We start from the raw sequence: 57,671 nt of genomic DNA, 5'->3' as shown, positions 1-57,671 counted from the left end.
TGGCGCTGACGGTGTGGACAGCGCGAAGGAGAGCTCCGTCCCGCTCCCGTTCCGACACGCGGTCGACGGCCTGAAGAGGGCGCGCCTGCGTCCGGGGATCGAGATCGACCCCACCAGACCGCCCCAGCGCCTGGCCCCGCACGCCTATGCCCTGGAGGCCGCGGTCGTCGACGGCGAGGACGACCTGGCCGACGGCCGGCTCATCCTGCTCCACGATCCGTCCGGGCACGAGGCCTGGCACGGGACCTTCCGCCTGGTGACGCTCGTACGTGCCGAGCTGGAGCCCGAGATGGCCGCCGACCCCCTCCTCCCCGAGGTGTGCTGGTCCTGGCTGACGGGAGCGCTGGAGGCGCGCGGCCTGGCGTACGGGGAGGCGAGCGGGACCGTGACGATGGCGAGCTCGCACTACTTCGGCGGGCTCGCGGAGCGGCGGCCGGCCACCCAGATCGAGATCAGGGCCTCGTGGACGCCGCGCGAGGGCGTCGGCGGGGTCCCGGACACCTCGGCGCACCTGTCGGCGTGGTGCGAGCTGCTCTGCCAGATCGCGGGGCTGCCGCCGGTCGGGCCGACGGACTCGGGGACGGGTGTGGTGTCCCTGCCACAGCGCCGCGGTCCGCACCACCCGTAGCCGTGCCCCCGTACGGCGGCACGCGCGTGATCGCTTTTCGCCGGAGCCGCCGAATGCACGGCGCCCCGTAGAACGGCCGATCGAGCGTCGGCGGCGCGGTGTCGGAACCGGGCACCCGTTGTGGGCTTCTGATCACCCGATGATCGATCGTGCGTCCGAATTGCCCGAATTGTTACTCACCAAATCGTGATCATTCCCTAAAGCCGGGCGGGTGACGTGCCGAAGGAGTCAGTGACCATCCGCACGGTTCGCACCGGCTTCCTTCCCCGAGCCGGCCGTCCCGCCACTCCCCCAGGAGGCCTAGGTGTCCGTTCTTCTCGAGCAGCCCGCAAGCCTGGTCGCCTACCGCCCGAACAAGCCGACGGCCATGGTCGTCGTGGCCGACCCGCGCGTCCGTTCCACCGTGACCCGCCATCTGTGGGCCCTCGGAGTACGTGACGTGATCGAGGCGTCGTCCATCGCGGAGGCCCGCCCCCGCGTCGGCAGCCCGCGCGACATCTGCGTGGCCGACGTACACCTGCCCGACGGTTCCGGTCTCACCCTGCTCTCCGAGACGCGGGCCGCCGGCTGGCCGAACGGCCTGGCCCTGTCCGCCGCCGACGACATCGGCGCCGTGCGCAACGCCCTCGCGGGCGGCGTGAAGGGCTATGTCGTCACCGGCACGCGGACCAACATCGGGCTCCCCACCCGGCCCGGCGCCGCCCCCATCGGTGCCGCCGCCGCCCGTATGCACCGCCGCCCCCCGGGTGCCCCGAGCCACCCGGGCGGCTACCGCGAGCTCTCCGGCCGCGAGGTCGAGGTCCTGCGCCTCGTCGCGGAGGGCCAGTCCAACAAGGCCATCGGCGTCTCGATGGGCCTGTCCGCCCTGACCGTCAAGTCCCACCTCGCCCGGATCGCCCGCAAGCTCGGCACCGGCGACCGCGCCGGTATGGTCGCCGTCGCCCTGCGGACCGGGATCATCCACTGACAACCGCCCGACGGACCCCGGGGAAACCCTCCCCCAGCCACCGCTGGGAGGTGCCCCCAGGGGAAGCCGGGGAAACGCCCGAGCCCGTGCCCCGCGCCCGTCGACGGAACGTTCCGGCGACGGGTGCGCCGTATCCACGGATACCCTTGAGCGGTGACCGACGCCCAAGAGACCGCAGCAGACCTGCGCACCACCACCGGGGGCGGCCCCCCGGACGACGTCGAAAAGGCGCCGATTCCGTTGCTCGAGCCCCGCGAGGGGATCCCTCCGGTGGTGGCCGACGAGGACGCCCTCGCCCGGGTGGTCGCGGCCTTCGCCGCGGGCACAGGACCCGTGGCCGTCGACGCCGAGCGCGCCTCCGGATACCGCTACGGCCAGCGCGCCTATCTGGTGCAGCTGCGCCGCGAGGGCGCAGGATCCGCGCTGATCGACCCAGTCGGCTGCCCCGACCTGTCCGCACTGGGCGAGGCCCTGTCCGGTACCGAGTGGATCCTGCACGCCGCGACCCAGGACCTGCCGTGCCTGCGCGAAATAGGCATGGTGCCCACCTCCCTGTTCGACACCGAGCTGGCCGGCCGCCTGGCCGGCTTCCCCCGGGTCGGGCTGGGCGCGATGGTCGAGAGCGTGCTCGGCTACGCGCTGGAGAAGGGCCACTCCGCCGTCGACTGGTCCACCCGCCCCCTCCCCGAGCCGTGGCTGCGCTACGCCGCGCTCGACGTGGAGCTGCTGGTGGACCTGCGGGACGCGCTGGAGAAGGAGCTGGACCGGCAGGGCAAGCTGGAATGGGCCCGGCAGGAGTTCGACGCCATCGCCGCCGCCCCGCCCGCGCCGCCGCGCAAGGATCCGTGGCGCCGTACGTCCGGCATGCACAAGGTGCGCCGGCGCCGGCAGATGGCCGTCGTACGGGAGCTGTGGGAGTCCCGGGACCGGATCGCCCAGCGGCGTGACGTGTCGCCCGGCAAGGTGCTGGGGGACGCCGCGATCGTCGAGGCCGCCCTCGCGCTGCCGGCGAACGTACACGCGCTGTCGGCCCTGCCCGGGTACGGGCAGCGGATGGGCCGGCGCCAGCTGGAGCAGTGGATGGCGGCCGTGGACCGGGCGAAGGCCCTGCCCGAGAACGAGCTGCCGCAGCCGGGGGCGACCCCGGCCGGTCCGCCGCCGCCGCGCTCCTGGGCGGACAAGGACCCGGCGGCCGCGGCGCGGCTGGCTGCGGCCCGCACCGCCGTCTCGGCGCTCGCGGAGGGGCTGAACCTGCCCCAGGAGAACCTGATCACCCCGGACACGGTCCGCCGGCTGTGCTGGGAGCCGCCGCAGCGGCTGGAGCCGGAGGCGGTGGCGCAGGCCCTCGCGGGCTACGGCGCCCGCCCGTGGCAGATCGAGCAAGTGACGCCCGCGCTGGTGCGGGCACTGGCGGCGACCGCCTGACGCGGCAGCACGTCACGGACACAGAGCCCCCGGCCCTTCGGCCGGGGGCTCTCCGCGTCCCGGAGAGTGTGACGTTCGCCGCTCCTCCCGGAGGGGGTGTGCATGCCAGTTACCGGCAAGTAGCATGGCCGGGTGAGCGGGCGCTCAGCAGCAGATGCCGACCGCCCCCGCGCAGCAGTGCACACCCGCACCTGGAGGAGAGCCAACGTGCCTCGTACCGTCAGGGACGTCGTCTTCGTCGACGGCGTCCGCACCCCGTTCGGCAAGGCGGGCCCGAAGGGCATCTACAACGGGACCCGCGCCGACGACCTCGTCGTGAAGGCGATCCGGGAGCTGCTGCGCCGCAACCCGGACCTGGACCCCAAGAAGATCGACGAGGTCGCCATCGCCGCGACCACGCAGATCGGCGACCAGGGCCTGACGCTGGGCCGCACCGCCGGCATCCTCGCGGGCCTCCCGCAGTCCGTCCCGGGCTACTCCATCGACCGCATGTGCGCCGGCGCGCTGACCGCCGTGACCGCCGTCGCGGGCGGCGTGGCCTTCGGTGCGTACGACGTCGCCCTCGCCGGCGGTGTCGAGCACATGGGCCGCCACCCCATGGGCGAGGGCGTCGACCCGAACCCGCGCTTCGTCTCCGAGAAGCTGGTCGACGAGTCCGCCCTGTTCATGGGCATGACCGCCGAGAACCTGCACGACCGGTACCCGACGATCACCAAGCTCCGCGCCGACGAGTACGCCGTGCGCTCGCAGGAGAAGGCCGCCAAGGCGTACGCCGACGGCAAGATCCAGCAGGACCTGGTCCCGATCTCGGTCCGCAACACCAACGAGGCGGCCGGTGAGACGGGCTGGGGCCTGGTCACCACCGACGAGCCGATGCGCCCGGGCACCACGCTGGAGAACCTGGCCGGCCTGAAGACCCCGTTCCGTACGCACGGCCGGGTCACCGCGGGCAACGCCGCCGGTCTCAACGACGGTGCCACCGCCGCGATCATCGCGTCCGAGGACTTCGCCCGCGAGAACAACCTGCCGGTCAAGATGCGCCTCGTCTCGTACTCCTTCGCGGGTGTCGAGCCGGAGGTCATGGGCTACGGCCCGATCCCGGCCACCGAGAAGGCCCTCGCCCAGGCCGGCCTGTCCATCGAGGACATAGGCCTGTTCGAGATCAACGAGGCGTTCGCCGTCCAGGTCCTCGCCTTCCTGGAGCACTACGGCATCGCCGACGACGACGCCCGCGTCAACCAGTACGGCGGCGCGATCGCGTTCGGCCACCCGCTGGCCTCCTCCGGCGTCCGTCTGATGACGCAGCTGGCCCGCCAGTTCGAGGAGCAGCCGCACGTCCGCTACGGCCTGACCACCATGTGCGTCGGCTTCGGCATGGGCGCCACGGTCATCTGGGAGAACCCGAACTTCAACGCCGAGGGAGACTCCAAGTGAGCACCACCGCTGAGCTCCTGAAGGGCGCGGCCGAGCTGTTCCCGGACGAGGTCGTCACGTCCGCGCACGTCCGCCACCTGGACCTGCCGTTCGGCGCCGGGCGCTTCGCGCTCGTCACGCTGGACAACGGCTTCGACCACACCAAGCCGACCACCTTCGGCCCGCAGTCCCTCGCCAACCTGAACGCGGCGATCGACCAGGTCGAGCAGGAGGCCCTCGCGGGCTCCATCGTCGGCGCGGGCATCACCGGCAAGCCGTTCATCTTCGCGGTCGGCGCCGACCTCAAGGGTGTCGAGCTGCTGAAGCAGCACGACGAGGCGCTCGCCATCGGCAAGGGCGGCCACGACGTGTTCAAGCGCCTGTCGGCGCTGGCCGTCCCCACCTTCGCGTACTACAACGGCGCGGCGATGGGCGGCGGTGTCGAGGTCGGTCTGCACTGCACCTACCGCACCGTCTCGAAGGCCATCCCGGCCTTCTCGCTCCCCGAGGTCTTCCTCGGCCTGGTTCCGGGCTGGGGCGGCTGCGCCCTGCTGCCGAACCTGATCGGCGCGGAGCGCGCGGTCTCGGTGATCATCGAGAACTCGCTCAACCAGAACAAGCAGCTGCGCGGCAAGCAGGTCTTCGAGCTCGGCATCGCCGACGCGATCTTCGAGGGCGCCGACTTCCTGGAGCAGTCCCTCCTGTGGACCGCGAAGGTCCTGAAGGGCGAGACCGAGGTCGTACGCGCCGAGGTCGACCGCGGCGAGGCCTGGGACGCGGCCGTCGCCAAGGGCCGCTTCATCGCGGACTCCAAGGTGCACGGCGCCGCTCCGGCCGCCTACCGCGCGCTGGACATCATCGCCGCGGCCAAGGACGGGGACCTCCAGGCCGGCTTCGACGCCGAGGACGCGGCCCTGGCCGACCTCATCATGGGCGGCGAGCTGCGCTCGGGCATCTACGCCTTCAACCTGGTCCAGAAGCGCGCCAAGCGCCCGGCCGGTGCCCCGGACAAGTCGCTGGCCCGTCCGGTCACCAAGGTCGGCGTCGTCGGCGCGGGCCTGATGGCCTCGCAGCTGGCGCTGCTCTTCCTGCGCCGCCTGGAGGTGCCGGTGGTCCTCACCGACATCGACCAGGAGCGCGTGGACAAGGGCGTGGGCTACGTCCACGCCGAGATCCAGAAGCTGCTCGGCAAGGGCCGCATCAACCAGGACAAGGCCAACCGCCTGACCGCCCTGGTGACCGGTGTGCTCGACAAGGCCGAGGGCTTCGCGGACGCGGACTTCATCATCGAGGCCGTGTTCGAGGAGATGTCCGTCAAGCAGAAGGTGTTCGCGGAGGTCGAGGCGGTCGCCCCGGCGCACGCGATCCTCGCCACCAACACCTCTTCGCTGTCGGTGTCGGAGATGGCCTCGAAGCTCCGGCACCCGGAGCGCGTGGTCGGCTTCCACTTCTTCAACCCGGTCGCGATCCTCCCGCTGCTGGAGATCGTCCGCGGTGAGCAGACCGACGACGCCTCGCTGGCCACGGCCTTCGGTGTCGCCAAGAAGCTGAAGAAGACCGCGGTCCTCACCAAGGACGCCCCGGCGTTCGTCGTGAACCGCATCCTGACCCGCTTCATGGGCGAGATCCAGAACGTCATCGACGAGGGCACCCCGGTCGTCACGGCGGAGAAGGCCATCGAGCCGCTCGGCCTGCCGATGTCCCCGCTGGTGCTGCTGGAGCTCGTGGGCCCGGCGATCGGTCTGCACGTCTCCGAGACCCTGAACCGCGCCTTCCCGGAGCGCTTCACCGTCTCCCCGAACCTGGCGGCCGTGGTCAAGGCCGGCAAGCGCGGCTTCTACGTCTACGATTCCGGCAAGCCGGAGCTGGACCCCGAGGTCGCCGCGCTCCTGGTCCAGGGCGATGTCGTCCTGACCGAGGAGCAGGTCCGCGACCGCGTCCTGGACGCGGTGGCGCAGGAGATCGGCCTGATGCTGGAGGAGGGTGTCGTGGCCGAGGCCCAGGACATCGACCTCTGCCTCATCACGGGCGCCGGCTGGCCCTTCCACCTGGGCGGCGTCACGCCGTACCTGGACCGCGAGGGTGTCTCGGAGCGCGTGAACGGCAAGAAGTTCCTCGCCCCGGGCCTGGCGAGCGTCCCGGTCTGAGACCGCTGCGCCTGAACGCCCCGGACGCCCGTTCCCCTCGCGGGGGCGGGCGTCCGCCGTTCAAGGCGGACCAGGACGGGGCCCGGCGCGGAACCCTCCGGTCCGGGCTGGCAGAATGCGGTCCATGGCGGATGGCACGACACATTTCAGCCGCCGGAACCTGCTCTTCGCGGGCGGTGCGGTGGCCGCCGGCCTCACGGCGGGCGGTCTGTCCTGGGCGCTGCGCACCGGGGCCGACGAGCAGGGCGAAGCGGGCCCGGTCGCCGCCGGCCCGATGGCCGGCGCGTTCGACATGCGGACCGGTGCGCAACTGCTCGCTCCGACTCCGCTGTTCAATACGACGGGCCCCCAGTCGTTCGCGTTCGACGATACGAACGGGCAGGTCTACGTACTCCAGACCGTCGAGAGCGGTATCAGGCTCGACGATGAGGAGGACCCGGTCGGCTCGGGCGATCGGAAGACCTCCGGCGATATGTGCCTGACCCGGCTGAGCAGTTCGGGGAAAACGCTCGGGCATATGTATCTGCGCGGCTTCGGCCACGGAATTTCCTGCGGTGTCGAGCCGACGGGCCAGAATACGTACATATGGGTGGAGGGCCGCGCCGACACCGAGAGCGGCTACGGCCGCACCGTGGTCCGGGTCCCGTTCAAGGACGGTTCGGTCCTCGACAGTTCGGACGACTCCGTCCGCCATTTCGACCCGGTTCCCGGATCCACCGACGTCTCCCCCGCGCTCGACCTGCCCGGCGAGCGGGTGCTGGTGAGCCACGAGGAGGACGGCGTGCACCGGTTCTCGGTGTACGGGATGGCGGATTTCCTGGCCGGGCGCTTCACCGCCGCCCAGGTCCTCAAGGCCGGGGTGCAGGTCAAGCAGGAGGAGTGGTTCCAGGGCTGCGCGCTGTACGGGGACCACGTCTACGTGCTGACCGGCGGCCCGTACACCGGCAAGGGCGGGGACAATCCGCGGAAGTCCGGCGGAAATACATATGTCTCCGCAATTGACGTACGCACGGGGAAGGCGCAAGGCCGTCATCACGTGACCGTGGCACCGGATCTGGCGTACCGGGAGCCGGAGGGAATCGCGGTCGCCACGGCCGGCGGACGGCCGGCATTGTGCATCGGATTTTCCGTGAAGACGCAGGACCGGCGTGAGCTGGCGTTGTACCGCTTCACGGCCTGATGGCATTGACCTTCGGTTAACCCTGCGTTCTAGGGCCGTCCATATTGCTGCTTATACTACTGCGACACTTCACAGGATCCTTATACCTCCATGGGGGAGGAACCGCACCATGGGCTCCAAGCGGCTGCGCGCCGTGCTCGGCGTTCTGATCACCACTGGGCTCATCCTCAGCTTCGTCGGGATGCTGGTCGCCGTCGCGTTCGTCTCCCTCCCCCTGTTCGCCGGCTGCGCCGCGCTCAGCTACGTGGCCGACCTGATGCTCCACAACACCGAGTCGCCGACGCTGGAGAAGCTGCGCGACTCGCGCTTCGGCCTGACGATGCGCTTCCTCATCCGGCAGTTCCTGCTGCTCGGCCTGTGCGGGGCCATCGCCGACATCGAGTCGTTCGTGGCGCAGATGACCACCATCGGCCTGCTCCTGCTGTTCATCCTGCAGCTCGCCTACGGCGCGCTCCTCAAGCACGTCCGCAAGATGCGCAACGAACTGCCGTTCACCACGCGCGGACTGGACCTGGAGGCGCTCGGCATCCGCCGCATGCCGCACCCGTTCCTGATGAACAAGCACGTCCGCAAGACACTGCACCTGGACATCCCGCTGGTGGCCGGCGCCCTCGCCACCATCTCCACGGACGACTGGCGCTTCGTCACGTACGGCATGATCATCACCGTCTTCCTCGCCTACTTCTCGCTGCTGGTGCTGGTGCCCGACGCGCGCAACGCGCTCAAGCTCCCCACCACCGACGAGGCCATCGAGGAGCTCAACCACCAGCTGGCCGAATACCGACCCCAGGTGGCGCTCTACTTCACCTTCGCGGCCGTCTCCAAAGACTTCATGTACCAGGTGAACATGTGGCTGGAGTCGCTGGAGGCACTGGAGCTGCGGCCCATCATCGTGCTGCGCGAGCGGGCCACCCTGCGCTACCTGGACGCGACCTCGGTCCCCGTCATCTGCATCCCGAAAGCGGACAATCTAGCCCGTATCGAGATGAACGAACTCCGGGTCGCCCTCTACCCCGGCAACGCGGGCAAGAACGTCCACATGCTCCAGCGCGCCGAGGTCAAGCACGTCTTCATCGGCCACGGCGACAGCGACAAGCTCGCGAGCAGCAACCGGGTCAGCAAGGTCTTCGACGAGATCTGGGTGGCCGGCCGGGCCGGCCGCGACCGCTACGAGCGCATCAAGCACGCCGTCTCGCACCACCAGATCGTCGAGGTCGGCCGCCCCCAGCTGATGCCCCTGCACCGCTGGACCGGCAAGGTCGCCGCCCCCGTCCCGACCGTCATCTACGCCCCCACCTGGGAGGGCTGGACCGACGACGCCTGCTACACCTCGGTCATCCCGGCCGGCGAGAAGCTGATCAAGGCGCTGCTCGACTACGAGCGCGACATCCGCATCATCTACAAGCCGCACCCGCTGACCGGTTCGCGCTCCGCCGAGGCCGCCGCCGCGCACCGCCGCGTGATCGCCCTCCTCGAAGAGGACAACGCCCGGCGCTTCGGCCGCAACCTCACCGACTCCAAGGCCGCCGCCAAGAAGCTCGCCCGGATCGACCAGCGCATCGCCGACCTCTCCGAGCGCGGCGTCCGCTCCAAGTACCCGGACCTCACCGAGGAGGAGCGGACCGCGCGCATCCGGCGCAGCCGCAACCAGGCGGGGGCCCTGTACTGGAACGCCGTCCCCGACGCCGCGCACCACGTGGTGACCGAGCGGATCCCGGCCCTGTACGACTGCTTCAACCAGTCCGACCTGCTCATCGGCGACATGTCCAGCGTGGTCTCCGACTTCGTCGCGACCCTGAAGCCGTACGCCATCTTCAACCTCGACGGCCTGCCCGACGACCAGTTCCGCAACGAGCAGCGGACGGCGTACGCCTCCTACCTGCTCGACGGCGACTGCAACGGCCTGGCCGAGGCCATCGAGGCGACGCTGAACCCGCGCGAGGACGTCATGGCGCCCTACCGCGAACAGCTGAAGGAATACCTCCTGGGCGAGGAGTACCCGCCCTCGATCGTCCGCTTCAACGCGGCCGCCAACAACCTCTACCGGCGGGGGCTGCGCGACTTCCCCATCGAATACCCGGAGCAGGTCCCCTACCCCGTGTAGGCGGACCTTCCCCGGGCATCCGAGTCGCACCGCCCGTCCACCGACCGCCACCCCGCACCACCGCCGTGCCGCACCCCTCACTCAGGAAGAAGGAGCCTTGTCCTCCAGACCTGTCCCCCACCGCACCGTCGCCGTCGTCCTCGCGGGTGGCACCGGCCAGCGCATCGGGCTCGAGATACCGAAGCAGCTGCTCAAGATCGCCGGAAAGCCGATCCTGGAGCACACGCTCCACGTCTTCGAGAACGCGCCGGACGTCGACGAGGTGATCCTCCTCATGACGCCCGCGTACGTGGAGGACGCCCGCCGCATCGTGGAGCGGGCCAAGCTGGGCAAGGTCACCCAGGTCCTGGCGGGCGGCTCGACCCGCAGCGAGACCACCCGGATCGCCATCGACGCCGCGGCCGCCGGGCTCGGCGAGGGCGAGGACTGCAACCTCCTGTTCCACGACGCGGTCCGCCCGCTGCTCTCGCAGCGCGTGGTGCGCGAATGCGTCGAGTCCCTGGAGCGCTACCAGGCCGTCGACGTCGCCATCCCGTCCTCCGACACCGTCATCGTCACCCGTACCCACGGCAACGACGGCGAGTTCATCACCGAGGTCCCCGACCGCTCCCGGCTGCGCCGCGGCCAGACCCCGCAGGGCTTCCGGCTCTCCACGATCCGCGCCGCGTACGAGCGGGCGGCGGCGGACCCCTTCTTCCAGACCACCGACGACTGCTCCGTCGTCGTCAAGTACCTGCCCCACGTCCCGGTCCACATCGTCACCGGCGACGACTACAACATGAAGGTCACCCAGCCCGTCGACGTCTTCATCGCCGACAAGCTGTTCCAGCTCGCCTCCCACGCCGCGCCCGCCCAGGCCGGCGAGGCCGCGTACCGCGAGCAGCTGGCCGGCAAGACGATGGTGGTCTTCGGCGGCTCGTACGGCATCGGCGCCGACATCTCCCGCATCGCCGAGGGCTTCGGCGCCCGCGTCTTCGCCCTGGGCCGCTCCACCACCGGCACGCACGTGGAGAACCTCGACCACGTCGAGGCGGCCCTGGCGGGCGCCTACGCCGAGACCGGCCGCATCGACTACGTCGTCAACACCGCGGGCGTGCTGCGCGTCGGCCGCCTCGACGAGACCGACAACGAGACGATCCGCGAAGCGCTCGACGTCAACTACCTGGCCCCCGTCAACATCGCCCGCACCTCGTACAAGTACCTCAGCGAGACCCAGGGCCAGCTGCTCCTCTTCACCTCCAGCAGCTACACCCGCGGCCGCGCCGAGTACAGCCTGTACTCCTCGACCAAGGCCGCCATGGTCAACCTGACCCAGGCGCTGGCCGACGAGTGGGCCGAGGACGGCATCCGCGTCAACTGCGTGAACCCGGAGCGCACGGCGACCCCGATGCGCACCAAGGCGTTCGGCCAGGAGCCCTCGGGATCGCTGCTCACGTCCGAGTCGGTCGCCCTGACCTCCCTGGACGTACTGGTCTCCGAGATGACCGGCCACGTCATCGACGTACGCAAGCAGGACCCGACCACGACACCGGCGCAGCGCTCCGGCTTCGAGGCGGCGCTGGCGTCCGTGCTCATCCAGACCACGGAGGACCAGGGGGTCTAGGCGTGACGTACGCACCCGGAGCGCAGCAGTCGCCGGCGCCGCGAAGGATCTTCGTGGCCGGCGACTCCGTGGCGGTCACCCGGCCGTACAGCTACCTGCCGATGGCGGGCTGGGCCCAGGCCCTGCCCCTCTTCCTCACCGATGCGGTCGAGGTCGTCAACTGTGCCCGCGCCCGCGCGAGCTCGAAGAGCTTCCGCGAGCGGGGGCGGCTCCAGTGGATCCTCGACCACCTGGAGCCGGACGACCTCCTGCTGTTCGGCTTCGGCCAGATCGACTGGAAGACCGACCCCGGCCTGCACACCAAGCCGTTCTCCACGTTCCAGGAGCACATGGCCGCGTACGTCCACGGCGCGCGCGAGCGCCGTGCCCACCCGGTGATCGTGCTGCCGTACGAGCGGCGCCGCATGGACGCGCACGGCAACGTCGCCCGCTTCCTGGGCGACTACCCGCTCGCGGCCCGGCAGCTGGCCGAGGACGAGCACGTGCCCGTCGTCGACCTGTACGGCCAGAGCCTGCAGTGGTGGGAGGAGCTCGGGCCGGAGTCGTCCAAGCTCGTCTTCACCCATCTTCGGCCCGGTGAGCCGCTGCTGGAGAAGGTCCAGGACGCGGACAACGTGCACCTGCGCGCGGAGGGCGCGATCGAGTGCGCCCGGTTCGTCGCCCGCAGCCTCGCCGAGCAGGGCGTCGTCCCCTACCCGTGGGTCCGCGACCTCGACCGCCGCCGGTTCTCGTACGACGAGATGGGCTGGCTGGACGAGGAGACGTTCTCGCACCGTACGAAGTCCCGGGTGTCCGAGCCCGCGGCACGCAAGGAGTCCAGCGCGTGAACCTCCTCCTCCGCGGACAGGCCGTCGGCGACACCCCGTCACTGGGCACCGTGTACGCGGCCCTGTACACCTCGGCCGACCCGCGACGGGGCGTGTCCCCGGGCGGGACCGTCCAGTTCGGCCTGTCCGTGGCACCCGACCAGGGCGCCTCGCGCGGCTGCGCGTACCTGCCGGAGGAACCGCTGACCGCCGTCGGCGAGATCGTCGGCGTACAGGGGCTGGAGTACTTCCCCCGCCAGCGCTGGTTCCGGGCCCGCGCGGACGCCGGGGAGCAGACCACGGGGGTGCTGCACCTGCGCGTCGACGACTCGGCCACGGCGCGCAGCATCCGGCCGCGGATGATCGTGGGCATCCCGGACGCCTCGGGCCGCAAGCTCGTGCGTACGGGCAAACTCGCCACCGAGCCCCTGCCCCTGCGGCCGGCCACCGCCCGCGGGCTGCGGCTCGTGACCGAGGCGGGAGCGCCGGGCACGGTCAACGTGCTCTCTGCGGCCCCGGCGGGCAGCACCGCCGTCTCCGTGACACAGCCGCGGGGAGGCAGGGCGCAGCTCTCGCCGGACGGCTGGGTCACGTACGCGCCCGCCCCCGGTTTCACCGGCTACGACCGGTTCGAGTACACGGTGGGCACCGCCGCGGCCGGGCAGCTGACCTCGCACGTGAACGTCTTCGTGGGCTCCTTGGAGCACATCCCGGGCGCCTTCCCGCTCCATCCGGCGGACAGCACCCCGCGCCCTTGGCAATGGCCCGAACTCACCGGGGAGATGCCGTGGCCCCGCCGCGCCGCTCCGCAGAACTGACGAGGATCCCCCCATCATGAACACCGCCGTCGTCGGAGCCACCGACGTCAAGGACGTGACGGTCGCCGTCCGGGTCCGCAACCAGGCCGCCGCGCTCGACGCCTGCCTGGCCTCCGTCCTCGTACAGTCCCTCGGCACGGACCGGCTGGAGGTCATCGGCGTCGACGACGGATCGACGGACGAGAGCGGGTCCGTCCTGGCGCGGGCGGCCCACCAATACCCCGCATTCGTACGCGCGGGGCAGGTCTCGCCGGGGCTGAGCGCGGCCGGGGCCCGCAACTGGGCGCTGAGCCAGGTGCGCGGACGCTACGTCATCTTCCTGGACGCCACCGACCGGCTGGCGCCCGACGCCCTGGAGCGGATGGTCGCGGCGGCCGACGCGTACGAGGCCGACGTCGTACTGGGCAAGCTGGAGAGCTCCGGCCGGCACACGGTCGAGACCTCGATGTTCCGCAAGAACCAGGCCTACACCGATCTGTACGCCACGCGCGCGTACTGGTCGCTGACCCCGGACAAGCTGTTCCGCACCAGCCTGCTGCAGCGCCGCGGGCTGGCCTTCCCCACCGACATGCTGATCGGCGACGACCAGGCGTTCACGGCCCGCGCCCTCATCGGGGCGGACAACGTCTCGGTCGTCGGCGACGCACCCTGTGTGGTCAAGGGCCCCTCGCCGGCGACGCGGGCGACGCTGCCGGACCGGGTCGCCCTGGCTTCGCGGATGCTGGCGCTGGTCGCCTCGCAGCTGCCCGAGGGGCCGCGCCGGGACAGGCTCCAGTCGCGGCACCTGGAGGTGGAGCTCGGGAAGGCGACCGCGGCCGCGCTGCTGTCCGCCACCGACGCGGCGGAGCGGGACCAGGCGCTGTGGGCCGCGGCCGAGGTGCTGCGCACCCAGGCCTCCCCGGGCGCGCTGGCGCTGCTGCCGCGCATGGTGGCCGTACGTTTCGCCCTGCTGGCGCAGGGCCGGTTCGCCGAGGCGCAGCGGATGGCCGCCTTCGAGGCGGACAAGGACCGGCCGGCGGTGCGCAAGACGGTGGAGGAGGGGCGGGTGTTCACGACGCTGCCGTTCTTCCGCGACCCGCAGGTCGCCCTGCCCGACGAGCTGTTCGACATCACCGATGACATGACGGTCACCCACCAGTTGGAGAAGGCGCACTGGGACGGGCCGATGCTGCTGCTGGAGGGCTTCGCGTTCTTCGAGCAGCTGTCGACGAAGGACCGCGCCACCCGGGTCGTGCTGCGCGAGCGGACGAGCGGCGCGCAGGAGAGCTGCTCCGTCACGGCTCGCAGGGACGACGCGCTGACCAACGCCAAGGGCAGGCCGAGGGCGATGGGCCGGTTCTCCTGCCGGGTCAACCTGGGCCAGACGTCGAGCGGCTGGCCGCTCCCGCCGGGCACCTGGGACCTCCACCTCGCGGTCGGATTCGAGGGCGTGACCCAGGAGGTGCGGCTCGGGCCGAAGCGCTCCGCCGATCTGGACACGACCGCCCGGATGCCGGTGCCGATCGGGGCGGCGCCGGATGCGCAGGGCATGGAGCTGGCGGCCACCCCGTACTACACGGAGTCCGGCGGTCTCAGCATCGAGGTGTCCCGGCGGACTCCGCTGCCGCGGCAGGCCTGAGGCCGGCGCTGGGGGCGCCCGGCCTCAGGCGGCCTCCCAGGGGCCGAAGACCAGCCCCTGCTGGGTGGTGTCCTGGCGGGTGCAGATCAGTGCGCCGTCCGCGTCGAAGGCGGCCACGACGATGCGGCCCGCCGCGTCCACCGCCACCTGGGGGGCGTACGCCCCATGGCCGCCGAGGGAGGCCCACCAGGTGCCGTAGCCCTCGTTCTCGGTGACGTAGGCGGTGAGTTCGATGTCGCCCTCCGCACCGGTCTGCGCGAGCACCGTGCAGTCGTAGCCGCCGATGACGGACCGGACCACGCCCGGCGCGCCCTTCCCGCCGGCGCCGCCGAGGCCCATCAGGCCGCCGGGCGCGCCCTGGTGTCCGGCCCGCCAGGCGACCAGCGAACCGTCTCCCGGGTAGCGCCAGAAGTACGTCACCCTGCGCGGGCCCGTCTCGCACAGCACCGGGGTGCCGGGGACGACCGGCGTGGGGATGCGGTCGGCGAGCTGGAAGCGGCCCTGGCCCACACCGACCCAGCGGTCGGCTCCGGCCGGGCCGAGGGCGAGCAGTTCGAGCGGCCCGCCCGCCGACATGAGCGGGGCCACGTCACCCCCGTACGGCTCCGGGGCCACCTGCTTCCAACCGCCCCACGCGCCCTCGGCGTTGCGGCTGCGGCGCAGGACGCCGCCGTGGCGCATCGAGACGAGGACGTGCGTGGAGCCGGAGCGCTGGTTGACGGCGATGCGCGGCGGGCCGGCGAGCCGGTCGCCGGTGGGGCCGCCGCGCAGCCCGGGGGCGCCGAGGCTGTGCCAGTCGGTCAGGGGGCGGCCCGGCTGGAACTGGGTGGCGACGATGATTTCCGGCCGCCCCGAGCCGTCTTGCGCGGCCCGCAGGCCGACGAAGTGCACGTACCCCTCGCGGCTCTGCGCCATCGCGGCGGCGCCCGTCCAGCCCTCGACCTCGAAGGCATCCGGGCCGGTCCAGCCGGTGTGGGGCGCCGCGGCCTCGGTCCAGCGCACCAGGCCGTGCGGGGTGCATGCGTAGGCCGTCAGACGGCCGTCGCCCCCTTTGAACAGCCAGTTTCCGGCCGGTGGCGAGGACCGGCGGGGAGCCGGTCCGCCCGGGGGTGCGTCCTGCGCCGCGCGGACGGAACTGGCGCCCCGGATTCCGCTTTTGCCTCGGACCACGCCGCTCTTCACCCTTCTGCCGAGAATGTCCTGCTCAAGCGGCCGCGCTCTTCACCGGAAAGAACCAGCCACTCGAAAGTGTGTCTTATGATGCACCCCATCGATAATAGAAGGGCCCTGCCTCCATGACCGACCTGCCCTCTGCCAGCTCTCCTTCCTCCCGGCGCAGGCGGCGGCGCGGCGGCAGGCGCGCCCTGCGGATCGTGCTGCTGACGGTGGCCCTGCTCATCCTCGCTGCCGCCGGCGGCGGCTGGTGGGCGTACAGCCACCTCAACGGCAACATCGACAGTGTCGACCTCGACCAGGCCATCGGTGACAACCGCCCGAAGAAGGTCGTCGCGGGCGCACAGAACGTCCTCGTCCTCGGCTCCGACTCGCGCGCCGGGGCCAACGGGGACCTCGACCACGGCGACGTGAGCGGCGCCCGCTCGGACACCGCCATGCTGGTGCACATACCCGAGGGCCGGTCCAAGGCCACCGCGGTGAGCATCCCGCGCGACACCCTGATCAGCCGGCCCGAATGCAAGGACGCCGACGGCAAGACCGTCAAGGCGGCGAACCGGGTCATGTTCAACTCGGTCTACTCGCTCGCCGGTCCGGCCTGCGTGGTCAAGACCGTGGAGCAGATGTCCGGGATCCGCGTGGACCACTTCGTCGAGGTCGACTTCGCCGGGTTCAAGGGCCTGGTGGACGCCCTCGGCGGGGTCACCGTCACCCTGGACAAGCCGATGAGCGGGGCCAAGGGCGGGCTCAAGCTCGACGCGGGCACGCACCGGCTGAACGGCGCCGACTCGCTCAAGTTCGTCCGTACCCGCTACGGCTACGGGGACGGCAGCGACCTCGGACGCATAGGCCTCCAGCAGCAGTTCATGATGGCGATGCTCTCGGAGATCAAGAAGCAGGACGCGCTCGGCAACCCGGCCCGGCTCTACAAGCTGGCCGATGCCGGCACCAAGTCGCTGACCACCGACTCCGACCTGGCCTCCCTCACCTCCCTGGCCGACTTCGCCCAGAGCATGAAGGGCGTCGACCCGGACACCATGGAGACGATCATGCTCCCGGTCGCCTACGACAAGGTGGACCCGAACCGCGTGGTCGTGGCGGAACCGCAGGCGGGCCTGTTGTGGGAGGCCCTGCGCGCCGACCAGAAGATCCCGGCCGAGGCCAAGAACTCCCCCGCCAAGGGCTGACACCGCGCTTCACGGGCAAGCGGGCCGTACGGGAACCTCCCGTACGGCCCGCTTCTTCGTGGCTCAGCCCATCGGGGCCGCCGGAGCGGAACTAGTACTCCGCGTCCTGGCCCGCCTTGCCGAGGCGGCTGTGCGAGCGTCCGTAGGCGAAGTAGACGACGATGCCGATCGCCATCCAGACGGCGAAACGGATCCAGGTCTCGGCCGGCAGGTTGAGCATCAGCCAGAGCGAGGCCGCGATCGACACGATCGGGATCACCGGCACCCAGGGGGTGCGGAACGCCCGGTGCAGGTCGGGGCGGGTCTTGCGCAGGATGATCACGCCGAGGGCGACGAGCACGAAGGCGAACAGGGTGCCGATGTTCACCAGTTCCGCGAGCTTCTCCAGGCTGGTGAAGCCCGCGACGATGGCGATGATCCCGCCGAGCAGGACGGTCGCCCGGTAGGGGGTTCGGTACTTGGGGTGGGTGACGGAGAAGACGCGCGGCAGCAGTCCGTCACGGCTCATCGCGAAGAACACGCGCGTCTGGCCCAGCAGCAGGATCATGCACACGGTGATCAGCCCGACCGCCGCCCCGAGACTGATGGCACCGGAGAAGAAGGGCTGGTTCACCGACTTGAAGGCTTCGGCCAGCGGCGCCGTGGGTGACATCTCCGAGTACTTCTGCATGCCGGTGACCACCAGCGTCACGGCGACGTAGAGCACGGTGCAGATCAGCAGCGAGCCGAGGATGCCGCGCGGCATGTCCCGCTGCGGGTTCTTGGTCTCCTCGGCGGCGGTGGCCACGACGTCGAAGCCGATGAACGCGAAGAAGATGAGGGAGGCCGCGGTGAAGATGCCCATGACGCCGAAGTTGGTGGGCGCGTACCCGAACATCAGCTGGACCAGTGGCGCGTGCAGGCCGTTGCCCGCCTCCTGCGGCTGGGCCGGAGGGATGAACGGCGAGTAGTTGTCGGCCTTGATGAAGAACAGGCCCGCGACGATGACCAGCAGCACCACGAAGACCTTGATGGCGACCACGATCGCGGTGATCCGCGCCGAGAGCTTCGTCCCCACGACGAGGATCGCGGTCAGCACCAGGATCAGCAGGAAGGCCAGCAGGTCGAAGGTTCCTCCCGCGTCGGGCCCGGCCAATGCCTTGGGCAGGTCCCAGCCGAGGTTGGTGTGCATGAGGTGGCGCACGTACCCCGACCAGCCGACCGCCACGACGGCGGTGCCGAGCGCGAACTCCAGCACCAGGTCCCAGCCGATGATCCAGGCGGGCAGCTCACCGATCGAGGCGTACGAGAACGTGTACGCCGATCCGGCCACCGGCACGGTGGACGCGAACTCGGCGTAGCAGAGGGCCGCGAGGGCGCAGACGATGCCCGCCGCGACGAAGGCCAGGGAGGTGGCGGGTCCGGCGTTGTTCCGGGCCGCGATGCCCGTGAGGACGAAGATGCCGGTGCCGATGATGACACCGACACCGAAGACCGTCAGGTCCCAGGCGGAGAGCGACTTGCGGAGCGCGTGTTCCGGCTCCTCCGTGTCGCGGATGGACTGCTCGACCGTCTTGGTGCGGAAGACGCTGTTCAGGTCCTTGCTCACCGACGCACCTCCGACAGGTGACGACGCACACGAACGGGCCGGGAGGCCCACCCTTCAAGGGTGATCTCCCGGCCCGTGACGTGCAACCGCGCGTTTTGGCCGACCGGTCGGTCGACTAGTCGACCGCGGCAGCCGGCTCGCTGTCGTAACGCCCGTCCAGCTTGGCGACCAGGCCGGTCACCTGGCGGGCGATGTCCGGAGCGGTCAGGCCGATCTCGGCCATGATCTCCTTGCGCAGCGCGTGGTCGAGGAAGCGCTGCGGGATGCCGAAGTCGCGCAGCGGTACGTCGACGCCCGCGTCGCGCAGCGCCTGCGCGACGGCGGAGCCCACGCCGCCGGTGCGGCCGTTGTCCTCGACGGTGACGACCACGCGGTGCCGGTCCGCGAGCGGGGCCATGGCCTCGTCCACGGGCTTGACCCAGCGGGGGTCGACCACGGTCGTGGAGATGCCCTGCTTGTCGAGCAGGTCGGCGATCTCCAGGCACATCGGGGCGAGTGCGCCGACCGAGACGAGCAGTACGTCCGGACGGGTGACCTCGGGGGCCGGGGTGCGCAGTACGTCCATGCCGCCGATCCGGCCGGCGGCCGGAACGGCCGGGCCGACGACGCCCTTGGAGTAGCGCACGACGGTCGGGGCGTCCTTGACCTCGACGGCCTCGCGGAGCTGGGCGCGCAGCTGCTCGGCGTCGCGCGGGGCGGCCAGGCGCAGGCCGGGGACGACCTGGAGGATCGACATGTCCCACATGCCGTTGTGGGAGGCGCCGTCGTCGCCGGTGACGCCGGCGCGGTCCAGGACGAAGGTGACCCCGCACTTGTGCAGGGCGACGTCCATCAGGACCTGGTCGAAGGCGCGGTTGAGGAAGGTCGCGTACACCGCGAAGACCGGGTGGACCCCGCCGGTGGCGAGGCCCGCCGCCGAGGTGGCGCCGTGCTGCTCGGCGATGCCCACGTCGTAGATCCGGTCCGGGAAGGCCTCGGCGAACTTGTTGAGGCCGACCGGGTGGAGCATGGCGGCGGTGATGCCGACGATGTCCGGGCGCTCGTGGCCCAGCTTGACCATCTCGTCGGCGAAGACCGAGGTCCAGCTCGCGGCGGCGGTCTTGACGGGCAGGCCGGTGTCCGGGTGGATGACGCCGACCGCGTGGAAGCGGTCCGCCTCGTGCTCCAGGGCGGGGGTGTAGCCGCGGCCCTTCTGGGTGAGGCAGTGCACGATGACCGGCCCGCTGAAGCGCTTGGCGCGCGTCAGGGCGGACTCCAGGGCCTCGATGTCGTGGCCGTCGATGGGGCCGATGTACTTCAGGCCCAGGTCCTCGAACATGCCCTGCGGGGCGATGAAGTCCTTGAGGCCCTTCTTGGCGCCGTGCAGGGTCTCGAAGAGCGGCTTCCCGACGACCGGGGTGCGCTCCAGGAGCTCCTTGCCGCGGGCCAGGAAGCGCTCGTAGCCGTCCGTGGTGCGCAGGGTGGCGAGGTGGTTCGCGAGGCCGCCGATGGTGGGGCCGTACGAGCGCTCGTTGTCGTTGACGACGATGACCAGCGGGCGGTCCTTGGCGGCGGCGATGTTGTTCAGCGCCTCCCAGGCCATTCCGCCGGTCAGTGCGCCGTCACCGATGACGGCGGCGACGTGGTGGTCCTCGCGGCCGAGCACCTCGTTGGCCTTGGCCAGGCCGTCGGCCCAGCCCAGCACGGTGGAGGCGTGCGAGTTCTCGATGACGTCGTGGTCGGACTCGGCGCGCGAGGGGTAGCCGGACAGGCCGCCCTTGGTGCGCAGGCCGCCGAAGTCCTGGCGGCCCGTGAGCAGCTTGTGGACGTAGGCCTGGTGGCCGGTGTCGAAGAGGACCTTGTCCTTGGGCGAGTCGAAGACCCGGTGCAGGGCGATCGTCAGTTCGACCACCCCGAGGTTGGGGCCGAGGTGCCCGCCGGTCTTGGAGACGGCGTCGACGAGGAAGGACCTGATCTCGGCGGCGAGCTGGTCGAGCTCCTCCTGGCTGAGCCGGTCCAGATCGCGCGGTCCCTTGATGCGGGTCAGCAGCACCCGTGCCTCCTTGCAGTTGCTTGCTGGTCTGTCGAGTCTAATGTTCCGCTCGCGGCGGTGGTCATCGGGCGGCCCCTGGCGGGTCACACCTTTGTCATACATGTACACGCCACCGCGAGGTCACACATCCCAAACGGGCGTATATCCGCACAGTCATACGCACATATGCACGCACGGGTGCCCGGTGCCACACGAAGTGGCACCGGGCACTGTGACCGTTCTTACCGCACGGGCGCGGTGTCAGGCGCGTCCGGCCGTCTTCTGGGTCTTGCGGGTGACCGAGTCGATCACCACGGTGGCCAGCAGCACCGCACCGGTGATCATGTACTGGATCGGGGTGGCGATGCCCTGGAGAGCCAGACCGTACTGGATCGAGGTGATGACCATGACGCCGAGGAGGGCGTTCCAGGTCCGGCCCCGGCCGCCGAAGAGGCTGGTGCCGCCGATCACGGCCGCCGCGATCACGTTCATCAGCAGGTCGCCGGCGCCGGCGCTCTGGTTGGCCGCCGCGATCTTGGAGGCCCAGAAGAGCCCGCCGATGGCGGCGAAGGTGCCCGCGAGGGCGAAGACCGTGATGCGGATCCCGGCGACGTTGATGCCCGCGCGCCGGGAGGCCTCGACGCTGCCGCCGAGCGCGAAGACGTTGCGGCCGAAGGAGGTACGGCGCAGGAGGAAGTCCGTGCCGACCAGCACCAGCACGAAGAGCACCACCGCGAGCGGGAGGCCCTTGTACTGGTTGAACACCGCGGCGGGACCGAAGGTGAACAGGGCCAGCAGGCCCGTGCGCAGGGCGATCTCGCTCATCGGGCGGGACGGGACCCCCGCGGCCTCGCGGCGGCGGTTGTCGAAGAAGCTCGCCAGGAAGTACCCGATCACCGCGACCGCGGCGAGGCCGTAGCCGGCCGCCACGTCCGTGAAGAAGTACGTGGTGAGCTGGCCCACCGGACCGTCGGGGTCGATGTTGATCGTGCCGTTGCTGCCGAGGATCTGCAGCATGGCGCCGGACCAGAAGAGCAGGCCCGACAGGGTGACGGCGAAGGCCGGTGCGCCGATCCTGGCGAAGAAGAAGCCGTGGATTGCGCCGATCAGGGCGCCGCCGGCGACCGCGGCCAGGATCGCCACCCACTGGTTGACCCCGTGGGTGACGGCAAGGACCGCGAAGATCGCACCCGAGACACCGCTGACGGAGCCGACCGAAAGGTCGATCTCGCCGAGCAGGAGCACGAAGATGATGCCCACGGCCATCATGCCGGTGGCGACCATCGTGATCGCGATGTTGGTGAGGTTCTCCGGGGACAGGAAGTTCGCGTTCAGCCCCTGGAAGATGGCCCAGATGATGACCAGGCCGATGACGACCGGGACGGAGCCCAGGTCGCCGGCCTTCATCTTGCGGCCGAACTCGCTCAGGTACCCGGACAGGCCCTGCTCGCGCACGAGCAGGCGCGGGTCCACCGCGGGAATGGCGTCCGCCGGGGCGGCGGGGTTGGCCAGCTGGGCCACCTCTTCCGCCGAGGTGTGGTGTTCGGTGCTCACTTCTGAGCCTCCCCGGTACGGGCCGCACGACGGGTCACGGCATTGTCCGTGGCACCCGTGATGGCGGAGATGATCTCTTCCTGCGACGTGTCCTTCACGGTGAAGACACCGTTGTTGCGGCCCAGCCGCAGGACCGCCACCTTGTCGGCGACGGCCTTCACATCGGCCATGTTGTGGCTGATGAGGATGACGGCGTGGCCGCGCTCGCGCAGCCGCTCCACCAGGTCGAGGACCTGGGCGGTCTGCTCGACGCCGAGGGCCGCCGTGGGCTCGTCGAGGATGACGAGCTTGGGCTCGCCGAGCATCGAACGGGCGATCGCCACGGTCTGGCGCTGACCGCCGGAGAGCGAGGCGATGGGGATGCGGACACTGGGGATCCGGATGGACAGGGTGGTCAGGAGCTCGCGGGCGCGGCGCTCCATCTCCACCTCGTCGAGGACACCGCGGCGCTTGAGCTCGCGGCCCAGGAAGAGGTTGCCGACGACATCGATGTTGTCGCACAGCGCGAGGTCCTGGTAGACCGTCGCGATGCCCAGGTTCTGGGCGTCGTGGGGCTTGCTGATCGAGACCGGCTTGCCTTCCCACTCGATGACTCCGTCATCGATGGGGTGGACACCGGCGATCGTCTTGACGAGCGTGGACTTGCCGGCGCCGTTGTCGCCGACCAGGGCGACCACCTCGCCGGAATGGATCTCGAGCTCTACATCGGTGAGCGCCTGGACGGCACCGAATCGCTTCGAGACCCCTCGCAACGCCAGCACGGGCGCAGCGGACACATGAACCATCTCCTTCGCCGCCTGACCGGCGGGGATGTCGTGCAGTAAGTGCAGGAGCGGGGTGGGGTGGGGGAATCGTTTCTGCCCGGCGCCCCGCGGGTGGCGGGGAAGGAGGGGGCGGGGCGCCGGGCAGGCGCGGGGGTCCCGGTGGACCGAAGGCCGCGGGGGCGGGCCTCCGGCCGGTGGGACGACGGGGCCTGGGTGAGGCCCGGAGGACCTGGGTCAGGCCCGGGAGGCCTGGGGCCAGGCCCGGAGGGCCTACTTCAGGCCGAGGGTGGCGCAGGCGGCCGCGTACTTGTCGGTGCAGATCTCGTCGGCCGTGTAGACACCGTCCTTGATGACAGTGTCCTTGATGTTGTTCTTCGTCAGCGAGACGACGGGCACCAGGACCGAGGGGACGCCCTTGGTGGTGGGGCTGTCGACCTTGGAGGTGGTGACACCGTCCAGCTTCTCGCCCTTGGCGAGCGCGACGGCCATCTTCGCGGCGGCCTCGGCCTCGGGGGCGTACGGCTTGTAGACGCTCATGAACTGCTCGCCCGCGACGATGCGCTGCACACCGGCGAGTTCCGCGTCCTGGCCGGTGACCGGGGGCAGGGGGTTCAGGCCGGCCGCCTTGAGGGCGGTGATGATGCCGCCCGCCATGCCGTCATTGGCGGAGTAGACGCCGACGATCTTGTCCTTGCCGATCGCGGAGATGGCACCCGCCATGTTGGTGTTGGCGTTCTCCGGCTTCCACTCCTTGGTGTCGTACTCCTTGCCGACGGTCACCTTGCCGTCGAGGACGGAGTGCGCACCCTTCTTGAAGAGGGCGGCGTTCGGGTCGGTGACCGAGCCGTTCATCATGACGATCTCGCCGGAGCCGGCCTTGTCGCCCAGGGCCTCCAGCAGGGCCTTGCCCTGGACCTTGCCGACCTCTTCGTTGTCGAAGGAGGTGTACGCGTCGATCGGACCCTCGGCGAGGCGGTCGTAGGCCACGACGGGGATGCCCGCCTCCTTGGCCTTCTTGACCGAGCCGGCGATGGCCTTGGAGTCCACCGCGTCGACGACCAGGACGTTCACCTTGTTGGTGATCATCGTGTCGACCTGGGAGTTCTGCGTGGTCGCGTCCTGCTTGGCGTTGGCGTAGACGACCTCGCCCTTGCCGCCGGTGAGTTCGGCGACCTTCTTCTCGAAGAGCGGCTTGTCGAACTTCTCGTAACGCGCGGTCTGGTTCTCCGGCAGGAGCAGACCGATCTTGATCGCGCCACCCGCGGCGGCGGAGCCGGACTCCTTCGGCTTCTCGCCGGCCTCCTTGGCGCTGCCACAGGCGGCAAGGGAAGCGGCCATGGCGGTGGCGGCTACGGCAACGGCGGCTCTGCGCATACGCGTGTTCATTTCCTGAACCTCCCTGACGAGGCCGCAACGTTGCGGCCGAGGTGGACGTGAGTCAACCTCGGCCGCAGTTTGTCGTCAAGGAGTGAATCCTTAACGAGATGACAACGGTGCCATCCGTTATCTAACTGAAGGCAAGAGCTTGAGGGTCGGCGAACCGGCCAGAAGGGTCGAATCGCCCATCTCGCTCAGCACCAGGGCCAGCGCTCCCAGCACCTCGGCCCGGCCGCCCAACGACCCGGTGAGCACGGAGAGTTGGCGTGCCGCGCTGGGGATCGCGTACCTCCCCACGGACTCACGTATGGGGGCCAGGATCAGTTCACCGGCCTCCGCCAGCGAACCGCCGAGCACCACGCGGCTCGGATTGAGGACGTTGCACAGGTTCGCGACACCACTACCCACATGGCGGCCCACGTCGGCGATCACCCGGCGGCAGCCCGGGTCGCCCTCCCGGGCCAGTTCGACCACCCGCTCCATGGTGAGCTCGGGCCCGTGCGTGCTCTGCAGCAGCGGCAGTACGTACCGGGCCGCGGCGAAGGTCTCCAGGCAGCCGCGGTTGCCGCAGCGGCAGACCGGGCCGGACTCGTCCAGGGTGATGTGCCCGATCTCGCCGGCGGTGCCGCCGGGCCCCCGGTAGATCTGGCCGTTGATCACGAGGCCGGCGCCGACACCGCTCGCGACCTTGATGTACGCGAGGTCCTTGACCCCCCGGCCGCTCCCCCACACCAGCTCCCCGAGCGCTCCGAGGTTGGCATCGTTGTCCACGTACACGGGTACGCCGAGGCGCTGCGAGAGCTCCTGGCGCGGGTTGATCCCGGCCCAGCCCGGCAGGATCGCGGTGGAGCCCAGGGTCCCGGACTCCACGTCGATGGGGCCGGGGACGCCGAGCCCGACGCCGATGACCTTCTCCAGGCCCACCCCGATGCCCGCGATCAGCTCTCCGACCAGGGCTTCCGCCCGGTCGAAGCCGTCCGCCCAGGACGCGTCCACGTCCAGCGGGGCGGACTCCTCGGCCAGGACCTGGTGGGCGAGGTTGCCGACGGCCACCCGCAGGTGGGTGTGGCCGAAGTCCACGCCGATCACGATGCCCGCGTCCCCGCTGAGCGAGACGCTGCGCGCCCGCCGGCCGCCCGCCGAGGTGTCCGTGACCTCGACGGTCCCACCGTCCTTGAGCTCGCGGACGATGTTGGAGACCGTGGCCGCCGACAGTCCGGTGGACCGGGCGATCTCCGCCTGGGTCAGCGAACCCGCGAGCCGCACCGCCCGCACGACCCGTTCGAGATTCGCGCGGTGCAGTGAAGACTGCGATCCGGGAGTCTGCACGACTCATCCACTCCTGCCCATTAGCGACGGCCGACCGTCGCCCCCCGAGCCGACGGTCGCGGCTTGGTGCTCCGAGACCCCGGCGTCTCTCCAACTTGTGAACCTTAAGTCGAGCCTTTGGCCCTCCAGACGTCAAGAGGCTGACGCAGAACGAATCGGTCAGTACCGGTCATAAGTATGAGAGACATCCCTCTGGATCGTGTTACGGTCGCTGAGGCAACCGGTTCTCTGCGGCTTTTCCGGCCGGATCGGGTGCCTCGTAATGACGGCGCTACGCAAGGAGGTGTTCGGGATGAGTCCCGATCGAAGTCTTTGCAGCGCTCTCGTCGGCTGACCTGATCGGCTGATCTTTCCCTGAGTGCGCACGGCCGCGGTACACCGCGGTACGGCTGCGGCACACCGCTGCCAGCTGCCCCGTGCGGTTCTGCATTCCTTCCTTCTTTCTCCCCCTCCCTTTCCTTCCGCATGCCCCGGCGCTTCCGCCGGGTGTGCGTCATCCATGCCCACCGGCGCGCCCGGCGGCGTTCCACGCCGCCCCGCGCCGACCCATGATCACTCCACGTGACCGTGCGGCTTCGCGCTGCCCGGACGCAGTGGAGGGAGGTATTCGTCATGACCATGCTCACCCCCCGTACCCCCACCCAGCTCGCACCCCCGGGCAGGGGACGCCGCGAGCGCAAGGCCGCCGAGCTGGAGAGCCGTACCCGGCTCGCCGGCGAGCAGCTCGCCGGATTCAGCGCCCGCCCGGGCGCCTCGGTCCTCCAGGAGCTCAGCGCCACCCGCAGCGGACTCACCCACGCCGAGGCGGCCCTGCGCCTGGAGCGGCACGGCGCCAACGTCGTCGCCCACGAGCGCGCCCCGCACTGGTGGGCGCAGCTGGCGAAGGCGTTCTGGAACCCCTTCATCGGCGTCCTCGTCTTCCTCGCCGCCGTCATGTGGTGGCAGGACCCGGCCGATCCGGGCGTCGTCATCCTCTCCGTGATGGTGGGGATCAGCGGACTGCTGCGCTTCTGGCAGGAGTTCCGCTCCGGCCGGGCCGCCGACGCGCTGAAGAAGCTCGTCACCACCACCTGCGCGGTGCAGCGCCGGGCCGGCAGCGGTTCGGCGCCCACCACCTTCGAGGTGCCCATGGACCGGGTGGTCCCGGGCGACGTGGTGAAGCTGGCCGCCGGCGACCTGATCCCGGCCGACCTGCGGCTCGTCACCTCCAAGGACCTGATGGTCAGCCAGGCCGCGCTGTCCGGCGAGTCCCTGCCGGTCGCCAAGGCCGACACACGCACGGACGACCTCGGCCAGTTCGAGACCACCGACCCGGTCGAGGCCGACAACCTCTGCCTGATGGGGACTTCGGTCACCTCCGGCACCGCCACCGGCGTGGTCGTCGCCACCGGCGCCGACACCTACTTCGGCTCGATGGCCGGCTCGCTGGTCGGCGAGCGCCCGCAGACCAACTTCGACAACGGCGTGCGCAAGGTCAGCTTCCTGCTGATCCGCTTCATGCTGGTCATGGTCCCGGTCGTGTTCGCGATCAACGGCCTCACCAAGGGCGACTGGGACGAGGCCTTCCTCTTCGGCATCGCCGTCGCCGTCGGCCTGACCCCCGAGATGCTGCCGATGGTCGTCTCCGCCAACCTGGCGCGCGGCGCGGTCGCCATGTCCAGGCGCAAGGTCGTCGTCAAGCGGCTCAACGCGATCCAGAACCTGGGCGCCATGGACGTGCTCTGCACGGACAAGACCGGCACCCTCACCGAGGACCGGATCGTCCTGGACCGCTACCTGGACGTGCACGGCAACGAGGACAACGAGGTCCTGGAGTACGGGTACCTCAACTCCCACTTCCAGACCGGCCTGAAGAACCTGATGGACCAGGCGGTCATCAACCGCGTGGACGAGGCCGAGGAGGTTGTCGTCGACGCACGGTTCTCGATGGTCGACGAGATCCCCTTCGACTTCGCCCGCCGCCGGATGTCCGTGGTCCTGGACCGCAACAGCGTCGTCGGCGGCCTCGGCCGCCCCGAGCACGTCATGATCACCAAGGGCGCGGTGGAGGAGGTCCTGGACCTCTGCACCCACATGCGGGACCGCGGTGAGAGGGTCGAACTCACCGAGCGGCTGCGCAGCCACGTCACCCGCATCGCCGAGGAGAACAACCGCCAGGGCCTGCGCGTCCTCGCCGTCGCCACCCGCACCATGGGCACCCCGCGCGCGACCTACTCCGTCGCGGACGAGGACCAGCTGACCCTGGTCGGCTTCCTCGCCTTCCTCGACCCGCCGAAGGCCGACGCCGCCCGGGCCCTGCAGGCTCTGGCCGACAAGGGCATCGCGGTCAAGGTCGTCACCGGCGACAACGACCTCGTGGCCGCCCGGGTCTGCGCGGACGTCGGCCTCGATGTCGGGCACGTGGTGCTCGGCGCCGAGATCGACTCCCTCGACGACACGGCGCTGCGCGCGCTGGCCGCCCGTACGACGGTCTTCGCCAAGGTCAACCCGGTCCAGAAGGCCAGGATCGTACGGGCCCTGCAGGCCGACGGGCACACCGTCGGCTTCCTCGGGGACGGCATCAACGACGCCGCCGCGCTGCGCGACGCCGATGTCGGCATCTCCGTCGACACCGCGGTCGACATCGCCAAGGAATCGGCGGACATCATCCTGCTGGAGAAGGACCTGACCGTCCTGGAGCAGGGCGTGATCCAGGGCCGGACCACGTTCGGCAACACGATCAAGTACATCAAGATGACGGCGTCGTCGAACTTCGGCAACGTCTTCTCGGTCCTGGTGGCGAGCGCGTTCATCCCGTTCCAGCCGATGCTCGCGATCATGTTGCTGGTGCAGAACCTGGTGTACGACATCGCACAGCTGGCGACGCCGTGGGACCGGATGGACGAGGAGTACCTGCGCAAGCCCCGCAACTGGGACGCCAAGGGCATCGGCCGGTTCATGGTCTGCATCGGACCGATCAGCTCGATCTTCGACATCGCGATGTTCGTGATCATGTGGAACGTGTTCGCGGCCAACAGCGAGGCGCACCAGGCGCTGTTCCAGTCCGGCTGGTTCATCGAGGGCCTGCTCTCGCAGACCCTGATCGTCCACATGATCCGTACCCGGAAGATCCCCTTCATCCAGTCCCGCGCCTCCTGGCCGGTGATGGTGATGACCGTCCTCGCGGTGCTGACCGGGCTGTACCTGCCCTTCTCGCCGCTGGCCGCCTCGCTGGGCTTCGTGGCCCTGCCGGCGAGCTACTTCCCGTGGCTGATCGGCGTGCTGCTGGCGTACTGCACGCTCACGCAGCTCCTGAAGACCCTGTACATCCGCAAGTTCGGCACCTGGCTGTAGGGCCCGGCCCCGCCGGAAGACCCGAAGAGGAGGGGAGGAGCCGATGCTGCTCGACGAATGGGAGATGGCCGGACACCTCGCCGCCGCGCTCGGCTTCGGAGCGGCGATCGGCCTGGAACGGCAGTGGCGCGCCCGGATGGCCGGACTGCGGACGAACGCCCTGGTGGCGGGCGGGGCGGCGCTGTTCGTGCTGCTCTCGCAGTACGGGTTCATCGGCGCCGTCTCGGAGGTCCAGTACGACGGCTCCCGGGTCGCCGCCCAGATCGTGTCGGGCATCGGCTTCCTCGGCGCCGGCGTGATCATGCGCGACGGGCTGAGCGTACGGGGCCTGAACACGGCCGCCACGCTGTGGTGTTCGGCGGCCGTGGGCTGCCTGGCCGGAACCGGCATGTTCGTCCTGGCGGCCTTCGGCACGGCGGGCGTGGTGGGGGCCAACCTCCTGCTGCGCCCGCTGGGCCGGCGCCTGGACCGCGAGCCGCGCGGCGGGGCGGAGGTGGCCACCGACTTCCACTTCGAGGCCGTGTGCCTGGAGGCGGAGGAGGCCCACATCCGCCACCGGCTGGTCGACGCGCTCGGCCGGCCCGGATACACGCTGCGCTCGATCCGCAGCCAGGACGGCCCGAAGGCCGGCCTGGTGACGGTGTCGGCGCTGCTGACCGCCGAGGGGGCGGCGGGGGGCCGGATGCTGGAGGAAGCGGTCAGCAACCTCTCGCTCGACCCGTCCGTCTCGGCGGTCAGCTGGTCGGTCGTGCCCGACCCGTCGGCCCCCTCCGGTTGAGCGGGGCGCTACTTGAGGGTGGCCGAGGTCAGGCCGGCCTGGATCTGCCGCTGGAAGGACAGGTAGACCACCAGCATCGGGATCATCGCGATGGTCACGCCGGCGAACAGTACCGGCAGGTCCGTCTCGTACCCCATCTGGTACTGGAGCTGGATCAGGCCCTGGGTGAGCATGTAGCGCTCGGGGTCCGATCCGGTCTGCGGCTGCATCAGCACGGAGGGCAGGATGTACTGGTTCCACTGGCCCAGGACATTGAATATCCCCACGCTGATCAGGCCGGGCTTGGCCATCGGCAGCATCACCTGGAAGAAGATCCGGGTGTCGGAGGCCCCGTCGATCACCGCCGCCTCGTGCACGGCCGTCGGCAGCGTGCGGAAGAACGAGTGCATGAAGAAGACGGTGAAGGGCATCGAGTAGGCCACGTACACGAGGATCAGACCCTGGTACGTGTTGAGCATGTCCAGGCGCTTGACCATGAAGAACAGCGGGACGAGCGCCAGGAAGACGGGGAACATGGCCCCGCTGACGAAGAAGTAGTAGAAGAGCCGGTTCCCCGGGAAGGGGTAGCGGGCCAGTACGTACGCCGCCATCGAGCCGAGCAGCATGGTCAGCGGGACCGAGAACACCATCACGATCAGCGTGTGGGCGAAGTAGTCGCCGATGCCCTTGTCCCAGGCCCGGGAGAAGGCGTCGAAGTGCCAGTTGGAGGGCCAGCTGAGGGCCGAGCCGCCGATCTGGGCGTCGGTCTTGAACGAACCGAGCGCCAGCCAGATCAGGGGCAGGACGATCAGTATCGCCCAGACGGCGAGGAACCCGTGGGAGAAGACGTTCAGCACCATGCCGTCGGAGCCGCTCTTCGCGCCCTCCGTGGAGCGGCCGCTGCCGCCGGAGCGCCCGGCCGAAGCCTCGCCCGGCGCCTTGATCACTGTGGACTCTGCGGTCATCGGGGATCTCCTCTCAGAACTCGATGCGCTCGCGGCGGGTGGCCCGCAGCGTGACGACGGAGAGGATCATGGTCAGGACGAGCATGACCACGCCCATGGCGCAGGCGTAGCCGCTCTTGCCGAAGTAGAGGAAGTTGCGCATCAGCACCGTGGCCATGACCTCGCTGTGGTGGTCGGGGCCGCCGCCGAACTGGCCGGAAGTCATGGTCGACACCAGCACGAACATGTCCATGGCAGCGATGCCCAGGTAGACGGCCGAGGTCTGTACGGAGTCCCACAGCAGGGGCAGGGTGACCTTGAGGAAGGTCTGGGCGCGCCCGGCGCCGTCGAGCAGGGCGGCCTCGTAGATGTCCTTGGGCACGGACTGCATGGCGGCCGAGAAGAGGACCAGGTAGAAGCCGACTCCGTGCCAGACCACCACCAGGAGCAGGCACCACAGCACGAGGTTCGGCTGGTTGAGCCATTCGACGGGGTGGGCCGGGTCCACCAGGCCCAGCTTGGTGAGGAATCCGTTGAGCAGGCCGCCCTCGTCGCTGCGGTACACCGCGCCGAACAGCACGGCGAGGATGGCCAGCGACAGGACTTGCGGGAAGAAGTAGACGATCTTGTAGACGGAGGAGCCGCGGACGCCCCGCACCCCGCCCGCCCCGCTGCGCCCTCCCGCGTTGACCATGAAGGCGAAGAAGAGGGCCAGCAGGATGGTGATGGTCGGGACGAACACCAGGAGCAGGAGGTTGTGCCACAGGGCGCCGCGGAAGACCTCGTCCTTCATCAGCGCGGAGTAGTTGTCCAGGCCGACGAAGTCGAACGTGGGCGACTGTCCGGACCAGTTGGTGAAGGAGTAGCCGAACGTCTGAATGTACGGCCAGATGACGAAAGTCAGGTACAGCGCGAGCGGCAGGATGAGGAAGCCGGCGATGAAGCCGATCCTTCCCTTGCCCTGGGCTACTTGGCTCATGGTGTCCGTCCCTTGGACGATGTCAGCTGCGGTGGTTGTTCTTGGCGTTCGGGTCCTTGGCAGCCTTGTCTACCGCAGCCTGGGCCCGCTTGATCCATTCCTTTGGCTGGATCCGCTTGGCCATCAGCTCATTGGACGCGTTCTGGATCTCGGTGTCCATCTCGCTGTACCAGTCGGGGTACAGGTAGTTGAAGGTGTTCGTCCCGGCCGTCTTGACGGCCGCGACCGCCGACGCCGTGCCGGGGCGCAGCTTGACGTTCGGGTCGACGCCGTCCTTGACCACGGTGAGGGAGTTGGCCTGCTGGGCGAAGAGGGTCGACCATTCGCGGGACAGCATCGAGCGGAGGAATTCCAGGCCGCCGGCCTTGTTGGCCGCCTTCTCCGGGACGATGAAGGGTTCGCCGGCGCCGGCCCGGATGGCCTCGAAGGGCAGTTTGCTGTCGGCGAGCGTCGGCACCGGCAGGAACTTCATGTCGAAGTCGTCCGGGGTCTGCTTGAGCTGCTCGTTCTCCAGCCAGGAGCCGGAGGGGATGAAGGCCGCCTTGTACTGGTTCCACGCGGTCTGGGACTCCGTGTGGGTGAGGCCGTTGGTGCCGGCCATCAGCAGGTCCTTCTCGACGACCTCGTAGACCGCCTCGACGGCGGCGAGGGCGGCGGGGTTGCCCTCGAAGGCGTTCGGCTCCAGGTTGTCGATCGCCTTCATGGCGTCCAGACCGCCCTTCTTGGCGATCAGGTCCATGATGACGACGTTGATGTAGTACGGGTACTTGCCCTGGTGGGCGAGTCCGCCGATGCCGGCGGCCTTGGCCTTGGTGCAGATGTCGAGGAACTCGTCCCAGGTCTTCGGCTCGGCCCAGCCCTTCTCCTTGAAGAGCTTGCCCGAGTACCAGAAGCCGAACACGGTGTAGACGTAGTAGAGGGCGACGAACTTGCCGCCCTGGGTGCCCTGTTCGACGGTGCCGGGGATGAGCATGTCCCGGACCTTCTTGGCCGGGTCGTCGAGCGAGGGCGCGTCCAGCACCGGGGTGAGCTCGGCGAGCTGGCCGCCCTTGGCGAGGACGTCGACCTTGATCTGCTGGGCACCGGAGTCGTCGATGACGTCCGGCGGGTTGCCTCCGTTGAAGCGGGGCTGGAGCTTGGCGGCGATCTCCTGGGTGCCGAGGTGGGAGCTGGTGGCGCCCCACTTCTTGTCGAAGGCGGCTTCCCAGGCCTTCGCGTAGTCGTCGCCGAACCCGCCCTTGAAGACGACGACGTCGAGCTTGCCGCCCTTGGCGACGCCGAACGGGTTCTCCTTGGTCACCGCGCCCTTGTCCGGGCCCTTCGTGGTGTCCTCGCCGCCGGAGGCGCAGGCGGACAGGAAGCTCATCGTGGGCACCGAGATCAGTCCCAGTGCCGCTGAGCGCTTGATCAGGTCACGGCGGCCGATGCCCTCACCAGTGGATCCCATGCTCATGTCCTCGCCTTCGTCAGAAGTGTGAAGGAGGCCGGGACTCGATGAATGCCCGTGGTCACCGCACATACGGACATCACCGCACGTCCCCGCCGCCCCCGGTCCGGTGCCGCTCGTAACGCGATGATCCGGACGAGGCACAGGTATAGTCCACTTCCGTTCATGTGAGCAAGATCATGCACACGGTTGTCCGTCAGCTTTTCCGAGTTGAGACCTCTCCGAAACCTGGACCGGGCCGGAAAAAGCGGAAGGGCCGTACCCCCTTAACGGGGATACGGCCCTTTGGTGCCGCTACGGACCTCAGCCGCGGATGAGGTTGCGGAGCACGTACTGCATGATGCCGCCGTTGCGGTAGTAGTCCGCCTCACCGGGGGTGTCGATGCGGACGACCGCGTCGAACTCCACACCGGTGTCGGTGGTGACCTTGACGGTGCGCGGGGTGGTGCCGTTGTTCAGCTCCTCCACACCGGTGAAGGAGAAGGTCTCCTCGCCGGTGAGGCCCAGCGCGGCCGCCGAGGCGCCCTCCGGGAACTGCAGCGGGAGCACGCCCATGCCGATCAGGTTCGAGCGGTGGATGCGCTCGTAGGACTCGGCGATGACGGCCTTGACACCGAGCAGCGCGGTGCCCTTGGCGGCCCAGTCGCGGGACGAGCCCGAGCCGTACTCCTTGCCCGCCAGGATGACCAGCGGGATGCCGGCGGCCTGGTAGTTCTGCGAGGCGTCGTAGATGAAGGAGACCGGCGCGCCCTCGACGGTGAAGTCGCGGGTGAAGCCGCCCTCGGTGCCCGGCGCGATCTGGTTGCGCAGGCGGATGTTGGCGAACGTACCGCGGATCATGACCTCGTGGTTGCCGCGGCGGGAACCGTACGAGTTGAAGTCGCGGCGCTCGACGCCGTGCTCGGTGAGGTACTTGCCGGCCGGGGTGTCGGCCTTGATCGCACCGGCCGGGGAGATGTGGTCGGTGGTGACCGAGTCGCCCAGCTTCGCCAGCACGCGCGCGCCGGCGATGTCGGAGACCGGGGTGGTCTCCATCGTCATGCCCTCGAAGTAAGGGGGCTTGCGGACGTAGGTGGACTGCGGGTCCCACTCGAAGGTGTTGCCGGTGGGGATGGACAGCGCCTGCCACTGGGCGTCGCCCGCGAAGACGTCCTGGTAGGACTTGCTGAACATGTCCTCGCCGATGGCGTTCGCCACGACGTCGTTGACCTCGGCCTCGGAGGGCCAGATGTCCGCGAGGAAGACCGGCTTGCCCTCGGTGTCCGTGCCGATGGCGTCCGTGGTGATGTCCACCTTCATGGAGCCCGCGATGGCGTACGCGACGACCAGCGGCGGGGAGGCCAGGTAGTTCATCTTGACGTCGGGGTTGATGCGGCCCTCGAAGTTGCGGTTGCCCGAGAGGACCGAGGTGACCGCGAGGTCGTGCTCGTTGATCGCCTTCGAGATCTCCTCGTCCAGCGGACCGGAGTTGCCGATGCAGGTGGTGCAGCCGTACCCGACGAGGTTGAAGCCCATCTTGTCGAGGTACGGGGTCAGGCCGGCCTTGTCGAAGTAGTCGGTGACGACCTTCGAACCCGGGGCCAGGGTGGTCTTGACCCAGGGCTTGCGGGACAGGCCCTTCTCGACGGCCTTCTTGGCCACGAGCGCCGCGGCGACCATGACGTAGGGGTTCGAGGTGTTGGTGCAGGAGGTGATCGCGGCGACGGTGACGGCGCCGTGGTCGATCTCGAAGGAGGTGCCGTCGGCCAGGGTGACCTGGGTCGGGCGGGTCGGCACGCCGTTGGTGGCGGCCGGGGCGTCGGAGGCCGGGAAGGACTCCTTGCCCGCCTCGTCGTCGTCCTCGACGTAGTTGCGCACGTCCTGCGCGAACTGCTGCGAGGCGTTGGCGAGGACGATGCGGTCCTGCGGGCGCTTCGGGCCGGCGATGGAGGGGACGACCGTGGAGAGGTCGAGCTCCAGCTTCTCGGAGAAGTCCGGCTCGGCGGCCGGGTCCAGCCACAGGCCCTGCTCCTTGGCGTACGCCTCGACGAGCGCGACCTGCTGGGCGTCGCGGCCGGTCAGGCGCAGGTACTTCAGGGTCTCGTCGTCGATCGGGAAGATCGCGGCGGTGGAGCCGAACTCCGGCGACATGTTGCCGATGGTGGCGCGGTTCGCCAGCGAGGTGGCGGCGACGCCCTCACCGTAGAACTCGACGAACTTGCCGACGACGCCGTGCTTGCGGAGCATCTCGGTGATGGTCAGCACGAGGTCGGTGGCGGTGGTGCCGGTGGGCAGCTCGCCGGTCAGCTTGAAGCCCACGACGCGCGGGATCAGCATGGAGACCGGCTGGCCGAGCATCGCGGCCTCGGCCTCGATGCCGCCGACGCCCCAGCCCAGCACGCCCAGGCCGTTGACCATGGTGGTGTGCGAGTCGGTGCCGACGAGGGTGTCGGGGTACGCCTGGCCGTTACGGACCATGACCGTGCGGGCCAGGTGCTCGATGTTGACCTGGTGGACGATGCCGGTGCCCGGGGGGACGACCTTGAAGTCGTCGAAGGCGGTCTGGCCCCAGCGCAGGAACTGGTAGCGCTCCTTGTTGCGGCCGTACTCCAGCTCGACGTTCTGCGCGAACGCGTCCTTGGTGCCGAACTTGTCGGCGATGACGGAGTGGTCGATGACCATCTCGGCGGGCGAGAGCGGGTTGATCTTCGCCGGGTCGCCGCCGAGGGCCTTCACGGCCTCACGCATGGTGGCGAGGTCCACGACGCAGGGGACGCCGGTGAAGTCCTGCATGATCACGCGGGCCGGCGTGAACTGGATCTCCTCGCTGGGCTGGGCCTGCGAGTCCCAGTTGCCGAGCGACCGGATGTGGTCGGCGGTGATGTTCGCGCCGTCCTCGGTGCGGAGCAGGTTCTCCAGCAGCACCTTCAGGCTGTAGGGAAGGCGGGCAGCGCCCTCAACCTTGTCCAGCCGGAAGATCTCGTACGACTCGTCGCCCACCTGCAGCGTGCTGCGGGCGTCGAAGCTGTTCGCCGACACGACAGTCTCCTTCATGCATGAAATTCGCGCGTTTTACCGCAATCCTGCCGCCACGCCCTGTGGCCAATCCGCTAAGGTAAGGCTAAGTTAGGTGAGCCTTACCAGCAGGGGCGGCTGCGGTACGCCTTCGGCAGATATCTCGATGTCGAGATAACTCTAGTGCATTGCCGCGCCCTGGTCATGCACGGCATGGGCCAGATCACAGCGAAGGCGTGCCCGCGGCCGCGCGTGGCGGCCTGCGCGACGACGTACGTACCGTCAGTGCGGCCGGGACGGTCAGCTGGCCGGGCACTGCTTCGTCCGGGGATTCCAGCAGCGCGACCAGTGCGGCGACGGCGCTCTCCCCGATCACCTCCGGGCGCAGGGTCACGGTGCTCACGGGCGGGTCGCCCGCCGCGTACGAGGGGTCCTCGCTCGCGCAGACGAGCAGCAGCTCCTGCGGTATCCGCAGCCCGTGCCGGGCGGCCGCGGCCAGCACCTGGCGGCCGCCGGGGTCGTACACGCAGTACACGGCGTCGGGGCGGGGGCGGCCGGGCCCGGCGAACACGGGATCGAAGGCGTGGCCCGGGGTGTCCTCGGGGTCGAAGGGGACCACCAGCGGCTCCGCCCCGCGCTCGGCGCACCAGCGGGTGTAGGCCGAGGTGACGGCCCCGGTGTAGTACTCGCGGCCGTACGCGGAGTGCAGCGCGATCCGCGTGGCCCCGGCGGCCGCGAGGTGGTCGAGGACCTCGCGGGTGGCGGCCTCGTGGTCGTTGTCCACCCACACGTCCCCGGGCCGCGGGTCGGGGGGCCGGCCGTCGAAGACCACGGGCAGCCCGCGGGCCCGCAGGGCGCGGAGCACCGGATCGCCGGCCGGGCTGTCGAGGAGCAGCATCCCGTCGACGGCGAGGGTGTGCCACAGCGGCTCGGCGCCGCGGTCGGCGGGCAGCACGGTGAGGGCGTAGCCGCGGGCGTGGGCGGCCGCGGTGGCGGCGGTCAGCAGCCGGGAGAAGTAGGCGATCTCCACGTAGTTCCAGGCCGAGCCCGCGTACGTGGTGACGGCGAGGCCGAGCGTACGGGTGCGGGGGCCGCGGCTGGCGCTGTAGCCGAGGGCGGCCGCCACCTCGCGGACCCGGCGGCGGGTGGACTCGCCGACGCGGCCGGTGCCGCCCAGCGCGTGGGAGACGGTCGCGGTGGAGACCTCCGCGGCGCGCGCGATGTCGGCGATGGTCGGTCCGGGGCCGGGCACGGGGTCATCGTACGGACGGCGGTGCGGATTTCGTCGGCCGCGGCGGGTTCTGGTTAAGGGGTTAATCAAACAGTGTCCTGGCCACACCGACGTTTGGAGTGGCCATGACCTCTGCTTCCTTCCCCTCCCCCTCCCCCTCTTCCCCCCTGTCCCGGCGGGGCCTTCTCGGGGCCGTCGGGGCGGCGGGTGCGGCCGGTCTGCTGGGCGCGGGGCCCGCGGCCGCGGCCACCGCCTCCGGCGGGCGCGGCTCGGCCGCCCTGGTGATCCACAACGCCCGGGTGTTCACCGGGACCACGGGCGGCGGGGCGCCGGTGGAGGCGGTCGCGGTCGGCCGGGACGGGAAGATCCTGGCCACCGGGAGCGGTTCGGCGGTGCGCCGGCACGCCGGGCGGGACACCGAGGTCGTCGACGCGCGCGGGAACACCGTGATGAGCGGCATCCACGACGGCCACGTGCACCCGCTGGGGGCCGGCGACCGGTCCCTGCGGCCCTCGCTGGAGGGGGCGGAGACCACGCTGCCCGAGCTGCGGGAGCTGCTGGCCGGCTTCCTCGCCGACACCGGGGGCGCGCAGGCGGAGCCGGACCGCTGGCTGGTGGTGGAGGACTGGAATCCGGTCGGGCTGCTGCCGACCGGGAGCGTCCCGCACCACTCGATGCTGGACGCGCTGGCGACCCGCAGACCGGTCGCGCTGGTCGGCGGCGACGGGCACAACCTCTGGGTGAACCGGCGGGCGCTGGACATCGCCGGGATCACGGCGGCCACCCCGGACCCGGTCGGCGGCCGGATCGTGAAGGGGCCGGACGGGCAGCCGACGGGCGTCCTGAAGGACGACGCGCAGGACTTGGTGAAGCGGCACATCCCGGAGCCCTCCCGGGCCGAACTGGTCGCGGCCTGCGCGAAGGTGCTGGAGCTGGCGGCGGCGTCCGGGGTCACCACGATGATGGACGCCCTGGTCGGGCGGCACGAGCTGGAGCTCTACCAGGCCCTGGCGGCGGCGGGGAAGCTGCCGCAGCGGATCGTTCCCGCGATCCGGCTCGACGCCGGGCAGACCAAGGACCCGGCGGGCGCGCTGGCGTACGCGCGCGGGCTGCGCAAGGAGTTCGAGGGGGTACGGGGTCTGCGGTTCGGGATGGTCAAGGTGTTCCTGGACGGGGTCATCGAGTACCCGGCGCAGACGGCCGCGCTGCTGGAGCCGTACCTGGACGGGAACGGGAAGCCGACGGCGAACCGGGGCGAGCTGTACACCTCGGCGGCCGACTACGGCCGGCTGACGGCGGCGTTCAACAAGGCCGGCTGGCAGCTGCATGCCCACGGGCTCGGAGACCGGGCGGTACGGACCGCTTTGGACGGATACGCGTACGCCCGCCGGGTGACCGGGCAGCGGGACGCGCGCAACGCCGTCGCCCACCTGCAGATCGTGGACCCGGCGGATCTGCGGCGGTTCGCGCAGCTGGGCGTCGCGGCGTGCATGCAGCTCCAGTGGGCGGCGCAGGACACCTGGACGATGGACGCGCTGCTCCCGTACATCGGTCCGGAGCGCCACCGGTGGATGTATCCGGCGCGCAGCCTGGAGCGGGCGGGGGCCCGGCTGACCGGCGGCTCGGACTGGCCGGTGGACGCGCTCCAGGTGTGGAACCAGCTGCGGACCGCGATCGACCGGCAGGGCGCGTACGGGACGGGCGAGCTGTACCGGGAGCTGGAGGGGCTGAGCCGGAGCTCGGTGCTGCGGATGCACACGGCCGGGACGGCGTGGCAGCTGAGGCAGGAGGGGCTGACGGGGACGGTGGAGCCGGGCAAGGCGGCGGACCTGGTGCTGCTGGACCGGGATGTGACCCGCTGTCCGGTGGCCGACATCAGCGGGACCGGCGTACGGATGACCCTGGTCGGCGGCCGGCTGGTGCACGACGCGGACTCGGCGGCGGGCCGCGCCACGGCGGCCCGGGCGGCCCGGGCGGGGTCCGGACCGCGCCCGGCCGCGTACGCGGCGGTGCACGGCGGCCGCCACCACGCGTGTGGCCACTGATCGGCACAATGGGCTGGATGTCCGTAATAGGAATGATGTGTTGGAGTGGTGTGTTGGGAGGCGGGTGGACCTGACGGTCGGTAACACCCGTCTGCCACACCCGACGCAGGGGGCATCTCATATCTGAGATACGGTGCACCCATGGCAGACGACTACCTCGTACGCATCGGCAAGCTCATCCGTGACGCCCGTCAGCACCGGGGCTGGACGCAGAGTCAACTCGCGGACGCGCTGGGCACCAGCCAGAGCGCCGTGAACCGGATCGAGCGCGGCAACCAGAACATCAGCCTTGAGATGATCGCCCGAATCGGTGAAGCTCTCGACAGCGAGATCGTCTCTCTGGGCTACGCCGGCCCGATGCATCTGCGGGTCGTCGGCGGCCGCCGGCTGTCCGGCGCCATCGACGTCAAGACGAGCAAGAACGCCTGCGTGGCGCTGCTGTGCGCCTCCCTGCTCAACAAGGGCCGTACGGTGCTGCGCCGGGTCGCCCGCATCGAGGAGGTCTACCGGCTCCTCGAAGTCCTGAACTCCATCGGTGTCCGGACCCGGTGGATCAACGAGGGCGTGGACCTGGAGATCGTCCCGCCGGCCCGCCTCGACATGGACGCCATGGACGCGGACGCGGCCCGGCGCACCCGGAGCATCATCATGTTCCTGGGCCCGCTGCTGCACCGGATGGACCAGTTCCGCCTGCCGTACGCCGGCGGCTGCGACCTCGGCACCCGCACCATCGAGCCCCACATGATCGCGCTGCGCCGCTTCGGCCTGGACATCACGGCGACCGAGGGCATCTACCACGCGAAGGTCGAGGCGGGGGTCTCCCCCGGCCGCCCGATCGTGCTGACCGAGCGCGGGGACACGGTCACCGAGAACGCGCTGCTGGCCGCCGCCCGGCACGACGGCGCCACCGTCATCCGCAACGCCTCCTCCAACTACATGGTCCAGGACCTGTGCTTCTTCCTGGAGGCGCTCGGCGTGCGCGTGGACGGCATCGGCACGACGACGCTGACCGTCCACGGCATCCCGAACATCGACGTGGACGTGGACTACTCCCCCTCCGAGGACCCGGTCGAGGCGATGAGCCTGGTCGCCGCCGCGGTGGTCACGGAGTCGGAGCTGACGATCCGCCGGGTCCCGATCGAGTTCATGGAGATCGAGCTCGCGGTACTGGAGGAGATGGGCCTCGACCACGACCGCTCGGCGGAGTACACGGCGGACAACGGCCGTACCCGCCTGGTCGACCTGACGGTCCGCCCCTCGAAGCTCGAAGCCCCGATCGACAAGATCCACCCGATGCCGTTCCCCGGGCTGAACATCGACAACGTCCCGTTCTTCGCGGCCATCGCGGCCTCGGCCCAGGGCCAGACCCTGATCCACGACTGGGTGTACGACAACCGGGCCATCTACCTGACGGACCTCAACCGCCTCGGCGGCCGCCTCCAGCTCCTGGACCCGCACCGCGTCCTGGTCGAGGGCCCGACGCGCTGGCGCGCGGCGGAGATGATGTGCCCGCCGGCCCTCCGCCCGGCGGTGGTCGTCCTCCTGGCGATGATGGCGGCCGAAGGCACCTCGGTCCTGCGCAACGTCTACGTCATCAACCGCGGCTACGAAGAACTCGCGGAACGCCTCAACTCGGTGGGCGCCCAGATCGAAATCTTCCGCGACATCTAGGCCGGGCCCGCGCCCGCGCCCGGCTCGCAGCTCGGAGCCCCGTCGTTCCCGCGTCCGTGGGAACGGCGGGGCTTCCGTGTGTCCTGGCGGGCCTGCCGGGAAGTTGGCGTGAAAGGGCTTCATGCGGGGCGGGTGACACGCGTACGCTGCGGCGGTTCCGCAGAGCGTTGATCTTGGGGGGTCATCCATGTTCCACCGTCGGGGAATTGCCGTGGCAGCGGTCGTGGGGGCGGTGCTCGTGCTCGGCAGCGGGTGCGAGGATCCGGCGCCGAAGAAGGGCCCGGCGGGCGCGAGCAGCGCTGCCGCCGCCTCGCCCTCGCCCTCGTCCCCGCCCAGTACGCCCGCCATGCCCTCGCTGGTCGGGCAGAAGTTCGCCGACGCCGAGGGCGCCGCGAAGAAGCTGGTCACCAAGCCCGTCGAGGCGCGCAGCGCCCACTCGAACGTGCCGTTGGCCGCGGACCACGCCGCCTGGGCGGTCTGCTTCCAGACCCCGGCGGCCGGGGCCCCCGTGGAGCCGGCGTCCACCGTCGAGCTCTCCCTCGTCGCGGCCGGCCGGCCCTGCCCGGACAAGGCCGGCGCCTCCCTCGCCCCGTCCAAGGCCCCGGCGGCGAGCCCGACTCCCGCCCCGCCGAAGCCGAAGACCTCGCCCCCGACCGACGGCGGCTCCACCGGCGGCGACGGGGGCGTCAGCGGGGCGGGGAGCAGCGCGTACTACAAGAGCTGCGCCGAGGCCAAGGCCGCGGGAGCCGCGCCCATGCGGCGCGGCCAGCCCGGGTACCGCGAGGCCCTCGACCGGGACAAGGACGGCATCGCCTGCGACAAGTAGCCTGCGCACGCAGGCCCCTGCCGAGCGGCCGGATTCAGCCGGTCGGCGGCGGCGTCCTCGGCGTGGCGTCCGTCGGACGTGCAGAATCGGGCCCGTCGGTACGGTGTCGAGGGGGCGGCCATGGCAGTGGAAACAGGGACGGGATCCGGAAGCGGTACGGAGGTTCCGACGCTCGGCGGGGTCCCGCTGCTCGGTTCGCTCTTCGACCTGAAATCGGACTCGCTCGGGACGTACCTGCGCGCCCAGCAGCGGCACGGCGACGTCGTACGGATCACCGCCGGTCCGCCCGGGCTGCGCGGCGAGCTCTACGGCGTCTTCTCCGCCGAGGGCGCGCAGCAGGTCCTGGCCTCGGAGTCCGCCAACTTCCGCAAGGACAACACCTTCTACCAGGAGCTCCGGGACTCCTTCGGGAACGGTCTGCTGACCAGCCAGGACGAGGACTACCTGCGCCAGCGGCGGCTCGTCCAGCCCCTGTTCACCAAGCGCCGGGTCGACGGCTACGCGGGAGCCGTCGCCGCCGAGACCCGGGCGGTCGTCGCGGGCTGGGAGCGGGCTCCGGGCGCGGTGGTCGACGTCGGCGAGGAGATGATGCGGCTCGCCCTGCGCGCGGTCGCCCGCATCCTCTTCGGCACCGACGTGGAGACCACCGTCGACGTCGTCGACCGGTGTTTTCCGGTCATCACCGACTACGTGCTGCGCCGCGGTTACTCCCCCGCCAACGTCCCGCGCAGCTGGCCCACTCCGGCCAACAAGCGGGCGGCCGCCGCGATGGCCGAGCTGTACGCGGCGTGCGACACCATCATCGCCGCGAGGCGCAGCGGCGGTACGGCCGCCGGACCGGGCCCCGGCTCGGGCCCCGGCGAGGACCTGCTGAGCCTGCTCGCCGCCGCCTCCAGCACGGACGACGGGGAGTTCGACGCGGCCGAACTGCGCGACCAGGTGCTGATCTTCCTGCTCGCCGGGCACGAGACGACCGCCACCTCGCTCGCCTTCTCCCTGCACCTGCTGGCCCGCCACCCCGAGCAGCAGGCGCGGGCCCGCGAGGAGGTCTCCCGCGTCCTGGGCGACCGTACGCCGCAGGCCGCCGACCTGGACCGGCTGCCGTACCTCACGCAGATCCTCAAGGAGGCGATGCGGCTCTACCCGGCGGCCCCGGTCATCGGCCGCAGCTCGGTCGCGGCGACCGAGGTCGGGGGCCTGGTCATCCCGGCGGGCGCGGACGTGATCCTGGCCCCGTGGGTGACGCACCGCCACCCCCGCCACTGGCCGGACCCGGACCGCTTCGACCCGGAGCGCTTCACTCCGCAGGCGGAGGCCGGGCGCCCCCGCTACGCCTGGTTCCCGTTCGGCGGCGGCCCGCGCGCCTGCATCGGGCAGCACTTCTCGATGCTGGAGTCGGTGATCGCACTGGCGATGATCCTGCGCGCGTACGAGTTCGAGGCCGTGGACACCGACGTTCCGGTCAGCGCCGGGATCACCCTCCGGGCCGAAGGCCCGATCCGCTGCCGGATCAAGGACGCGAGCCGGTAAGCGGCTCGGGCAGGCGCTCGGGCAAGCGGCTCCGGCAGGCGGTTCCGGCACCGCCCGGCGGCGCGTGGCCCGGTACCGCCGGCGGCGGCCTCAGACCGCCGTCGGGGTGTGGTTGCCCTTGAGGCGCTCCAGGTCCGAGGGGCGGACCTGGATCGCGAACAGCGCGATGACCGCCGCGATCAGGGCGAAGCAGGCGGCGACGATGAACGCGGCGCTCACGCCGGAGGTGAGCACCTGGTCGCCCCACGGGTCCGGCAGCTGGCCGGTCCGCAGGAACATGGCCTTCTGGGCCGGATCGGCCTGGCTCAGGAAGGCCGGGACCTGGTCGTGTGCCTCGTTGCGGCTGGCCGTGCCGAAGACGGTGACCAGGATGGACAGACCGAGCGATCCGCCCACCTGCTGCGTCGTGTTGAGCAGGCCGGAGGCCGCGCCCGACTCCCGGTCGGCGACGTTGGACAGGGCCATCAGGGTCAGCGAGACGAACTGCATGCCCATGCCGAGGCTGAACACGAGCATCGGACCCAGGATGCTGCCGAGGTACGTGGAGTGGATGTCGGTCTGCGTCAGCCAGGCCAGGCCGGCCGCCGAGCACAGGGCGCCCGTCACCATGAACGGTTTCGGCCCGAGCTTCGGCAGCAGCTGGGAGGTGATGCCCGCGCCGACGGCGATGACGACGCTGACCGGCAGGAAGGCGAGGCCGGCTTCCAGCGGGCTGAACCCCAGCACGTTCTGCACGAACAGGGTCAGGAAGAAGAACATGCCGAACATCGCGCAGGCGAGGAAGAGCATGATCCCGTAGGAGCCGGCCCGGTTGCGGTCGGCGAACATGTGCAGCGGCGTGATCGGCTGCGGCGAACGCCGCTCGTTGAGGAAGAACAGCAGGAGCAGGACCACGGCCGCCCCGAAGGAAGCGAGGGTGATCGGGTCGGTCCAGCCCTCCTCGGCGGCGCGGATGAAGCCGTAGACGAGCGCGATCATGCCCAGGGTGGACAGCAGTGCGCCGGCGAGGTCGAAGTGTCCGGGATGGCGTTCGGACTCGTGGATGACCCGCCTGGCCATGAAGGCGATGGCCAGGGCGATCGGAACGTTGACGAAGAGCACCCAGCGCCAGCTGAGCCATTCGACGAGGATGCCGCCGGCCAGCAGCCCGATCGCGCCGCCGCCCGCCGAGACCGCGGCGAACACGCCGAACGCCCGGTTGCGGGCCGGGCCTTCACGGAAGGTGGTGGAGATCAGCGCCAGCGCGGTCGGGGAGGCGATGGCGGCGCCGACGCCCTGTAGGGCGCGGGCGCCCATCAGCTGGCCCTCGTTCTGCGCGAGCCCGCCCAGCATCGAGGCCAGGCCGAAGAGCAGCACGCCGGCGATGAACACGCGCTTGCGGCCGAGGATGTCGCCGGTGCGTCCGCCGAGCAGGAGCAGTCCGCCGAAGGTGAGGGTGTACGCGTTGACGACCCAGGACAGGCTCTCGGTGGAGAAGCCGAGGGCCGTCTGGATGTGCGGGAGCGCGATGTTCACGATGGTGATGTCGAGAACGACCATGAGCTGGCAGGACGCGATGACGAACAGCGCGAGCCCGTTGCCGCTCCCTCGGACCTTGCCGTCGGTGCTGTTGCTCGTCGGCTTTGCGTTCCCGTCCACCTTTTCGACGCTAAACCTGGAGAGGGGGGTACACCACTCGAATGGCCTAGGCTGCATGACATGTACAGTGTGCCATTTCACATGACACACTACGATCATGGATGACTTCCTCAGGCTCTCCGCGAGCACCGGCCGCTTCACGTACGGCGCCCCGCGCGCGTTCTCCTTCGGGGACGACGGCCGGCTGCTCTGGTTCCTCCGCTCCACCGGCCCCACCGACGCCTTCGACAGCCTCTGGGTCCTGGACACCGCCACCGGCGCCGAAACCCGGCTCGCCGACCCGCGCGAGCTGTCCCCCGAGCCGGGCACCCTGCCGGCCGCCGAGCGCCGGCTGCGGGAGCGCACCCGGCTCGTGGCCGCCGGGATCGGCTCGTACGCGCTCTCCGGCGACGGCCGCAGCGCGGTGTTCCCGCTGTACGGGCGGCTGTACCGGGTGGGTTACGAGGGACCCGGCGAGGGCCCCGGCGACCGGTCCGGCCAGGGCCCCTGCGAGCGGTCCGGCCAGGGGGCCGGGCAGCCGGCCGAGGAGGTCCCGGCCGCCGGGCCCGCCCTCGATCCCCGCCTCAACGCCGACGGCTCCCGCACCGCGTACGTCACCGGCGACGCCCTGCACACCTCCCCCGGCGGCCGGATCAGCCCCGCCGACGGAGCCCGCTGGGGCCTCGCGGAGTTCGCCGCCGCCGAGGAGCTGGGCCGGGACCGGGGCCACTGGTGGTCCCCCGACGGCCGGACCCTGCTGGCCGCCCGCGTGGACGAAACCGCCCTCCAGCGGCGCCACTTCGCCGACCCCGCGCACCCCGAGCTGCCGGCCGAGGACTTCGCGTACCCCGAGGCGGGCGGGCCCAACGCCGAGGTCCAGCTGTGGGTGCTCCGCCCGGACGGCGCCCGGGTACGGCTCGACTGGGACGCGGCGGCGTACCCTTACGTCTCCGACGCCGACTGGGAGTCGCAGACGGAGATCCTGCTGACCGTCCAGGACCGGCTCCAGCAGAACGTGCTGCTGCTCACCGCCGACCCGGCCACCGGCCGTACCCGGGAGCTGTCACGTACCGTGCACCCCCACTGGGTCGACCCGCTGCTGCCCGGCACCCCGGCCCGGCTCGCCGACGGGCGGATGCTCACCGCCGCCGACACTCCGGGCGGCGCCGCCCGCGCCCTCGCCCTCGACGGGGAACTGCTGACCGGGAGCGGGATCCAGGTCCGCCGGGTGGCCGGGGTCCACCAGGGCCGGCTGCTGATCGAGGCCGGGCAACGCGACCCCGCCGAACAGCAGGTGCTGCTCCTCGACCCCGCCACGGGGGAGCTGACCCCGCTCGCCGACGGACCCGGCGTGCACGGCGTCCTCGCCTCGGCCGGAGCGCTGCTCCTGACCAGCGCCGACGCCGACGGGATCCGGCGCAGCGTACGCACCGCCGACGGGCGGGAGTTCGTACCGGCCGACCTGTCCGCGCCGCTGCCCTACCGGGTGGTCCCGGTCCTGGAGCGGGTCACCGAACACGGCATCCCCACCGCGCTCGTACTCCCCCGCGGCCATGTCCCCGGCCGGCGGCTGCCCGTGCTGATGGACAGCTACGGCGGCCCCGGCTACCAGGACGTCTCCGCCGAGCCGCGCCGCTGGCAGCAGCGCCAGTGGTGGGCCGACCGGGGCTTCGCGGTGGTGACCGTCGACAACCGCGGGACCCCGTACGTCTCGCCCGCCTTCACCCACGCCATGTACCGCGGGTTCTCCGAAGTCACCCTGGACGACCAGGTCGCGGCCCTGCACGCGCTCGCCGCCCGCCACGGCGACCTGGACCTCGGCCGGGTCGGGGTGCGCGGCTGGTCGTACGGCGGCTACCTCTCCGCGATGGCCGTGCTGCGCCGCCCGGACGTGTTCCACGCCGCGGCCGCCGGGGCCGCGCCGACCGACTTCCGCCAGTACGACACGGCCTACACCGAGCGGTACCTGGGCCTCCCCCAGGAGCACGCGGACGTCTACGAGCGGGACTCCCTGATCCCCGACGCCCCGCACCTGGCCCGGCCGCTGATGCTGATCACGGGCCTGGCCGACGACAACGTCCACCCCTCGCACACCCTGCGGCTCTCGCAGGCGCTGACCGACGCGGGCCGCCCCCACCAGCTCCTGGCCCTCCCCGGGGTCACGCACATGACCCCGAACGGGGCCCGGGAGAAGATCACGGCGCTGGAGCTGGAGTTCTTCCGCCGCGAACTGGCGTGAGGAACACCGCTAAGCGGCGAGGGGACGCCTAAGCGGTGAGGGAACGCCTAAGCGGCGAGTGACCCCGTCGCGAAGGCGAGGATCGCGGGCGCCGCCTCGTGCAGGCTCGCGAAGTGGCGGTGCACCCCGTCCACCGGGGCCGGTGTGTTGACCCCCCACACCGTCATGCCGGCCCGCAGTCCGGACTCGACGCCGGACGGCGCGTCCTCGATGACCAGGCAGTCCTGCGGCCGGGCACCGAGGCGCTCCGCGGCCAGCAGGTAGGGGACCGGGGACGGCTTGCCCTCGGCGACGGCGGAGGCGTCCACGAGTACGCCCGGAACCGGCAGTCCGGTCCGGGCGAACCGCCCGCGCACCCGGTGCTCGTAGTTCGAGGTCACCAGGGCCCAGCCGCCCGAGGGCAGGCCGGAGAGCAGCTCCGGCGCACCGGGGAAGGCGGCATAGGCACCGGTGCGGACGTCTTCGTCCTCCAGTTCGTGCAGCGCGGCCAGGCAGGCCTGCGGGTCCTGCCCGGGCGCCACCTCGGCGAAGGTCTCCATGGGGCGGGTCCGGAGCGCCACGCGGTGGACCGCGTCGGGGTCGAGTCCGTACCGCGCCGCCCATGTCGCCCAGACCCGGCGCTGGTTCGCCACCGCGTCGATCAACGTGCCGTCGACGTCGAAGAGGACGAATTTCGCGGGGCCCGGCCGGGTGATTTCGCTGGTCACGCCGTGATCATGCCATCAGCCCGGCGGGCGGTCCGCCGCGGGGCACCCCTCGGGCGCCTCCGACGGCGGAGGGCCCCGGAGCCGATCGTGTCGGCGCCGGGGCCCTCCTCCTTCTTCCCCTGGATCCCCGTCAGTCACCGGGGAAGTGGCAGGCCACCTCGCGGGAGGCGGCGATCCGCAGCACCGGGCGGTCCGTGCGGCAGACGTCCTGCGCCTTCGGGCAGCGCGGGTGGAACGTGCAGCCCGGGGGCGGGGCGGCCGGGCTCGGCGGGTCGCCGAGCAGCACGATCCGCTCGCGCCGCCGCTCGGCCGCCGGGTCGGGCAGCGGTACGGCGGAGAGCAGCGCCCGGGTGTACGGGTGCTGGGGGTTCTCGTACAGGGCGCGCTTCCCGCCGATCTCGACGATCCGGCCGAGGTACATGACGGCGACCCGGTCGCTGACCCGTTTCACCACGGACAGGTCGTGCGCGATGAACACGTACGCCAGCCCCAGTTCGCGGCGCAGCCGTTCCATCAGGTTGACGATCTGCGCCTGGACGGAGACGTCGAGGGCGGAGACCGGCTCGTCGGCGACGATCAGGCGGGGGCTGGTGGCCAGCGAGCGGGCGATGCCGATGCGCTGGGCCTGGCCGCCGGAGAACTCGTGCGGGTAGCGGTCGATGTGCTCCGGGATCAGCCCGACCAGGTCCATCAGCTCGGCCGCCCGGCGGCGCGCGTCGGAGGCCGACCACCCCTGCACGAGCAGCGGGTCGGAGATGATCCGGGCCACCGTCTGGCGGGGGTTGAGGGAGGAGTGCGGATCCTGGAAGACCATCTGGAGGTGGCGCCGGTGCGGGCGGAGCGCGCGCTGCGAGAGCCTCGTGATGTCCCGTCCGTCGAACGTGATGCTGCCCGACGTGGGTTCCAGCAGCCGGACCAGCATCCGGCCGGTGGTGGACTTCCCGCAGCCCGACTCCCCGACCAGGCCGAGGGTTTCGCCCGCCGCGAGGTCGAAGGAGACCCCGTCGACGGCGCGCACGGGCGCCCCCCGGCGCCCGGACGCGGCGCGTCTGCCGGGGAAGGCCATGGTCAGGTCGCGTACGGAGAGCAGCGCCGGCGGGGTCCGGTCCGGGGCGGCCGGCCCGGGCGCCGGGGCGGGTACGAGCGTACTCATCGGGACACCTCCGATTCGGTCGCGGCGGCAGCGGCAGCGGCAGCGGCCGCACCGCCGGCAGCCGGTGCCGTACGCCCCGCGACATGGCAGGCGGCCAGCCGGCCGGGGCCGGCGTACGGCAGGAGCTCGGGCCGTTCGCCCGTGCAGCGCTCCCGTTCCGCCGCGGTGCCGGCGGCCGCGACCGCGCAGCGCGGGGCAAACGCGCACCCCGGGGCGGGCGTGAGCAGGGAGGGCGGGGAGCCGGGGATCGCCCGCAGTGGATCGTCGTCGGCGTCGTCCAGCCGGGGCAGCGAGTCGAGCAGGCCCCGGGTGTAGGGGTGCGCCGGGTCGGCGAACAGCTCGTCGACCCCGGCCTGTTCCGCGGCCCGGCCGCCGTACATGACCAGTACCTCGTGGGCGACGCGGGCGACGACCCCCAGGTCGTGGGTGATCATCACGACGCCGAGGCCGCGCTCCTGCTGGAGCCGTGCGATGAGTTCCAGGATCTGCGCCTGCACGGTCACGTCGAGGGCCGTGGTGGGCTCGTCGGCGATCAGCAGATCGGGTTCGCATGCCAGGGCCATGGCGATCATCGCGCGCTGGCGCATGCCGCCGGAGAACTGGTGCGGGTACTCCCCGGCCCGGCGGGCCGGTTCCGGGATGCCGACCTCGCCGAGCATGTCGACGGCCCGTTTGCGCGCGGCGGCCCGGCCGGCCTTGAAGTGCACGCGGAAGTGCTCGGCGATCTGCTCGCCGACCGTGTAGTAGGGGTGCAGGCTGGACAGCGGATCCTGGAAGATCATGGCCATCTTCCGCCCGCGCAGCCGGGACAGCTCCTTCTCGGACATCCCGGTGAGCTCCTGCCCGGCGAGCGCGATGGATCCGCCGACCTCGGCGCCCCGGTGCAGGCCCATGACGGCGAGCGAGGTGACGGACTTGCCGGATCCGGATTCTCCGACGATGCCGAGGGTGCGCCCGGTCTCGACGGTGAAGCCCAGCGAGTCGACGGCCCGTACGGGGCCGCGCGGGGTGGCGAAGGTGACGCGCAGGTCGCGCACCTCCAGCAGGGGGGCGGCGGCTGGTGCGGCCATCAGTACCTCACCCTCGGGTCGATGACGGCGTACAGGAGGTCGACGACGAGGTTGGCGACGACGATGAAGAAGGCGGCGAGCAGGGTGACCCCGAGGACCACCGGCTGGTCCGAGCTGACCAGGGCCCCGTAGAACAGCCGCCCGATGCCCGGGAGTCCGAAGATGGACTCGGTGATGACGGCGCCGGCGAGCAGCCCGCCGAGGTCCATGCCGAAGATGGTGAGGATCGGGGTCATCCCGGAGCGCAGGCCGTGCTTGACGACGACCGTGCGCTCGGGCATGCCCTTGGCCCGGGCGGTACGGATGTACGGCTCGGCCATCGCCTCGATCATCGAGCCGCGGCTCTGGCGGGCGTACATGGCCGCGTACAGCAGGGCGAGCGCGGTCCACGGCAGCAGCAGGTTGGCCGCCCAGCCGAGCGGGTTGTCGGTGAAGGCCTGGTAGGTGGGGTAGGGCAGGAGTCCGGCGACCCGGATGACCCCGTAGATGAGCATCACCGAGGTGAAGTAGACGGGCAGCGAGGCGGCGGCGACGGCGCCGACCATCAGGGCCTTGTCGGTGACGGTGTCCTTGCGCAGGGCGGCGGTGACCCCGGCGCCGAGGCCGAGCAGCAGCCACAGCGCGGCGGCGCCGACGGCGAGGGAGGCGGAGACCGGGAGGCGGTCCATCAGCAGGTCCCACACGGGCAGGGAGTTCTCGTACGAGTAGCCCAGGCACGGGAAGTCGCACTGGACGGCGTACTGGCCGGTGCCGAGGGTGCGGCCGGTGAAGATGCCGGTGAGGAAGTCCGCGAACTGCCGCCACACCGGCTGGTCCAGGCCGAGGTACTCCCGTACGTCGGCCAGCCGTTCGGCGCTGCAGGTCTTGCCGCAGGCGGCCGCGGCCGGGTCGGTGGGCAGGACGTAGAAGATGAGGAAGGTGACGGCGGCAATGGCGAGCAGGACGCCCGCGAGGGCGAGCAGCCGGCGCGCGAGGTAGAGGATCAACTGCGGCCGCCCCTCGGGTCGAGGATGTCGCGCAGGGCGTCGCCGAGCAGGGTGAAGGCGAGTACCGCGAGGAAGAGGAAGGTGCTCGGGATGACGAAGTACATGGGGTCGGTCTCGTAGAAGGCGACGGACTCGGCGATCATCTGGCCCCAGGACGGGGTCGGCGGGCGGACGCCCACGCCGAGGTAGCTGAGCGCCGCCTCGGTGCTGATCATGCCGGGGATGAGCAGGGTGGTGTAGGCGATGACCGGGCCGGAGACTCCCGGGAGGATGTCGCGGGTCAGGATCCGCCAGGAGCCCGCCCCGCCGACGCGGGCGGCGTCCACGTACTCGCGGTGCTTGAGGGAGAGGGTCTGGCCGCGGACGACGCGGGCCACGCCGGGCCAGCCGAAGACGCCGATGACGGCGGTCATGAGCACGATGCGGTTGACGTCCTTGGCCACCGACAGCATCGCGATCATGAAGATGAGGGAGGGGAAGGACATGGTCAGGTCCATCAGGCGGGACAGGACCGTGTCGGTGCGGCCGCCGAAGTAGCCGGCGGCGATCCCGGCGGCGGTGCCCGCGACGACGACGATGGCGGTGGCGGCGAAGGCGATGAGGAGGGAGACCTGGGCGCCGTGGACGACGCGGGCGAACAGGTCGCGGCCGGTGACGGGTTCGACGCCGAGCCAGTGCTCGGGGCTGATCCCGCCGAGGGAGCCGAGGGGCTGGCCGCCGAGGTAGGGGTCGATGGCGGACTTGTCGAACTCCTCGGGGGACCAGCCGCCGAGCGCGCCCAGCCAGGGCGCGGTGGCGGCCATCAGCACGAAGAGGAGGACGACGCAGAGACTGACGCGGACGGCGGGGCGGCGGCGCAGCTCCCGCCGGGCGAGCTGCCAGGGGCTGCTGCCGGTGGCCGCTGCCGCCGCGGGCCCGGCCTCGGCGGCGCCGGCGGCGCCGGGGGCGGGGGCGGTGGTGGTCATGGTGTCGGGGGCTCCGTATCCCTCAGCCCTGGCTCTTCGAGGGGTCCTTGAGGCCGACGGTCCCGTAGTCGACGGTGCCGGTCCACACGGGGTGGCCGTAGGCGCCGGCGATGTTGGGGCCGACGAGCAGCGGCTTGCGCTCCAGGAGGACCGGGACGGCCGGGGACTTCTTCATGATCTCGGCGTCGAGGTCGATCCAGGCCTGGTTGGCCTGCTTGGCGTCGGCCATGGCATTGATCTCGTCGATCCGCTTCATGGTGGCCTCGTCGCGGAACTGGCTGTTGTTGCCCTGGTTGCCCTTCTCCTTGATGGTGCGTCCGTCGAAGACGAAGGGGATCCAGGTGGAGCCGGAGGGGTAGTCGGGACACCAGCCGGTGAGCGTCATGTCGGGGGTGGTGGAGAGGTCTCCGATGACGTCGTAGTACGCGCCCGGGTCGATGGTGTCGACGACGACCTCGATGCCGACGCGGGACAGGCCCTGCTGGATGGCCTCGGCCTTGCCCTTGTCGCCGGTGGAGACCGCGAGGGAGACCTTCAGGGACTCCTTGCCCGCGGCCTTGAGGAGTTCCTTGGCCTTGGCCGGGTCTCCGGCCGGGGCGATCTTGAGGGTGTCGGCCTGCTTGCCGCCGGAGAGCGCCGGGGGCAGGTAGGCGGTGGCGACCTCGTTGAGGGCCGGGCCGCCGCCCGCGGTGATCACCGCCTCCTTGTCCACGGCGTACTGCATGGCCTCGCGGACCTTGGGATCGTTGAAGGGCGCCCGGGAGTTGTTCAGGTAGAGCATCTCGGTGCAGCCCTGGGATTCTGCGAGCAGGCGCGCCTTGACCTCGGGCTTCGGCAGCACCTTGGGGGCGCTCTCGGGGCGCATGTCCATGTACTGGACGGCGGAGGCGTCGGCGCCCTCACCGGCGATGATCCGGTCGTCGATCTGGCCGCCCTTGAGGCCCATGACCACGACGAACTTGTCGGGGTAGGCCTTTCTGACGGTGTCGGTCTTCGGGTCCCAGTGCTCGTTGCGGACGAGGACGAGCTTCTTGTCGCGGTCGTACGACTCGATCTTGTACGGGCCGGAGGAGAACGGGCGGGCGTCGTACTGGGTGCCCTTCTCCTGGGACTGGGGGACCGGGGCGAAGGTGGGGAGGGTGGCGGTGGCGGAGAACTCGGCGACCGGGCGCTTGAGTTCGAAGACGATGGTGCGGTCGTCGGGGGTCTTGACGGAGTCGAGGTGCTGCCCCTGGAGCGGTCCCTTGTAGCCCTCGCCGCCGGCCAGGTACTGGGCGGCGTAGTCGGGGCCGCCGGTGAGGTCGGGGGCGAAGGAGCGCTCGACGTTGTACTTGATGTCCTGCGCCTTGACGGGTGAGCCGTCCTCGTACTTCACGCCCTCCTTGAGGGTGAAGGTCCAGGTCTTGCCGCCGTTGGAGGGGGTGCCGAGGTCGGTGGCGAGGTCGGGGACGAGCTCGCTGCCGGCCTTGCCGGGCTCGGCCTTGAAGGTGACGAGCGTGCGGTAGAGGAGGCGGGTGCCGAAGTCCATGGCCGGCATGACCCAGTTGCGGGCGGGGTCGAGGTGGGCGAAGTCCTGGTTGGACAGGACGGTCAGGGTCCCGCCCTTGACCGGCGTCCCGCCGAGGGTCTTGCCGTCGTTGGCGGCGGCGGGGTTGCCCGCGCCGGCGCCGGTGGAGCCCTTCTTGGGGTCGGAGCAGCCCGAGGCGCCGAGTGCGAGTGCCGCCACGAGGGCGGTGGCGAGGGCGAGTTGGGTGCGCTTGGTCATGGGTCACTCCAGTGAAGGGCCGCGCTCTATGATGTGACCGGTAACATAGTAATGTGAAATTGCACTGACAAGGGGTTGGCGCCGCCGTTATCCAGCCGTGCCCAAATCCCGCCCCCTGGGGCGGTGTTGCGGGAAGGTCAGTGCGCCGCGAGCAGCTCCGGCAGCCTGCGCATGTCGTCGAAGACGATCGTGCCGGGGCCTTCGAGCCACTCGGCGGGCGTCGGGCCGCCGGAGTAGCCGAAGGCGCGCATCCCCGCCGCCCTGGCCGCCCGGACGCCGGGCGCGCTGTCCTCGACCACCGCGCACACCGCCGGGTCGACGCCCATCCGCCGGGCGGCGTGGAGGAAGAGGTCCGGGGCGGGCTTGCCCCGGGAGACCTCGCTCGCGCTGTGGATGCGGCCTTCGAACCGGCCGTACAGCCCGGTGCGTCCGAGCGTGTGCCGCATCTTCTCGTGCGAGCCGCTGGAGGCGACGCAGGTCCGCAGGCCGAGGGCGGTGAGCCCGTCGAGCGCCTCGGGCAGCCCGTCCACCGGATCCAGGGCGAGGTCCACCGCATCGCGGTGCCGCCGGATGAGCAGCTCCCACCAGAGGCCGGCGGCCTGCGCGCCGAGACGCTCCGCGATCTGCCCGACGATCGACTCCTTGGAACGCCCGACGAAGCGCTCGACCACCTCGTCCGCGGTGAGCGGCCAGCCCAACTCCGCCCCGAGCGCGACCTGGAGGCGGACGGCGAGGCGCTCACTGTCGACCAGGACGCCGTCGCAGTCGAATATCACGAGCTCTATCGGCTTGATCACTCCCACAGGGTAGGCGGCCGTCGGCCGGTGCGGCCCGTCGATGTGATCCACAACTCTCCATTCGGAGGATCCTTGCGACAGCCATACCTCATCCTGCAATCTTCGAGATGAGCCGGATTTCATTCGGCGAATGGACGTCTGCGAGGAAGGGAAGTCCCATGACCAGCGAGCGCCCCAGGCTGTACGAGATGCTCGACGACCGGTTCCGGACCGGCCGGTGCATGAACGGTGACGACGCGCTGGAGGTCCTGTACACCGGCTGCCGCTGGGCCGAGGGGCCGGTCTACCTGCCCGCCTGGCGGCAGGTGATCTGGAGCGACATCCCCAACGACCGGATGCTGCGCTGGGACGAGGAGACGGGAGCCGTGGGCGTCTTCCGCCGCTCCGCCGGGCACACCAACGGCAACACCCTCGACCGTCAGGGCCGGCTGGTCACCTGCGAGCAGGGCAACCGGCGCGTGACGCGCACCGAACACGACGGCACCGTCACCGTGCTGGCGGACCGGTGGCAGGGCAAGCGCCTGAACAGCCCGAACGACGCGGCGGTGAAATCCGACGGTTCGATCTGGTTCTCCGACCCGGACTTCGGCATCACCAGCGACTACGAGGGCCACCGCGCGCAGAGCGAGATCGGCTCCAACAACGTCTACCGCATCGATCCGGCCACGGGCGAAGTACGGCTGGTCGCCGACGGCTTCGGCGCGCCGAACGGGCTGGTCTTCTCCGAGGACGAGCGGCAGCTGTTCGTCTCCGACACCCGGGCGGGCTTCATCCGCGTCTTCGACGTGCGCGAGGACGGCACGCTGTCCGAGGGGAAGGTCTTCGCCGAAGCGGCCCCCGGGAAGGCCCGCTTCGACAACCTCCGCTTCGACGACGGCGGCCGGCTCTGGGCCGCCGCGATGGACGACGGGGTGCACTGCTACGACCCCGACGGCACCTTGATCGGGCGGCTCAACGTCCCCGAGACGGTCGCCAACATCTCCTTCGGCGGCGCCAAGCGCAACCGGCTCTTCATCACCGCCGAGACCAGCCTCTACTCGGTGGTCACGGGCGTGACGGGCACCCACCCGACGGGACCGGGGCGCCGGCGCTGGCTCGACGGCTGAGGGCACCCCGCCCCGTTGGGCGGACTCCCAAGGCCCGGCCGGGCCCGGCCGGGTTCAACCCGGTCCAACCTGGTCCGCCCTACAGGCCCGAGCCGAGGCCCCCCGGGATGCGTCCCACCGGTTCGTCGCGGCCCTGGGCCCACAGCGAGCGGACGTGGCCGAGGTGGCGGACCATGCAGGCCTCCGCCGCCTCCGCGTCGCCGGCGATCATCAGGTCCAGCAGCTCGATGTGCTCCTCGGCGGAGGAGACCAGCTTTCCGGCCTCGTCCAGGCCCGTCAGCCCGTACAGCCGCGAGCGCTTGCGCAGGTCGCCCACCGTCTCGACCAGCCGGTCGTTGCCGGCCAGGGCCAGCAGGGAGAGGTGGAAGCGGCGGTCCGCCTCCAGGTAGCCGATGAGGTTGTGCTCACGGGCGCTGGTGACGATCTCCTCGGCGATGGGCCGCAGCGCCTCCAGCTGCTCCGCCGTGGCGATCTTCGTGATCCGGCCGATGGTCGGCACCTCGATCATCGTGCGCAGCTCGGTGTACTGGTCCAGGTCGCGCTCGCTGACCTCGGTGATCCGGAAGCCCTTGTTGCGGACGGGTTCCACCAGGCCCTCGCGGGCCAGGTCGAGCATCGCCTCGCGGACCGGCGTGGCGGAGACCCCGAGCTCGGCGGCCAGGCCGGGCGCCGAGTAGACGCTGCCGGGGCGCAGTTCACCCGCTATCAGGGCTGCTCGGAGGGCGTGGCCGACCTGGTCGCGGAGCCGTTCCTGGGCCTTGATGAGGCTGTGCTGCTTCAGGTCACCCATTGCCATTCCTCCGAAACCCTTCGCACCACCGAGTGCAGAGGAACAGCGTACAATGTCACGTTGCGCTTACTGCCCCAGCGGTGGTGCATCCCGCGGCGCGATACATCGCCACCGCCACAGCGAGATCCTCCCAGGCCATGCCCACGCTCTTGAAGAGCTGTGGACAACCCGGCGCTCCGGCCGCCGGTATCCGACCCCCCACCAGGTCGGCCAAGGTGCCGTTGATATGACCGGGTCCGATCGCCCCCTCCGCCTCCGGCACCAGCAGGTCCCCCGCCTCCCGCAGGGCCGCCGCCCGCGACTCCACGTACACCGCGGCCCGCCGCACCAGCGCGGTGTCGGTCTCCCGGGCGTCCGGCTCGTGCGAGCCGACCGCCACGACCGTCGCTCCCGGGGCCACCAGCCGCCCGTCGAAGAGGGGTTCACGGGCCGTGGTGCAGCAGAGCACCAGGTCCGCGTCCGCCACGTCCGCCGCGGTGCCCGTACGGGCCGCCACCCTCAGGGCGCGGGCGTGCGCCGCCAGCCGCTCCGCGGCCCCGGGGTCGCGCCCCACGACCACCACCCCGGCCAACTCCCTTACCCCGCGCACCGCTTCGAGATGACCGTACGCCTGCGGGCCGGCGCCGAAGAGCACCAGCCGCAGGGCCCGCCCGGCCGGCGCCAGGTACCGCAGGGCGAGCGCCGAGACCGCCGGGGTGCGCAGGGCGGTCAGCGCCGCGCCGTCGAACAGGGCCAGCGGGCGCAGCGTCGGGCCGTCCAGCAGCAGGTACGAGCCGGTGATACGAGGGAGCCCGAGGGCCGGATTGCCGGGCGCCACACCGGCGATCTTCACCCCGGCGTACGCCCCGGCCGCGGCCGGCATCAGCAGCAGCTCGCCGCCGCCCGGCACGGGCAGCGCCGAGCGCTGCGGGCAGGCCTCCGGGTCCAGCCCGGCCCGCAGTACGCCGGCCAGCGCGTCGGCGGCCGCGGCCGGGGTGAGCAGCGCGGCCGTCTGCGCGGCCCCGAACTGCGGGATCACAGCAGGAAT

The 57,671-nt window shown here is 70.9% G+C and carries 43 protein-coding genes (2 of these 43 running past the window's edge); 20 read left to right on the top strand and 23 right to left on the bottom strand.

Annotated features, from left to right (window positions below):
- From IF02_RS0107240 to IF02_RS33030, 11 genes are all read left to right on the top strand, one after another.
- Positions 1-628 carry the 3' portion of a DUF3000 domain-containing protein gene (locus IF02_RS0107240; protein WP_030154545.1) on the top strand. It extends 29 nt beyond the left edge of the window, so only the last 628 of its 657 coding nucleotides appear in the window; its start codon lies beyond the left edge, outside the window; the stop codon is at positions 626-628.
- Between the two features lie 304 nt (positions 629-932).
- Positions 933-1,595, top strand: a complete 663-nt coding sequence (locus IF02_RS0107235; RefSeq protein ID WP_007267191.1) for a helix-turn-helix transcriptional regulator — start codon at positions 933-935, stop codon at positions 1,593-1,595.
- A 153-nt stretch (positions 1,596-1,748) separates the two neighbouring features.
- Complete coding sequence (locus IF02_RS0107230; protein WP_030154542.1) at positions 1,749-3,020, top strand: HRDC domain-containing protein; 1,272 nt, start codon at positions 1,749-1,751, stop codon at positions 3,018-3,020.
- 207 nt (positions 3,021-3,227) lie between these two features.
- Positions 3,228-4,454, top strand: coding sequence for a thiolase family protein (locus tag IF02_RS0107225; protein ID WP_030154540.1), 1,227 nt, complete (start codon positions 3,228-3,230; stop codon positions 4,452-4,454).
- The gene (locus IF02_RS0107220) at positions 4,451-6,580 is read left to right on the top strand and encodes a 3-hydroxyacyl-CoA dehydrogenase NAD-binding domain-containing protein (RefSeq protein WP_030154539.1); all 2,130 of its coding nucleotides are present in this window, start codon (positions 4,451-4,453) and stop codon (positions 6,578-6,580) included. The genes IF02_RS0107225 and IF02_RS0107220 overlap by 4 nt, the downstream gene beginning before the upstream one ends.
- 124 nt (positions 6,581-6,704) lie before the next feature.
- Complete coding sequence (locus IF02_RS0107215; RefSeq protein ID WP_037835742.1) at positions 6,705-7,760, top strand: hypothetical protein; 1,056 nt, start codon at positions 6,705-6,707, stop codon at positions 7,758-7,760.
- Between the two features lie 109 nt (positions 7,761-7,869).
- Positions 7,870-9,864 (top strand): integral membrane protein, encoded by a 1,995-nt coding sequence (locus IF02_RS0107210; protein WP_030154535.1) that lies wholly within the window; start codon positions 7,870-7,872, stop codon positions 9,862-9,864.
- Positions 9,865-9,961: 97 nt separating this feature from the next.
- Positions 9,962-11,467: a bifunctional cytidylyltransferase/SDR family oxidoreductase gene (locus IF02_RS0107205; protein ID WP_030154533.1), complete on the top strand. Its 1,506-nt coding sequence runs from the start codon at positions 9,962-9,964 to the stop codon at positions 11,465-11,467.
- A 2-nt stretch (positions 11,468-11,469) separates the two neighbouring features.
- Positions 11,470-12,294 (top strand): rhamnogalacturonan acetylesterase, encoded by an 825-nt coding sequence (locus IF02_RS0107200; RefSeq protein WP_030154531.1) that lies wholly within the window; start codon positions 11,470-11,472, stop codon positions 12,292-12,294.
- Positions 12,291-13,091: an Ig-like domain-containing protein gene (locus tag IF02_RS0107195; RefSeq protein WP_030154530.1), complete on the top strand. Its 801-nt coding sequence runs from the start codon at positions 12,291-12,293 to the stop codon at positions 13,089-13,091. The genes IF02_RS0107200 and IF02_RS0107195 overlap by 4 nt, the downstream gene beginning before the upstream one ends.
- Before the next feature lie 16 nt (positions 13,092-13,107).
- A complete protein-coding gene (locus IF02_RS33030) occupies positions 13,108-14,709 on the top strand; it encodes a glycosyltransferase family 2 protein (protein ID WP_051695920.1) in 1,602 nt (533 codons plus the stop codon).
- 24 nt (positions 14,710-14,733) lie between these two features.
- Here IF02_RS33030 and IF02_RS0107180 read toward each other — a convergent pair whose 3' ends face one another.
- Complete coding sequence (locus tag IF02_RS0107180) at positions 14,734-15,711, bottom strand: hypothetical protein (RefSeq protein WP_030154526.1); 978 nt, start codon at positions 15,709-15,711, stop codon at positions 14,734-14,736.
- Between the two features lie 293 nt (positions 15,712-16,004).
- On the opposite strand from IF02_RS0107180, the gene IF02_RS0107175 reads away from it, so the two are divergent.
- Positions 16,005-17,069 (top strand): LCP family protein, encoded by a 1,065-nt coding sequence (locus IF02_RS0107175; RefSeq protein WP_030154524.1) that lies wholly within the window; start codon positions 16,005-16,007, stop codon positions 17,067-17,069.
- 91 nt (positions 17,070-17,160) lie between these two features.
- Here IF02_RS0107175 and IF02_RS0107170 read toward each other — a convergent pair whose 3' ends face one another.
- The 6 genes from IF02_RS0107170 to IF02_RS0107145 all read right to left on the bottom strand — a co-directional run bounded on the left by IF02_RS0107170 (position 17,161) and on the right by IF02_RS0107145 (position 25,692).
- Positions 17,161-18,657 (bottom strand): amino acid permease, encoded by a 1,497-nt coding sequence (locus IF02_RS0107170; protein WP_030154522.1) that lies wholly within the window; start codon positions 18,655-18,657, stop codon positions 17,161-17,163.
- A 115-nt stretch (positions 18,658-18,772) separates the two neighbouring features.
- Positions 18,773-20,689: a 1-deoxy-D-xylulose-5-phosphate synthase gene (gene dxs, locus IF02_RS0107165; RefSeq protein ID WP_030154521.1), complete on the bottom strand. Its 1,917-nt coding sequence runs from the start codon at positions 20,687-20,689 to the stop codon at positions 18,773-18,775.
- A 240-nt stretch (positions 20,690-20,929) separates the two neighbouring features.
- Positions 20,930-22,189: a sugar ABC transporter permease gene (locus IF02_RS0107160; RefSeq protein ID WP_030154519.1), complete on the bottom strand. Its 1,260-nt coding sequence runs from the start codon at positions 22,187-22,189 to the stop codon at positions 20,930-20,932.
- A 29-nt stretch (positions 22,190-22,218) separates the two neighbouring features.
- Positions 22,219-23,007 (bottom strand): ATP-binding cassette domain-containing protein, encoded by a 789-nt coding sequence (locus IF02_RS0107155; RefSeq protein WP_030154517.1) that lies wholly within the window; start codon positions 23,005-23,007, stop codon positions 22,219-22,221.
- 249 nt (positions 23,008-23,256) lie between these two features.
- A complete protein-coding gene (locus IF02_RS0107150) occupies positions 23,257-24,372 on the bottom strand; it encodes a substrate-binding domain-containing protein (protein ID WP_030154515.1) in 1,116 nt (371 codons plus the stop codon).
- 117 nt (positions 24,373-24,489) lie between these two features.
- Positions 24,490-25,692, bottom strand: a complete 1,203-nt coding sequence (locus IF02_RS0107145) for an ROK family transcriptional regulator (protein WP_030154513.1) — start codon at positions 25,690-25,692, stop codon at positions 24,490-24,492.
- A gap of 612 nt (positions 25,693-26,304) precedes the next feature.
- On the opposite strand from IF02_RS0107145, the gene mgtA reads away from it, so the two are divergent.
- On the top strand, positions 26,305-29,025 hold the full coding sequence (gene mgtA, locus IF02_RS0107140) for a magnesium-translocating P-type ATPase (RefSeq protein ID WP_030154511.1): 2,721 nt from the start codon (positions 26,305-26,307) through the stop codon (positions 29,023-29,025).
- A 43-nt stretch (positions 29,026-29,068) separates the two neighbouring features.
- Complete coding sequence (locus IF02_RS0107135) at positions 29,069-29,803, top strand: MgtC/SapB family protein (protein WP_030154510.1); 735 nt, start codon at positions 29,069-29,071, stop codon at positions 29,801-29,803.
- 8 nt (positions 29,804-29,811) lie between these two features.
- Here the strand turns inward: IF02_RS0107135 and IF02_RS0107130 are convergent, their stop codons facing one another.
- The 5 genes from IF02_RS0107130 to IF02_RS0107110 all read right to left on the bottom strand — a co-directional run bounded on the left by IF02_RS0107130 (position 29,812) and on the right by IF02_RS0107110 (position 37,398).
- Positions 29,812-30,747, bottom strand: coding sequence for a carbohydrate ABC transporter permease (locus tag IF02_RS0107130; protein WP_051695918.1), 936 nt, complete (start codon positions 30,745-30,747; stop codon positions 29,812-29,814).
- A gap of 13 nt (positions 30,748-30,760) precedes the next feature.
- Complete coding sequence (locus IF02_RS0107125; protein ID WP_030154508.1) at positions 30,761-31,705, bottom strand: carbohydrate ABC transporter permease; 945 nt, start codon at positions 31,703-31,705, stop codon at positions 30,761-30,763.
- Positions 31,706-31,727: 22 nt separating this feature from the next.
- Positions 31,728-33,152: an N-acetylglucosamine/diacetylchitobiose ABC transporter substrate-binding protein gene (gene ngcE, locus IF02_RS0107120; RefSeq protein ID WP_037835739.1), complete on the bottom strand. Its 1,425-nt coding sequence runs from the start codon at positions 33,150-33,152 to the stop codon at positions 31,728-31,730.
- 303 nt (positions 33,153-33,455) lie between these two features.
- A complete protein-coding gene (acnA, locus tag IF02_RS0107115) occupies positions 33,456-36,185 on the bottom strand; it encodes an aconitate hydratase AcnA (protein WP_158708465.1) in 2,730 nt (909 codons plus the stop codon).
- A gap of 184 nt (positions 36,186-36,369) precedes the next feature.
- Positions 36,370-37,398, bottom strand: a complete 1,029-nt coding sequence (locus IF02_RS0107110) for a LacI family DNA-binding transcriptional regulator (protein WP_051695916.1) — start codon at positions 37,396-37,398, stop codon at positions 36,370-36,372.
- A gap of 104 nt (positions 37,399-37,502) precedes the next feature.
- Here IF02_RS0107110 and IF02_RS0107105 point away from each other — a divergent pair, with 104 nt between their 5' ends.
- The 4 genes from IF02_RS0107105 to IF02_RS0107085 all read left to right on the top strand — a co-directional run bounded on the left by IF02_RS0107105 (position 37,503) and on the right by IF02_RS0107085 (position 43,449).
- A complete protein-coding gene (locus IF02_RS0107105) occupies positions 37,503-39,422 on the top strand; it encodes an amidohydrolase (RefSeq protein ID WP_078621935.1) in 1,920 nt (639 codons plus the stop codon).
- A gap of 141 nt (positions 39,423-39,563) precedes the next feature.
- Complete coding sequence (locus tag IF02_RS0107100; protein WP_030154500.1) at positions 39,564-41,093, top strand: helix-turn-helix domain-containing protein; 1,530 nt, start codon at positions 39,564-39,566, stop codon at positions 41,091-41,093.
- Between the two features lie 211 nt (positions 41,094-41,304).
- A complete protein-coding gene (locus IF02_RS35390; RefSeq protein ID WP_030154498.1) occupies positions 41,305-41,919 on the top strand; it encodes an excalibur calcium-binding domain-containing protein in 615 nt (204 codons plus the stop codon).
- Positions 41,920-42,039: 120 nt separating this feature from the next.
- Positions 42,040-43,449 (top strand): cytochrome P450, encoded by a 1,410-nt coding sequence (locus tag IF02_RS0107085; protein ID WP_030154496.1) that lies wholly within the window; start codon positions 42,040-42,042, stop codon positions 43,447-43,449.
- 90 nt (positions 43,450-43,539) lie between these two features.
- On the opposite strand, the gene IF02_RS0107080 is transcribed toward IF02_RS0107085, so the two are convergent.
- On the bottom strand, positions 43,540-45,087 hold the full coding sequence (locus IF02_RS0107080; protein WP_030154494.1) for an MFS transporter: 1,548 nt from the start codon (positions 45,085-45,087) through the stop codon (positions 43,540-43,542).
- A 97-nt stretch (positions 45,088-45,184) separates the two neighbouring features.
- On the opposite strand from IF02_RS0107080, the gene IF02_RS0107075 reads away from it, so the two are divergent.
- Positions 45,185-47,305 carry a S9 family peptidase gene (locus tag IF02_RS0107075; RefSeq protein WP_030154493.1) on the top strand — a complete coding sequence of 707 codons (2,121 nt, stop codon included), beginning with the start codon at positions 45,185-45,187 and terminating at the stop codon, positions 47,303-47,305.
- 47 nt (positions 47,306-47,352) lie between these two features.
- Here IF02_RS0107075 and IF02_RS0107070 read toward each other — a convergent pair whose 3' ends face one another.
- The 7 genes from IF02_RS0107070 to IF02_RS0107040 form a co-directional block, all read right to left on the bottom strand.
- Positions 47,353-48,012, bottom strand: a complete 660-nt coding sequence (locus IF02_RS0107070; RefSeq protein ID WP_030154491.1) for an HAD family hydrolase — start codon at positions 48,010-48,012, stop codon at positions 47,353-47,355.
- Between the two features lie 130 nt (positions 48,013-48,142).
- A complete protein-coding gene (locus IF02_RS0107065) occupies positions 48,143-49,165 on the bottom strand; it encodes an oligopeptide/dipeptide ABC transporter ATP-binding protein (protein ID WP_030154488.1) in 1,023 nt (340 codons plus the stop codon).
- Positions 49,162-50,235 carry an ABC transporter ATP-binding protein gene (locus IF02_RS0107060; protein ID WP_051695913.1) on the bottom strand — a complete coding sequence of 358 codons (1,074 nt, stop codon included), beginning with the start codon at positions 50,233-50,235 and terminating at the stop codon, positions 49,162-49,164. The genes IF02_RS0107065 and IF02_RS0107060 overlap by 4 nt, the downstream gene beginning before the upstream one ends.
- Positions 50,235-51,221 (bottom strand): ABC transporter permease, encoded by a 987-nt coding sequence (locus IF02_RS0107055; protein ID WP_030154483.1) that lies wholly within the window; start codon positions 51,219-51,221, stop codon positions 50,235-50,237. Before IF02_RS0107055 ends, IF02_RS0107060 begins: the two co-directional genes overlap by 1 nt.
- Positions 51,218-52,186, bottom strand: coding sequence for an ABC transporter permease (locus IF02_RS0107050; protein ID WP_030154481.1), 969 nt, complete (start codon positions 52,184-52,186; stop codon positions 51,218-51,220). Before IF02_RS0107050 ends, IF02_RS0107055 begins: the two co-directional genes overlap by 4 nt.
- A 22-nt stretch (positions 52,187-52,208) precedes the next feature.
- The gene (locus IF02_RS0107045; protein WP_030154479.1) at positions 52,209-53,951 is read right to left on the bottom strand and encodes an ABC transporter substrate-binding protein; all 1,743 of its coding nucleotides are present in this window, start codon (positions 53,949-53,951) and stop codon (positions 52,209-52,211) included.
- A gap of 137 nt (positions 53,952-54,088) precedes the next feature.
- Entirely contained in the window at positions 54,089-54,748 is a 660-nt protein-coding gene (locus IF02_RS0107040; protein ID WP_030154477.1) for an HAD family hydrolase, read from the bottom strand.
- A 158-nt stretch (positions 54,749-54,906) separates the two neighbouring features.
- On the opposite strand from IF02_RS0107040, the gene IF02_RS0107035 reads away from it, so the two are divergent.
- The gene (locus IF02_RS0107035) at positions 54,907-55,854 is read left to right on the top strand and encodes an SMP-30/gluconolactonase/LRE family protein (protein ID WP_030154475.1); all 948 of its coding nucleotides are present in this window, start codon (positions 54,907-54,909) and stop codon (positions 55,852-55,854) included.
- A gap of 79 nt (positions 55,855-55,933) precedes the next feature.
- On the opposite strand, the gene IF02_RS0107030 is transcribed toward IF02_RS0107035, so the two are convergent.
- The 3 genes in view from IF02_RS0107030 to IF02_RS0107020 are tightly spaced (at most 55 nt apart) and all read right to left on the bottom strand, a layout consistent with a single transcriptional unit that may run on beyond the window.
- Entirely contained in the window at positions 55,934-56,644 is a 711-nt protein-coding gene (locus tag IF02_RS0107030; RefSeq protein ID WP_030154473.1) for a GntR family transcriptional regulator, read from the bottom strand.
- 55 nt (positions 56,645-56,699) lie between these two features.
- Positions 56,700-57,662, bottom strand: a complete 963-nt coding sequence (locus IF02_RS0107025; RefSeq protein ID WP_234318115.1) for an ornithine cyclodeaminase family protein — start codon at positions 57,660-57,662, stop codon at positions 56,700-56,702.
- Positions 57,659-57,671, bottom strand: the end of a protein-coding gene (locus IF02_RS0107020) for a proline racemase family protein (RefSeq protein WP_030154468.1). Its footprint extends 1,022 nt past the window's final position; only the last 13 of its 1,035 coding nucleotides appear in the window; the start codon falls outside the window, past its right edge; it ends in the stop codon at positions 57,659-57,661. The genes IF02_RS0107025 and IF02_RS0107020 overlap by 4 nt, the downstream gene beginning before the upstream one ends.

The sequence above is a fragment of the Streptomyces sp. NRRL S-244 genome, from assembly GCF_000717915.1.
Lineage (GTDB): Bacteria > Actinomycetota > Actinomycetes > Streptomycetales > Streptomycetaceae > Streptomyces.
The sequence above is the reverse complement of the archived record's forward strand: the minus strand, read 5'-3'. Positions and strand labels throughout refer to the sequence as shown.

Bases quoted from the DNA above. Each gene is read 5' to 3' on its own strand.
- IF02_RS0107215 (WP_037835742.1), top strand. From the start codon at position 6,705: ATGGCGGATGGCACGACACATTTCAGCCGCCGGAACCTGCTCTTCGCG.
- IF02_RS0107210 (WP_030154535.1), top strand. From the start codon at position 7,870: ATGGGCTCCAAGCGGCTGCGCGCCGTGCTCGGCGTTCTGATCACCACT.
- IF02_RS33030 (WP_051695920.1), top strand. From the start codon at position 13,108: ATGAACACCGCCGTCGTCGGAGCCACCGACGTCAAGGACGTGACGGTC.
- IF02_RS0107175 (WP_030154524.1), top strand. From the start codon at position 16,005: ATGACCGACCTGCCCTCTGCCAGCTCTCCTTCCTCCCGGCGCAGGCGG.
- IF02_RS0107155 (WP_030154517.1), bottom strand. From the start codon at position 23,007: ATGGTTCATGTGTCCGCTGCGCCCGTGCTGGCGTTGCGAGGGGTCTCG.
- IF02_RS0107150 (WP_030154515.1), bottom strand. From the start codon at position 24,372: ATGAACACGCGTATGCGCAGAGCCGCCGTTGCCGTAGCCGCCACCGCC.
- mgtA (WP_030154511.1), top strand. From the start codon at position 26,305: ATGACCATGCTCACCCCCCGTACCCCCACCCAGCTCGCACCCCCGGGC.
- IF02_RS0107135 (WP_030154510.1), top strand. From the start codon at position 29,069: ATGCTGCTCGACGAATGGGAGATGGCCGGACACCTCGCCGCCGCGCTC.
- IF02_RS0107130 (WP_051695918.1), bottom strand. From the start codon at position 30,747: ATGACCGCAGAGTCCACAGTGATCAAGGCGCCGGGCGAGGCTTCGGCC.
- IF02_RS0107125 (WP_030154508.1), bottom strand. From the start codon at position 31,705: ATGAGCCAAGTAGCCCAGGGCAAGGGAAGGATCGGCTTCATCGCCGGC.
- ngcE (WP_037835739.1), bottom strand. From the start codon at position 33,152: ATGGGATCCACTGGTGAGGGCATCGGCCGCCGTGACCTGATCAAGCGC.
- acnA (WP_158708465.1), bottom strand. From the start codon at position 36,185: ATGAAGGAGACTGTCGTGTCGGCGAACAGCTTCGACGCCCGCAGCACG.
- IF02_RS0107105 (WP_078621935.1), top strand. From the start codon at position 37,503: ATGACCTCTGCTTCCTTCCCCTCCCCCTCCCCCTCTTCCCCCCTGTCC.
- IF02_RS0107100 (WP_030154500.1), top strand. From the start codon at position 39,564: ATGGCAGACGACTACCTCGTACGCATCGGCAAGCTCATCCGTGACGCC.
- IF02_RS0107085 (WP_030154496.1), top strand. From the start codon at position 42,040: ATGGCAGTGGAAACAGGGACGGGATCCGGAAGCGGTACGGAGGTTCCG.
- IF02_RS0107075 (WP_030154493.1), top strand. From the start codon at position 45,185: ATGGATGACTTCCTCAGGCTCTCCGCGAGCACCGGCCGCTTCACGTAC.
- IF02_RS0107065 (WP_030154488.1), bottom strand. From the start codon at position 49,165: ATGAGTACGCTCGTACCCGCCCCGGCGCCCGGGCCGGCCGCCCCGGAC.
- IF02_RS0107060 (WP_051695913.1), bottom strand. From the start codon at position 50,235: ATGGCCGCACCAGCCGCCGCCCCCCTGCTGGAGGTGCGCGACCTGCGC.
- IF02_RS0107050 (WP_030154481.1), bottom strand. From the start codon at position 52,186: ATGACCACCACCGCCCCCGCCCCCGGCGCCGCCGGCGCCGCCGAGGCC.
- IF02_RS0107045 (WP_030154479.1), bottom strand. From the start codon at position 53,951: ATGACCAAGCGCACCCAACTCGCCCTCGCCACCGCCCTCGTGGCGGCA.
- IF02_RS0107035 (WP_030154475.1), top strand. From the start codon at position 54,907: ATGACCAGCGAGCGCCCCAGGCTGTACGAGATGCTCGACGACCGGTTC.
- IF02_RS0107030 (WP_030154473.1), bottom strand. From the start codon at position 56,644: ATGGGTGACCTGAAGCAGCACAGCCTCATCAAGGCCCAGGAACGGCTC.